Source organism: Marinobacter lutaoensis, from assembly GCF_001981305.1.
In the GTDB taxonomy this organism is placed as follows: domain Bacteria; phylum Pseudomonadota; class Gammaproteobacteria; order Pseudomonadales; family Oleiphilaceae; genus Marinobacter; species Marinobacter lutaoensis.
In genome coordinates this window covers 114,946-172,616 of the sequence record NZ_MSCW01000005.1, presented here as the reverse complement: position 1 = coordinate 172,616, position 57,671 = coordinate 114,946, and the positions used below count along the sequence as shown (strand labels likewise).

Annotated in this window: 45 protein-coding genes and 2 tRNA genes (2 of these 47 only partly in view); 13 read left to right on the top strand and 34 right to left on the bottom strand. The window is 62.5% G+C overall.

Annotation, left to right across the window (positions count from 1 at the left end):
• Together mnmC and BTO32_RS07000 are read left to right on the top strand one after the other, a co-directional pair.
• Nucleotides 1-332, top strand: the 3' portion of a protein-coding gene (gene mnmC, locus BTO32_RS07005) for a bifunctional tRNA (5-methylaminomethyl-2-thiouridine)(34)-methyltransferase MnmC2/FAD-dependent 5-carboxymethylaminomethyl-2-thiouridine(34) oxidoreductase MnmC1 (RefSeq protein WP_076723915.1). It extends 1,597 nt beyond the left edge of the window; only the last 332 of its 1,929 coding nucleotides appear in the window; its start codon lies beyond the left edge, outside the window; the stop codon is at nt 330-332.
• Nucleotides 333-357: 25 nt separating this feature from the next.
• Entirely contained in the window at nt 358-990 is a 633-nt protein-coding gene (locus tag BTO32_RS07000) for a CBS domain-containing protein (protein WP_076723914.1), read from the top strand.
• Between the two features lie 5 nt (nt 991-995).
• On the opposite strand, the gene BTO32_RS06995 is transcribed toward BTO32_RS07000, so the two are convergent.
• The 5 genes from BTO32_RS06995 to BTO32_RS06975 form a co-directional block, all read right to left on the bottom strand.
• Entirely contained in the window at nt 996-3,758 is a 2,763-nt protein-coding gene (locus BTO32_RS06995; RefSeq protein ID WP_245820293.1) for a hypothetical protein, read from the bottom strand.
• Nucleotides 3,759-3,908: 150 nt separating this feature from the next.
• Nucleotides 3,909-5,945: an NAD-dependent DNA ligase LigA gene (ligA, locus tag BTO32_RS06990; RefSeq protein WP_076723912.1), complete on the bottom strand. Its 2,037-nt coding sequence runs from the start codon at nt 5,943-5,945 to the stop codon at nt 3,909-3,911.
• 67 nt (nt 5,946-6,012) lie between these two features.
• Nucleotides 6,013-7,065 carry a cell division protein ZipA gene (gene zipA / locus BTO32_RS06985; RefSeq protein ID WP_076723911.1) on the bottom strand — a complete coding sequence of 351 codons (1,053 nt, stop codon included), beginning with the start codon at nt 7,063-7,065 and terminating at the stop codon, nt 6,013-6,015.
• Nucleotides 7,066-7,178: 113 nt separating this feature from the next.
• Entirely contained in the window at nt 7,179-10,670 is a 3,492-nt protein-coding gene (gene smc, locus BTO32_RS06980; RefSeq protein ID WP_076723910.1) for a chromosome segregation protein SMC, read from the bottom strand.
• 1 nt (nt 10,671) lies between these two features.
• Nucleotides 10,672-11,352, bottom strand: a complete 681-nt coding sequence (locus tag BTO32_RS06975; RefSeq protein ID WP_076723909.1) for a GntR family transcriptional regulator — start codon at nt 11,350-11,352, stop codon at nt 10,672-10,674.
• A 281-nt stretch (nt 11,353-11,633) separates the two neighbouring features.
• Between BTO32_RS06975 and BTO32_RS06970 the strand changes: the two genes are divergently transcribed.
• Nucleotides 11,634-12,563 (top strand): GGDEF domain-containing protein, encoded by a 930-nt coding sequence (locus tag BTO32_RS06970; RefSeq protein ID WP_076723908.1) that lies wholly within the window; start codon nt 11,634-11,636, stop codon nt 12,561-12,563.
• Between the two features lies 1 nt (nt 12,564).
• On the opposite strand, the gene rluB is transcribed toward BTO32_RS06970, so the two are convergent.
• The 13 genes from rluB to sdhC form a co-directional block, all read right to left on the bottom strand.
• A complete protein-coding gene (rluB, locus tag BTO32_RS06965; protein WP_245820302.1) occupies nt 12,565-13,500 on the bottom strand; it encodes a 23S rRNA pseudouridine(2605) synthase RluB in 936 nt (311 codons plus the stop codon).
• A gap of 67 nt (nt 13,501-13,567) precedes the next feature.
• Nucleotides 13,568-14,194 carry an SMC-Scp complex subunit ScpB gene (scpB, locus tag BTO32_RS06960; RefSeq protein ID WP_076723906.1) on the bottom strand — a complete coding sequence of 209 codons (627 nt, stop codon included), beginning with the start codon at nt 14,192-14,194 and terminating at the stop codon, nt 13,568-13,570.
• A 36-nt stretch (nt 14,195-14,230) separates the two neighbouring features.
• On the bottom strand, nt 14,231-15,058 hold the full coding sequence (locus BTO32_RS06955; RefSeq protein WP_076723905.1) for a segregation and condensation protein A: 828 nt from the start codon (nt 15,056-15,058) through the stop codon (nt 14,231-14,233).
• Between the two features lie 53 nt (nt 15,059-15,111).
• Complete coding sequence (locus tag BTO32_RS06950) at nt 15,112-16,326, bottom strand: tryptophan--tRNA ligase (RefSeq protein WP_076723904.1); 1,215 nt, start codon at nt 16,324-16,326, stop codon at nt 15,112-15,114.
• A 154-nt stretch (nt 16,327-16,480) separates the two neighbouring features.
• Nucleotides 16,481-17,353, bottom strand: coding sequence for a succinate--CoA ligase subunit alpha (sucD, locus tag BTO32_RS06945; RefSeq protein WP_076723903.1), 873 nt, complete (start codon nt 17,351-17,353; stop codon nt 16,481-16,483).
• The gene (gene sucC / locus BTO32_RS06940; RefSeq protein ID WP_076723902.1) at nt 17,353-18,519 is read right to left on the bottom strand and encodes an ADP-forming succinate--CoA ligase subunit beta; all 1,167 of its coding nucleotides are present in this window, start codon (nt 18,517-18,519) and stop codon (nt 17,353-17,355) included. The genes sucD and sucC overlap by 1 nt, the downstream gene beginning before the upstream one ends.
• A gap of 31 nt (nt 18,520-18,550) precedes the next feature.
• Nucleotides 18,551-19,993, bottom strand: coding sequence for a dihydrolipoyl dehydrogenase (lpdA, locus tag BTO32_RS06935; RefSeq protein WP_076723901.1), 1,443 nt, complete (start codon nt 19,991-19,993; stop codon nt 18,551-18,553).
• 35 nt (nt 19,994-20,028) lie between these two features.
• Nucleotides 20,029-21,243, bottom strand: coding sequence for a 2-oxoglutarate dehydrogenase complex dihydrolipoyllysine-residue succinyltransferase (odhB, locus tag BTO32_RS06930; protein ID WP_076723900.1), 1,215 nt, complete (start codon nt 21,241-21,243; stop codon nt 20,029-20,031).
• Nucleotides 21,244-21,268: 25 nt separating this feature from the next.
• Nucleotides 21,269-24,106 carry a 2-oxoglutarate dehydrogenase E1 component gene (locus tag BTO32_RS06925; protein ID WP_076723899.1) on the bottom strand — a complete coding sequence of 946 codons (2,838 nt, stop codon included), beginning with the start codon at nt 24,104-24,106 and terminating at the stop codon, nt 21,269-21,271.
• A 305-nt stretch (nt 24,107-24,411) separates the two neighbouring features.
• Nucleotides 24,412-25,116: a succinate dehydrogenase iron-sulfur subunit gene (locus BTO32_RS06920; RefSeq protein ID WP_076723898.1), complete on the bottom strand. Its 705-nt coding sequence runs from the start codon at nt 25,114-25,116 to the stop codon at nt 24,412-24,414.
• A gap of 15 nt (nt 25,117-25,131) precedes the next feature.
• Nucleotides 25,132-26,904: a succinate dehydrogenase flavoprotein subunit gene (gene sdhA, locus BTO32_RS06915; protein ID WP_076723897.1), complete on the bottom strand. Its 1,773-nt coding sequence runs from the start codon at nt 26,902-26,904 to the stop codon at nt 25,132-25,134.
• 3 nt (nt 26,905-26,907) lie between these two features.
• Entirely contained in the window at nt 26,908-27,249 is a 342-nt protein-coding gene (sdhD, locus tag BTO32_RS06910; RefSeq protein ID WP_084206809.1) for a succinate dehydrogenase, hydrophobic membrane anchor protein, read from the bottom strand.
• Nucleotides 27,246-27,623, bottom strand: coding sequence for a succinate dehydrogenase, cytochrome b556 subunit (sdhC, locus tag BTO32_RS06905; protein ID WP_076723895.1), 378 nt, complete (start codon nt 27,621-27,623; stop codon nt 27,246-27,248). Before sdhC ends, sdhD begins: the two co-directional genes overlap by 4 nt.
• 476 nt (nt 27,624-28,099) lie before the next feature.
• On the opposite strand from sdhC, the gene gltA reads away from it, so the two are divergent.
• Complete coding sequence (gene gltA, locus BTO32_RS06900) at nt 28,100-29,374, top strand: citrate synthase (RefSeq protein ID WP_076723894.1); 1,275 nt, start codon at nt 28,100-28,102, stop codon at nt 29,372-29,374.
• Nucleotides 29,375-29,527: 153 nt separating this feature from the next.
• Complete coding sequence (locus tag BTO32_RS06895; protein ID WP_076723893.1) at nt 29,528-30,403, top strand: NAD(P)-dependent oxidoreductase; 876 nt, start codon at nt 29,528-29,530, stop codon at nt 30,401-30,403.
• Between the two features lie 51 nt (nt 30,404-30,454).
• On the opposite strand, the gene topA is transcribed toward BTO32_RS06895, so the two are convergent.
• From topA to fadB, 3 genes are all read right to left on the bottom strand, one after another.
• Nucleotides 30,455-33,088, bottom strand: a complete 2,634-nt coding sequence (gene topA, locus BTO32_RS06890; RefSeq protein WP_076723892.1) for a type I DNA topoisomerase — start codon at nt 33,086-33,088, stop codon at nt 30,455-30,457.
• Between the two features lie 271 nt (nt 33,089-33,359).
• The gene (gene fadA / locus BTO32_RS06885; protein ID WP_076723891.1) at nt 33,360-34,535 is read right to left on the bottom strand and encodes an acetyl-CoA C-acyltransferase FadA; all 1,176 of its coding nucleotides are present in this window, start codon (nt 34,533-34,535) and stop codon (nt 33,360-33,362) included.
• A 33-nt stretch (nt 34,536-34,568) separates the two neighbouring features.
• The gene (gene fadB / locus BTO32_RS06880; RefSeq protein ID WP_076723890.1) at nt 34,569-36,716 is read right to left on the bottom strand and encodes a fatty acid oxidation complex subunit alpha FadB; all 2,148 of its coding nucleotides are present in this window, start codon (nt 36,714-36,716) and stop codon (nt 34,569-34,571) included.
• Between the two features lie 423 nt (nt 36,717-37,139).
• On the opposite strand from fadB, the gene BTO32_RS06875 reads away from it, so the two are divergent.
• Nucleotides 37,140-37,955 carry a hypothetical protein gene (locus BTO32_RS06875; protein WP_076723889.1) on the top strand — a complete coding sequence of 272 codons (816 nt, stop codon included), beginning with the start codon at nt 37,140-37,142 and terminating at the stop codon, nt 37,953-37,955.
• Between the two features lie 144 nt (nt 37,956-38,099).
• On the top strand, nt 38,100-38,531 hold the full coding sequence (locus BTO32_RS06870; RefSeq protein ID WP_076723888.1) for a universal stress protein: 432 nt from the start codon (nt 38,100-38,102) through the stop codon (nt 38,529-38,531).
• Nucleotides 38,532-38,558: 27 nt separating this feature from the next.
• Here BTO32_RS06870 and BTO32_RS06865 read toward each other — a convergent pair whose 3' ends face one another.
• The 5 genes from BTO32_RS06865 to BTO32_RS06845 all read right to left on the bottom strand — a co-directional run bounded on the left by BTO32_RS06865 (nt 38,559) and on the right by BTO32_RS06845 (nt 42,862).
• The gene (locus BTO32_RS06865; RefSeq protein ID WP_076723887.1) at nt 38,559-39,227 is read right to left on the bottom strand and encodes a DUF6901 family protein; all 669 of its coding nucleotides are present in this window, start codon (nt 39,225-39,227) and stop codon (nt 38,559-38,561) included.
• Complete coding sequence (locus BTO32_RS06860; protein ID WP_076724151.1) at nt 39,224-41,152, bottom strand: ATP-binding cassette domain-containing protein; 1,929 nt, start codon at nt 41,150-41,152, stop codon at nt 39,224-39,226. The genes BTO32_RS06865 and BTO32_RS06860 overlap by 4 nt, the downstream gene beginning before the upstream one ends.
• A 2-nt stretch (nt 41,153-41,154) precedes the next feature.
• Nucleotides 41,155-41,955, bottom strand: a complete 801-nt coding sequence (locus BTO32_RS06855) for an MOSC domain-containing protein (RefSeq protein ID WP_076723886.1) — start codon at nt 41,953-41,955, stop codon at nt 41,155-41,157.
• A gap of 95 nt (nt 41,956-42,050) precedes the next feature.
• Nucleotides 42,051-42,126: transfer RNA gene (locus tag BTO32_RS06850), tRNA-Gly, on the bottom strand.
• A 133-nt stretch (nt 42,127-42,259) separates the two neighbouring features.
• Complete coding sequence (locus tag BTO32_RS06845; RefSeq protein WP_076723885.1) at nt 42,260-42,862, bottom strand: DUF924 family protein; 603 nt, start codon at nt 42,860-42,862, stop codon at nt 42,260-42,262.
• A gap of 92 nt (nt 42,863-42,954) precedes the next feature.
• On the opposite strand from BTO32_RS06845, the gene BTO32_RS06840 reads away from it, so the two are divergent.
• The 3 genes from BTO32_RS06840 to BTO32_RS06830 all read left to right on the top strand — a co-directional run bounded on the left by BTO32_RS06840 (nt 42,955) and on the right by BTO32_RS06830 (nt 44,461).
• A complete protein-coding gene (locus tag BTO32_RS06840; RefSeq protein ID WP_076723884.1) occupies nt 42,955-43,326 on the top strand; it encodes a sirohydrochlorin chelatase in 372 nt (123 codons plus the stop codon).
• A gap of 43 nt (nt 43,327-43,369) precedes the next feature.
• On the top strand, nt 43,370-44,296 hold the full coding sequence (locus BTO32_RS06835; RefSeq protein WP_076723883.1) for a TIGR01777 family oxidoreductase: 927 nt from the start codon (nt 43,370-43,372) through the stop codon (nt 44,294-44,296).
• 89 nt (nt 44,297-44,385) lie between these two features.
• Nucleotides 44,386-44,461, top strand: a tRNA-Glu gene (locus BTO32_RS06830).
• 128 nt (nt 44,462-44,589) lie between these two features.
• On the opposite strand, the gene ccoM is transcribed toward BTO32_RS06830, so the two are convergent.
• Nucleotides 44,590-44,745 (bottom strand): cytochrome c oxidase subunit CcoM, encoded by a 156-nt coding sequence (gene ccoM, locus BTO32_RS17900; protein WP_175618643.1) that lies wholly within the window; start codon nt 44,743-44,745, stop codon nt 44,590-44,592.
• 238 nt (nt 44,746-44,983) lie between these two features.
• Here ccoM and BTO32_RS06825 point away from each other — a divergent pair, with 238 nt between their 5' ends.
• From BTO32_RS06825 to pta, 3 genes are read left to right on the top strand one after another with little or no spacing between them, the layout of a single operon-like run.
• Entirely contained in the window at nt 44,984-47,401 is a 2,418-nt protein-coding gene (locus tag BTO32_RS06825) for a bifunctional diguanylate cyclase/phosphodiesterase (protein ID WP_076723882.1), read from the top strand.
• Nucleotides 47,368-48,618 (top strand): acetate/propionate family kinase, encoded by a 1,251-nt coding sequence (locus BTO32_RS06820; protein ID WP_084206800.1) that lies wholly within the window; start codon nt 47,368-47,370, stop codon nt 48,616-48,618. The genes BTO32_RS06825 and BTO32_RS06820 overlap by 34 nt, the downstream gene beginning before the upstream one ends.
• 21 nt (nt 48,619-48,639) lie before the next feature.
• Nucleotides 48,640-50,790, top strand: a complete 2,151-nt coding sequence (pta, locus tag BTO32_RS06815) for a phosphate acetyltransferase (RefSeq protein WP_076723881.1) — start codon at nt 48,640-48,642, stop codon at nt 50,788-50,790.
• A gap of 14 nt (nt 50,791-50,804) precedes the next feature.
• Here the strand turns inward: pta and der are convergent, their stop codons facing one another.
• The 7 genes in view from der to pilW are tightly spaced (at most 56 nt apart) and all read right to left on the bottom strand, a layout consistent with a single transcriptional unit that may run on beyond the window.
• Nucleotides 50,805-52,226 (bottom strand): ribosome biogenesis GTPase Der, encoded by a 1,422-nt coding sequence (der, locus tag BTO32_RS06810; RefSeq protein ID WP_076723880.1) that lies wholly within the window; start codon nt 52,224-52,226, stop codon nt 50,805-50,807.
• Nucleotides 52,227-52,235: 9 nt separating this feature from the next.
• Nucleotides 52,236-53,405 (bottom strand): outer membrane protein assembly factor BamB, encoded by a 1,170-nt coding sequence (bamB, locus tag BTO32_RS06805; protein ID WP_076723879.1) that lies wholly within the window; start codon nt 53,403-53,405, stop codon nt 52,236-52,238.
• Entirely contained in the window at nt 53,405-54,061 is a 657-nt protein-coding gene (locus BTO32_RS06800) for a YfgM family protein (RefSeq protein WP_076723878.1), read from the bottom strand. The genes bamB and BTO32_RS06800 overlap by 1 nt, the downstream gene beginning before the upstream one ends.
• A gap of 42 nt (nt 54,062-54,103) precedes the next feature.
• On the bottom strand, nt 54,104-55,384 hold the full coding sequence (hisS, locus tag BTO32_RS06795; protein ID WP_076723877.1) for a histidine--tRNA ligase: 1,281 nt from the start codon (nt 55,382-55,384) through the stop codon (nt 54,104-54,106).
• Nucleotides 55,385-55,440: 56 nt separating this feature from the next.
• Nucleotides 55,441-56,559, bottom strand: a complete 1,119-nt coding sequence (gene ispG, locus BTO32_RS06790; RefSeq protein WP_076723876.1) for a flavodoxin-dependent (E)-4-hydroxy-3-methylbut-2-enyl-diphosphate synthase — start codon at nt 56,557-56,559, stop codon at nt 55,441-55,443.
• Between the two features lie 37 nt (nt 56,560-56,596).
• Entirely contained in the window at nt 56,597-57,565 is a 969-nt protein-coding gene (locus tag BTO32_RS06785; RefSeq protein ID WP_076723875.1) for a RodZ domain-containing protein, read from the bottom strand.
• Nucleotides 57,555-57,671 carry the final stretch of a type IV pilus biogenesis/stability protein PilW gene (gene pilW, locus BTO32_RS06780; RefSeq protein ID WP_076723874.1) on the bottom strand. Its footprint extends 684 nt past the window's final position, so the window shows 117 of its 801 coding nt (coding positions 685-801); the start codon falls outside the window, past its right edge; it ends in the stop codon at nt 57,555-57,557. The genes BTO32_RS06785 and pilW overlap by 11 nt, the downstream gene beginning before the upstream one ends.

The following is a 57,671-nucleotide window of genomic DNA, read 5'->3' as shown; positions in this document are numbered from 1 at the left end:
TGCTGGCGCCGAGCTGCCCCGCTCCGGAAATGGTGGAAGGACGAGTTGGCTTCCGCTGCACCACCCACGACTATCAGCCGGTGGCCGGCCCGTTGCATGCCGCCGGACACGACCTGGATGGCGTGTACGTCCTGACCGGGCTGGGCAGCAAGGGGCTCGCCTACGGCCCGCTGCTGGCGGAATACCTGGCCGACCGCATCTCCGGCCAACCCCACTGCCTGCCCGACCACCTGGCCAGGCGCGTGCATCCCGGGCGGATGTTCCGGGCGGCCGCAAGGGGGGGACCACCGGTATTGCAGAAACGGGAACATCGGCCGTTAAATAGCCAATAGCCGTGTTCAATCCCGGAGGGGTGTGATGTCGATTTTCGTAACGGAACCTGGCCGCCCGCTCGGTACCCGTTTGCCGGAGGTGTTCCGCAACCGGCGCGTGGGCGATGTCAGCGAGTTGGCGGAGTCCCATCCGGTCACGCCGGGGGAAAGCGAAGCCACCGATGCCGAGTTCCAGCAGGCCGCACGCTCGGGACGCCACCGGGCACTACAGGAGTATGGGACCGCGGCCGCCGGTGAACGGCGGGAGCAGCGCCCTTACCTGCCGGTGTCGCGAATCTGCGCCCCGGTTCTGCACAGCGTCACCGCCGCCAGCACCGTGTCGGAGGCCCTGGAGATCATGGAAGCGCGCGGGGTGCATCACTTGCTGGTCAAGGCCGAGGAGCAGGTGGCGGGATTGATTGACCAGCGCTGGCTGCTGACCTGGCTCCATCAGCAGGGCCCGGAAGCCATGGCGCAACAACTGGTTCATATCGAGCTGCCGGCGTTCCTGACGGCATCACCGGAAACCGATGCGCACCAAGTGGCCCGGCTGATGCTGGCACACCAGCTCAACGCTGCGCTGGTGGTCAACGAAGGAGGCCAGCCCCAGGGTATCGTCACCAGCACCGACTATCTGAGGCTGTACGCCAGCGCCGGGCAACAGGAAGGCAGCGTCTAGCCGCGTCAGGGCAGCGGTGTCAGCAGCCCCCCTTCGGGGCTGAGCAGAATCAGCCGGGGCTCGCCGTCCCCCGTCAGCAGGGCCACGATTTCATCGTCACGGTAGTTCCCCAGGGCGCGCACGGTCGTCCCGTCCTCTGGCAGCTGGTAACGCCACGGGTTGTGAAGCACCGTCGCGTCCTCATCCCCCGCCCCGGCCCGGGAAATCCGCGCCAGGATGGCCTGTGGCTGGCCGGACAGGGCCGTCCCGGTGCCCGAGAAGTCCCCTTCACTGTGGCCTGCCGCTACCAGATCCCCGTCGAAGGCGATCAGGCTGGAGAACGTTTCGGCCGAAACGTCGTCCTCGTCGTTGACGGTAAACGCCGCCTCCAGGGTGCCGGTCAGCGAATAGCCAAGGATGAAACCGGCGGCGCTCGCCAGGGGGGCGTAGGCCAGGGTCAGGGTGTCCTCGTCGTCGGTGACCGTCGAATAGGCCCCGGGTGCATTCCCCAGCAGCCAGACGGCGGCACTGTCGTACAGGGCATCGCTCAGGGGCTCATCCGCCTCGGAACCCACCTGCCGGACCGTCAGCTCCGAGGTGCCGTCCGATGCGGAGTAGAAGAAGGCGTCCTCGCCGCCGATGACATCCGCGCCGCCAACCGCCCCCCGGGCCGAACCGGCCAGCAGGGCCGAACTGCCGGCCACCGTCGCCGCCACCACGCGATCGTCACCGGCCGAGCCCAGCTGACGGGTCCAGGCCACCTGGGGAGTGACACTGGCGCCATCGGCCACCGAGTCGATCCGTTGCAGGAAACTGTCGATGCCCCCCGACGCTGCTTGGCCAGGCCAGGTACCGTCGGTCTCGCCTCCGAGCACGATGTAGCCCGAGCTGCCCTGGATGTCCGCACCCCGCACCCGGTCATCGCCCGGAGTGCCGGTGCGCCCAAGCCAGTAAGGCACATACTCGCCGCCGTTGCTGGCGCTGTCGTACCAAAACACGGAGACCAGGGCATCCAGCCCACCGCGAGCCTGGGTTCCGGGAATTTCGTCGGCGCTGCTGAAGGCCACCACGAATTCATACCGATCCACTTTCACGTTGCCTTCCGTCACCTTCCGCTGCCCCGTTCGGATCACCGGTGAAGACGGCGCCAGGGTCGTGCCCGCCGGTGTCACCGCCGCGTCCTGAAGCAGATTCCCCTTCTGGTCGAATATCCGTACCCGGACCTGGTTCCCAGCCCCGGGATCGTAACCGGCGACAAACAGGCGGCCACCGTGCCCCACCGCCAGATCAGTGGCGACGAAGCTGCCGCCCTGAGCCGGCGCCAAGGGCTCGGTCAGTTCATTAAGGCTGACCCGCAGAAGATTGTCGGTTTCAGCACGGACATAATATTCACGGCCGGCCTGGTAGGCGTCGTCCAGAGCCAGCAGAATGACGCGATCGGTAAGGTCGGGGTTGCTGTATCCGGCCTCGTCCACCCGGATCCGGAAATTCACTTCGTCCTGCCCCACGGGGAACACCAGCTCCGGGTTCTGCTCCCAGGTGTCGTTCATCCACCGTTCGATCACAAACTGACTGTTCAGGCGGGCGCTGGAATCGTCGGAATGGATCAGCCGGGCACGGACTTCGTGGTCCCGGTCACCACTGAGGACGGCCCGATATTCCCGGACATCGCCCACGTTCAGGGTATCTCGCTGGCTGCCGCGCAGGGTGCTCAGGGTTACCACCGGTTCGTTGTCGCGCAGGACCAGGTTGACCCGGACGCCGTCGTTGGTCTCCCCCAGACCCGCCATTCCGGACCGCACCTCGGTCAGTTCCAGGTTGGCGAATTCCGCGGATTCGGCAAAACGGTCGTCCACCACTTCTAGGCGGATGTAGCACTCCTGAACACCGGGTTCCAGGGTGACGATGCCCCGGGTCAGGAAACCCTGATCATCGGCTTGGTAACTCAGGTAGTCCAGGGGATGGCCGTCCTGGTCCACCGGCGCCGGAGAATCCGTTCCGAGTCCGACGATGTCCCTGCCCACCATGGCGTCACTGGCGTTGGCGGTGCTGTGGTCACAGCGCTGATGCGGCGGTGTGACCTGGGCGCCGGATTCGCACACGCTGGCGTCGTAGTCCGAGGACAGCTCGAACGCCACCTCCACCCGGGTCACGGAGGGCTGATCCAGGGTCAGGACGGCCAGTACCTGACGGGTATCAAAGGTGACCTCCCGCTCGCCGGTGACCGCGCCGCTGTCGTCATACTCCGGTACCGTGAAGCGGTGTCGCCCCGGCACCGACAGGTCGGGGATGGCGCAGTGCTCCAGGGTCGGTTCCGGTATCGCCGGGGTTTCACCCTCGGTAAAGTCGTCCGCCGCCAAGGCCAGGGCGTTATAGCGCACCTCGATGTCGAACGGCTCGCCGCCCGCCATCTTGCCATCGGTTCCCACCAGATAGATGCCTTCGGTTTTGCCGAGGTCCGCTTCGCCCCGGTTGCCACCGGTGAGCCCCGGCACGCCGCGCATGATCACACCCTGCCGTGCTTTGTTGTGGGTATCCTCCAACGCCAGCCAGGACGGGGCGTTGCTCAGCGAATAGTCGAGGATGTCTTCGCCGCCATAGGCACCCCAGTTGTAGTAGTACTCCACTCCGAGGTAAGCGGTCCCCGGGGGAGCCCCAAGAAGCGTGGGCGAATCCGGGTCCTTTTCGGTCTTGCAGCCGGCAAGGGCGAGGGTCAGTACCAGAAGGCCGGCGATCCGGCCAGACGGAGCGGTGCGAGAAGGGCCATCGGCACGCATGCGGGGGTCCATGTCAGGTTCGTTGTTGTTATCGGTATGCCCCGGCCATGGGGGTTACACACCGTTACAGAACATCGCCATGGTAGCCAATTTGAGCGGCCAAGGACCTGCACGAGTTCTCAGATTGGCGGCCCGTGACCGCTGCCACGGGCCGGGTCCGGCCTACTCCGGCCAGAGTCCGTGCTGCGCCAGTAAATCGAGCAGACCGGCTTCATCCAGCACCGGGACCCCCAACTGCTCCGCCTTGGTCAGTTTGGACCCAGCGGCTTCTCCGGCCACCACGCAGGCGGTTTTCCGGGACACGCTGCCCGCCACCTTGGCGCCCAGGGTTTCCAGCTTTTCCTTGGCCTGATCCCGGGTCAGACTGGACAGGGTCCCCGTCAACACCCAAGTCTGGCCGGCCAGTGGCCGCTCGGCGGCGGTGACTGTCTCGGTCTGCCACTGTACGCCGGCACGCTGAAGCGCATCCAGGGTTTCCCGGTTGTGGGGCTGTTCGAAGAAGCTGCGCACGTGGCCGGCCACCACCGGCCCGACATCCGGGACCTGCTGCAAAGCCTCTTCATCGGCTTCGGCAATGGCCTCAAGACTGCCAAAGTGGCTGGCCAGTGCCTTGGCGGTGGCCTCACCCACTTCCCGGATACCAAGGGCGTAGAGGAAGCGCCACAGGGCCGGCTGCCGGGAACGGGCGATGGCCTCCACCAGGTTGGTGGCAGACTTCTCCCCCATCCGCTCCAGCGCCATCAGGTCCTTCACTGTCAGGTGGTAAAGGTCGGCCACGGTTTTCACCATGCCCCGGTCCACCAGAATGTCGATCCACTTGTCCCCCAGGCCCTCGATGTCCATTGCCTTGCGCGAGGCATAGTGACGGATCGCCTCCTTGCGCTGTGCCGGGCAGTAGAGGCCACCGGAGCAACGGGCCACCACCTCGCCGTCAATCTGGATGACATCGGAGCCACACACCGGGCAATGTTTCGGCAGTTCCACGGGGCGTGCATCCCCGGGGCGTTTCTCGGGTACCACCTTCACCACCTGGGGGATGACATCGCCGGCGCGGCGGATGAAGACGGTGTCGCCAATGTGCAGGTCGAGACGGCGGATTTCGTCCATGTTGTGCAGCGTGGCGTTGCTGACGGTCACGCCACCGACGAACACCGGCTTCAGCCGCGCCACAGGGGTCACGGCCCCAGTCCGGCCAACCTGGAACTCGACATCCTCCACCACGGTCAGCTCTTCTTGGGCCGGGAACTTGTGGGCGATGGCCCAGCGCGGCGCCCGGGACACGAACCCCAGGCGCTGCTGCAGGTCCAGGCGATTGACCTTGAACACGATGCCATCGATCTCGTACGGCAGGGTGTCACGTTTGGCCATCAGCTCGTTGTAGGCTTCCAGGCAGGCCTCGACACCCCGGGCCAGGCGCATTTCCGGATTGATCCGGAAGCCCCAGCGCTTGACCTGTTGCAGACAATCCCACTGGGTGGCCGGCAACATCCCTTCGTCCTCCACGGCAACGCTGTACGCACACATTTCCAGAGGTCGCTTGGCGGTGACTGAGGACTTTTTCTGGCGCAGGCTGCCTGCCGCGGCGTTACGGGGGTTGACGAAGGTCTTCTCCCCCTGCGCCGCCAGCCGGCGATTGAGCGCCTCGAAGCCGGCCTTGGGCATGTACACCTCGCCCCGCACTTCCACCAGCTCCGGCACGTCGTCGCCCCGGAGCTTCAGGGGCACCGAGGGGATGGTCCGGATATTGGCGGTAATGTCCTCTCCGGAGTAGCCGTCACCCCGGGTTGCCGCCACCGTCAGCACCCCTTTCTCGTAATGCAGGCTGACCGCCAGCCCGTCGAGCTTGGGCTCGCAGACGTATTCGACATCGTCGTCCGTATCCAGGCGCTCGCGTACGCGGCGGTCGAAATCCCTCAGCTCTTCTTCGCTGAAGGCATTGTCCAGGGACAGCATGGGCAGACGGTGGACCACCTCGTCAAAGCTGGTTTCGACGGGGCTGCCCACCCGCCGGGTGGGTGAGTCCTCGGTCGCCAGTTCCGGGTACTCGGCTTCCAGCGTCTGCAGCTCCCGGAACAGTCGGTCGTATTCGGCATCCGGGATCCTGGGGTCGTCCAGCACGTAATAGTGGTAGTTGTAGTCCTCGATCCGGGACCGAAGCTCTTCAACACGCGTGATGATCTCGGGCGTGGCTTTGCTCATTTTTGCTCTCTCGATAACAAAAAAATGCCCGGAGCGGGCCGGGCATCTGGTGAACCTGCGTGTTTGATCAAACCCGCTGGGACCGCTGCTTGCGTTCGAATTCGCGGATGCGCTGGCGGCAGTGCTCCACCGTCTGCGGCGTCATCACACTGCGGCGTTCATCCTTCAGCTCGCCCCCAAGGTTCCGTACCACGCACTGCGCGGTTTCCAACATGAAATCGAAGGCCTGCATGGCGTTGGAAGGACCGGGCAGGCTCATGAAAAAGCTGATACCGGGCGTGCTCAGGGCGGGCATGTCTTCCGGGCGGAAGGTACCGGGCTCGACGGCATTGGCAACGCTGAACTGTACCGGGCTGGTGGTGTCCGGCTCCTCGTGGCGATGGTAGATGTCCATGTCGCCGTGCTCAAGGCCACAGGCCTCAAAGAGCTTCTTCAGGGCCGCCCCCTGGAACTGCTCACCCTTGCGCGCCAGCACGTTGATCACGATCACCTCGCGCGCCTCGGGCCGATTGGCACCGGCCAGGGGCTGGTTCGGGCGACGCTCGGTGGCCACCGGCCGGCGCGCGGTGTCTTCCTCGACTTCAGTGGTGACCGTTGGCGGTACCGGTTCGGGCTCGGGAAGCTCGTCGGGTTCTTCAAGGCCCGATGCCTCGGGCTCCGGACGCACCACCCGGGCCTGGCCGATGACACCGTCGGCCAGAGCCTCGTCGTCGTCCCGGGCGCCCCAGCCCGCGTCCGGCAGTAGGTCGTCCCCCGGTTCCCGGGACGAGAAGCCGTCTTCCGCCGGAGCTTCGTCAGCATGATCGGGCGCCTGGGCGGATGCCCGGGCCTCGGTCACCGGCCGAGTCGGTTTGGGCGTACCGCCCCGGGCGGTGGGCCGTTCGGGGCGGACATAGCCGCGCTGTTCCAGCACTTCCCTGGAAATGGTCCGGGCCCCCCCGTTCGGAAGCTCGGGGTTGTAGTCCTCCTCCAGCGGGGATTCATCAAGCCTGTCGGCGCCCATGCCGGAAGAGATCGCCATCGACTCCTTACGAGCCCGGCGCATGCGGCGCACACCATCAATAACGATGCCAAGAATAACCAGGGTACCTATGGCGATTAACCATTCCCTAAGAGACATAATGATGCGGTCCTGTCTGCCGATTCGGTAATGTTGCTACTCTAAGAAAAGCCTGTAATGAATACAACGAAGAGGGGCGCCAGATGGCCTTTTTGTCATGCTTGCCGCGCCACTCACGATTCCGCCAGCGCGGCGGCCTCTTCCACATCCACCGAGACCAGCCGGGAACAGCCGGGCTCGTGCATGGTCACCCCCATGAGCTGGTCGGCCATTTCCATGGCGATTTTGTTGTGGGTGATGTAGATGAACTGCACCTGCTTTGACATTTCCTTGACCATGGTGGCGTAACGCCCGACGTTGGCGTCGTCCAGCGGTGCATCCACTTCATCCAGCATACAAAACGGCGCTGGATTGAGCTGGAAGATGGAAAACACCAGGGCGATGGCGGTCAGCGCCTTCTCACCGCCGGACAGCAGGTGAATGGTGCTGTTTTTCTTGCCGGGCGGCCGGGCCATGATGGCGACGCCGGTCTCCAGCAGGTCGTCACCGGTCAGTTCAAGATAGGCGTGGCCACCCCCGAACACCTTGGGAAACAGACTCTGCAGCCCTTGGTTCACTTGATCGAACGTTTCCTTGAAGCGCTGGCGCGTTTCCCGGTCGATCTTGCGGATGGCGTTGTCCAGGGTTTCCAGCGCCTCCATCAGATCTTCGTGCTGGCTGTCCAGGTAGGTCTTGCGCTCGCTCTGGACCTGGTATTCCTCGATCGCCGCCAGATTGATGGCGCCCAGGCGCTGGATGCGGTTGCCGATCCGCTCCAGCTCTTCCGCCCAGACCTTTTCATCCGCGTCCTCGGGCAGGTGTTCGAGCACGTCGTGAAGCCTGATGTCCATTTCCTGGAGCTGCTCTAGATGATTGGCTGCCCGGATCTCCAGCGCCTGGGACTCCATTTTCAGTTTCTCCAGGCCCGCCCGGACGTCCTGAATCTCATGCTCGATGCGGCTGCGGGACTGCTCCCGCTCCCGGACCTGGCGGTCGATGTCCTCAAGGGCGTCCCGCGCGGCGGCCAGCTTTTCCTCTTCTGCCAGCCGCCGTTCCAGCAAACCCTCCAGCTGCATCTGCAGTTCCTCGATCGGCTCTTCCACCGACTCACGGACTTCCCGCAACATCTCCAGCCGCTCCTCGAGCCGTTCTTTCTGGAGCTGCGTGCGGTCCAGGGTTTGCCGAAGCGCGTCCCGCTGGCTGTTCAGGGTCTGCAGCTGGAGTTGGAGCTGATGCGCCCGGTCCCGGTCATGACGGGCATCCTGGCGCAGCCGGTCCAGGTTTTCCCTCAGTTGGTCGCGCTGTTCCAGCAGCCGCTCCCGCTCCTCGTCGTGATCCTCGGTGGAGGCCAGGGCCTGATGCCATTCCTCCCGGGCGATCTGCAGATTGTCTCGGTGTTCATCCAGGTGTTCGGACAGGTCGGCCAGCTCCTCGCCGATGCGCTGCAGGCGGGCATCGATCTGCTCAGCTCGGGCCTTCAGGGCACTGATCCGGGAGCCCAGGCCACTCAACTGGCGTTCGGCCTCCGTCAGGCGTCCCTGGGCGTCCTCGCGGCTGGCTTCCGCCCGCTCGGCGCGGGCCCGCGACCGCTCCAGACGCTCGTCGGCCTCGGCCAGGACCGCCTCGGCTTGCGCCAGCTGCTCACTCAACAGCGCCACCTTCTTCTGGCGCTCGATGATCCCCACCTGTCCCTGGTCGGAATCCGGCATCAGTACCCAGTCCCTGGACACCCAGGCGCCGTCCCGGGTGACCAGACTCTGGCCAGGGAGCAATCCGTCCCGCACGGCCAGGGCCTGATCCAGGGTGTCGGCCACATCGATGCCGGCCAGCAGGGGCGTCAGTGCGGGAACTCCGGAAACCTTGCCGGCCAGCCCTCCGGCCACGGCCACCTCACCGGCCTCAGCCACGAGGGCCAAGCCCCGGGGTGCTGAGGCCAGGCCTTCGCCCAGCCCGGATACCGAGGGCAGTACCAGGCCCCGGCTGAAACGTCCGATCACCTGTTCAACCGCGAACTCCCAGCCATCCTCAATCCGCAGGCAGGCCGCGACCCGCGGCGCATCCGCCAGCCCGTGGCTCTCGAGCCAGGTTCTCAGCGCGTCGTCCTGACTGCCGAGCTGTTCATCAAGCAGTGACTGCTGGGATTCCAGGGCCGCGCGCAGACTCTGCACCCGCTGCCGGGCATCCGCCAGCACCTGCTCGGCGTCTTTCTGTTGCTGCCGGGCGTCATACAGTGCGTCCTGCACCTCGGCGATCCGCTCGTAGGCCTCGTCCCTTTGCATTTCGAGGGTTTCCTGCTGCGCCAGCAGGGTTTCCAGCTCCGCACGGTCCACCTGCCCTTCCAGCAGGGCCCGCTCGTCTTCCAGCTTGCGTTGCCGCTGCCGCAGCTGTTCGATGGTGTCTTCCAGGGAGCGGATGCGAGACTGCGCCAACTCGGCCTGGCGGCGTGCGTCCGAGGAACGGGCGTTAAAATCCTCCCAGGTATGCTGCCACTCGGTCATGGCGTCTTCCGCCTGTTGCAGCGTCTCGCCCGATGCTTCGGCCCGGAGCGCCAGGGCTTCCTGCTCCGGTTCCAGGGCCGCCAGCTCCTCCTCAATCTCGGCAAGCCGGGCTTGGTCCTGCTCCAGCTCTCGCATCAGCTCCCGCTGATTCGCCAGGGCTTGGTCCAGCTCCACGGCGGTCTGGCGGCTGCGCTCACGCTGGTGTTCAAGGCTCTGCTCGATGCGGGCAATGTCGGCACCGGCCTCATAATATTTTGCCTGCGCCCGGTTGAAACGCTCGGTCCGCTCCTGGTGGTCCTCCCGCAGGGATTCCAGGGCGGTCTCAAGGCTGACCCTTTCGGTCAGCCGTTTTTCCAGTTCCAGTTCGGTTTCACGGATCCTGCCCCGCCAGGTCTGGAGGTCGTTGTCCAGTGCCTGCCACCGGAGCACCGTCAGTTCCGCCTTTTTCTGCCGCTCTTCCTGGCGGTATGCCTTGTACTTCTCCGCCGCGGCAGCCTGACGCTCCAGATGCTGGAGCTGACGCGACAGCTCGTCCCGGAGGTCGGTCAGTCGTTCCAGGTTTTCCTGGGTCCGGCGGATGCGGTTCTCGGTTTCCCGGCGACGCTCTTTGTACCGGGAGATCCCCGCCGCCTCCTCGATGTACACCCGGAGTTCCTCCGGCTTGGCCTCGATCAGCCGGGAAATCATGCCCTGCTCAATGATGGCGTAGCTGCGCGGGCCGAGACCGGTACCCAGAAACAGATCGGTAATGTCCCGACGGCGGCACTTGGAGCCATTGAGAAAGTATTCGGACTGGCCATCACGGGACACGCGCCGGCGCACGGATATTTCACTGAAACGAGCAAACTCCCCCGGCGCGGAACCGTCGCTGTTGTCGAACACCAGCTCGATGGAGGCCTGGCCCACCGGCTTACGGGCACTGGAGCCGTTGAAGATGACATCGGTCATGGATTCGCCCCGTAGGTACTTGGCGGAGCTTTCTCCCATGACCCAGCGCACCGCGTCGATGATGTTGGACTTGCCGCAGCCGTTGGGGCCAACGACCGCGGTCATGTTCGATGGGAATGGCACCGTGGTGGGGTCCACGAATGACTTGAAACCCGCCAGCTTGATGGATTTCAGGCGCATGTCAGACATTCTCCCGCTGCAGGATGCTCAGCACCAGACGGCGCTGATGTTCGCCGAATGCCTGGATCACCGCCTGCAGACGCCCGGCGTCTCCGTCGACCGCGGCCTCGGCCAGTTGGCGAAAGAAGCGTGCGGTTTCATCGATTTCCTCGCGAAAATGTTCCAGGGCCACGAAGTAAGTCCGGCTGATGGCTGGACGGAAGTTTTCCAGGGTTTCCTCAAGATAGGGATTTTCCACCAGACGGTAGGCGTAGCGCATCACGCCGAAGCCGGCCTCGATCACCTGTTCCGCGGCGTCCGGACTGTCCGAGTTGAGCGCGTCGATCACCGCCTGCAGTTCCCTGACCTGCCCCATGACACCGCCCAGGGCATCTCCGGACCAGCGCTCCAGTACCTTTCGGCCCAGCATACACAGCAAGTCGATGTAGATGTCGTAGAGGTTGTTGACACTGTCCACGGTCAAGGCCGACACCACCGCCCCGCGCCGGGGGTAGATCTGAATCAGGTGCCGGCGTTCCAGAATCAGCAGCGCCTCCCGAACCGATCCACGGCTGACGTTGAGCTCACCGGCCACCTTCAGCTCCTGGATGCGCTCACCCGGCTTGAGGTCACGAACCACGATTCGCTGCCCCAAGTGCTGGGCAATCTGTTCCGATAAACTTTCCGGAGCCTGAAACCTCATAGACCCGCCGCTCTCCATCCATTGACATGACACACTCAGGCGCAGCAGTTTACCACAGCCCGGGCGCGGCCCCACCCCTGCCCACGGGGTTCTCGCCCCCTGGAACCACGCCCGGCAAATTCCTGCCGGTTTTTTGACGGCCCCCGCCCGTCATTCGCCGAAAAATTCTACAAAACACTTAAATATATTTTTATATTTTATTGATAAAAAAGAAAAAAATATTTTAGGCATGATGTCTGCTTTCTATCGCCCAAACCTATGCCGCGACAGAGAAGACCGCTGTGAAACATATCTCGTCCATGACCAGGCCGGGCAACCAGCCGCAAAAGCTCGCCGCCCTGAAACAGGCCTGGCAGGAATGGAACAACAGCCCCGATGTCCTGATCCGTCTGGCGCGACGCCTAGCCACCACCCTGTCCCTGGAGGACCAGCTCGGCGTGCTGGCCGAGGAAATGGCGGACATCGTACCTTTCGAAGCCATGATGTACCGCCATACCATCGCCCGTCAGGAATTTGTCTTCAGGACCGGCATGGGTGGCCCGCACCGGGCGGAGTATCGTTTGAACCTGGAGGGTGAGCTGTACGGCTACCTGGAGCTGCACCGGAGAACCCGGTTTTCGGAAGAGGAGCTGGAAGCCATCGAAGTGTTCATCGGAGCAGCGATCTGCCCGATCCGGAACGCCTGCAGGTTCATCGCCCTGGAGCAGATGGCCCTCACCGACACCCTCACCGGCGTTCCCAACCGTCGGGCGCTGGACGAGGATCTGGGCCGAATCTGCCACCTGGCCGATCGCCACAACGAGAGCCATTCCCTGATCCTTGTAGACCTGGATCACTTCAAGGCGGTCAACGATACCCACGGCCACCTGATTGGCGACCAGGTCCTGCGCATGAGCGCTGACGGCCTGACCCGGACCCTGCGCAATTCCGACCGGGTTTACCGGTTTGGCGGCGAGGAATTCGCCGTGTTGCTGCCCCACACGGACGCGCCCCACGCCCGGGAGGCTGCTGAGCGGATCCGGCTCGCCCTGGCCAGCCTGGCCCTGGACCGGCTCGTCGGAGCCCCTCTGCGCATCACCGCCAGTTGCGGCGTCGCCACCCATCTGGCCGGCGAAGGCCCGGAGCAATGGCTGGCCCGGGCGGACGAAGCCCTGTATCGGGCGAAACAGGCGGGCAGAAACCAGACCCGGGTGTTCCCCGCCATCGGCTGAACTAGTCCCGCCCTCCTGGGCGCCGACGCGGCGGTCGCTGGGTTCCGGCGGGGCGGCTGTCGTCCACCTGCCAGCGTTCCACTCCAGACCTGCGCACTGGCCGGCCCGGCTGTTTACGGCGTCGGCGCTCCTGCGCCGCCTTCTCTCCCGGGGTCTTTGGCGGGATCGGCACCGGCGTCAGGCCGACCGCACGACTGAGGGCATCCACGGCTTTCTGATCCAGTTCTTCCCACTGCCCCATCTTCAGCCGGCTGGGCAGGATCACCGGCCCGTAGCGCACCCGCTTCAGGCGACTCACCTTCACCCCCTGGGATTCCCACAGCCGACGCACCTCCCGGTTACGCCCCTCCAGCAGGGTGACGTGGAACCATTGGTTGTGACCGGTGCCCCCGGCCGGCGTGATATCGGTAAACCGGGCCACACCGTCCTCCAGCAGGACGCCCTCCAGCAGACGCTGGATCATGGCCTCGTCGACCTCACCGAACACCCGAACGGCATACTCACGATCCACCTGATTCGAGGGGTGCATGAGGCGGTTGGCCAGCTCGCCATCGGTGGTAAACAGGACCAGGCCGGTGGTGTTAATGTCGAGCCGGCCGATGGACACCCAACGGTGTTCCCGGAGCCGCGGCAGCCGGTCGAAGACCGTTGGCCGGCCTTCGGGGTCCTTGCGGGTCGTGACCTCGCCTTCCGGCTTGTTGTACATCAGGACCCGCCGTACCGGCTGGCTGGCGCCGGAAACCTCCAGGCGCCGGCCATCCAGTTCGAAACGGTCCTGGACCGTGGCTTTCTGACCCGGCACGGCCGGTTCTCCGTTGACCGTCAGGCGCCCTTCCGTCATCCAGCCTTCAATTTCCCGCCGGGAGCCAACCCCGGCGCGAGCCAGCAGTTTCTGGACACGTTCCGGAGCGTCCTGGGAGGCGCCGGCCGGTGACATGACCGGCCGCTGGCGTCGTTGCTTTGGTGCCATGATATGAATCCTTGGTGTAAACAGGCTTGAAACGTCAGTGAAGCGTCGGATCCGAGGAGGTCGCTTCCGGGGTGTCGAGCTCGATCTCGCCCTGCATGTTCTGCTCGATCTCCCGACCGATTTCCTCGAGGTCCCGGATGTCCGACAGCGGCGGCAACTGGTCCAGGCTGGTCAGGTTGAAATAGTCCAGGAACTGACGAGTGGTCGCGTACATGGCGGGACGGCCTGGAACGTCCCGGTGCCCGACCACGCGCACCCACTCTCGCTCAAGCAGGGTTCGGATGATATTGCTGCTTACCGTAACCCCCCGAATCTCCTCGATCTCGCCCCGGGTAATGGGCTGGCGATAGGCAATGAGCGCCAGGGTTTCCAGCAGGGCCCGGGAATAACGCTGCGGTTTCTCCTCGAACAGCCGGGCCACCCAAGGCGCGAATTCCTCGCGAACCTGAAGCCGGTATCCGCTGGCCACCTGTTTCAGTTCAAACCCCCGCCCTTCACAGGCCGCTTCGAGCCGGACCATGGCGTGTTCCATGGCCTGGCGGGACGGGCGCTCCTCCTCGGCAAACAATTCCCGTAACTGTTCCAGCGACAGCGGCTTGCCCGCGGCAAGCAAGGCCGCTTCCGCAATTGCCTGAATCCGCGACAGTTGCTCTTCGTTCATGACTCGACTCTGACCTTCACACGCTTTCCCGGCTGTTCAATTGGCCGCCCGGGCCCGGACATGGATGGGGCCGAACGTCTCCGCCTGGACGATTTCAATAAGCTGTTCCTTCACCAGCTCCAGTGTGGCCAGAAACGTGACCACCACGCCCAGCCGCCCCTCCTCCGGTGAAAACAGGCGTTCGAAGGACACAAACCGGTCGTCCTGCAGAGCCGCCAGGATATGGGACATCCGCTCGCGGGTGGACAGCACCTCCCGCTCTACTTGGTGGCTGGTGAACAGGTCCGCCCGGCGCAGAACCCCCTGCAGGGCCAGCAACAGCTCCCGCAGATCCACGTCCGGGTGCGGCTGGCTCGAGGGCAACCTGGGCAAGGCGGCAGAGGCGGCAAAGGTGTCCCGCTCCATGCGGGGCAGTGTGTCCATGTCCTCCGCCGCTTTCTTGAAACGTTCGTACTGCTGGAGGCGGCGGATCAGCTCAGCCCGGGGATCGATCTCGTCCTCGTCCTCGCTGTCCTGGCGCGGCAGCAGCATCCTGGATTTGATTTCCGCGAGGGTGGCGGCCATTACCAGGTACTCCGCCGCCAGCTCGAAGCGCATGGACTCCACCGCGCTGATGTAATCCATGTACTGGCGGGTGATCTCGGAAACGTCGATATCCAGGATGTCCATATTGTGGCGCCGGATCAGATACAGCAGCAGGTCCAGCGGGCCTTCGAACGCCTCCAGAAATACCGCCAGGGCATCCGGCGGAATATAGAGATCCTTGGGAAGGTCCAGAACCGGCTTGCCGGAGACCACCGCGATCGGCGCTGCCTGCGCCGGGACCGATTCCGTTTCCGTGGTGATCTGGTTGTCGTCCGTCATGGCCTTCCCCCGGGGAACACGCCGGCCTGGGTCCCCAGGCCGGATTCAGGCAGTCAGCGGTAGCTCAGCCCCATCGCGGCCCGGACCTCTTCCAGGGTGTCGCGGGCGGCGTCCCGGGCCTGCTCGCAACCTTCCTGCAGGATGGAATGCACCAGATCCGGATTGTTCTCGTACTCCCGAGCCCGTTCGTGCAACGGGCGTTGCTCCTCGACGATGGCATCGATCAGCGGCTTCTTGCAGTCCAGGCAACCGATGCCGGCGCTGCGGCAGCCGGTTTGTACCCACTCCTGAGTATCGGCATCGGAGTAGATCCGGTGCAGGCCCCAGACCGGGCATTTGTCCGGCTCGCCGGGGTCGGTCCGGCGGACCCGCTGGGGGTCGGTTTGCATGGTGCGGATTTTTTGCGCCACGCTGTCCGGCTCTTCTCTCAGACCGATGGTGTTGTTGTAGGACTTGGACATCTTCTGACCGTCCAGACCCGGCATCTTGGACTCCGGCGTCAGCAGCGGCTGAGGCTCGGGCAGGATGACCTTGCCACCGCCTTCGATGTAACCGTACAGCCGCTCCCGGTCGCCCAGGGAAATGTTCTGCTGCTCTTTGAGCAGGGCCCGCGCCGTTTCCAGCGCCTCCAGATCGCCTTCCTCCTGATACCGTTTTTTCAGGGTGCGATACAGCTTGGCGTTCTTCTTGCCCATCTTCACGATGGCGGCCTCCGCCTGCTCCTCGAATCCCGGTTCGCGGCCATAAAGGTGGTTGAAGCGACGGGCGATCTCGCGGGTGATTTCAACGTGGGACACTTGGTCCGCACCCACCGGCACCTTACCCGCGCGATAGATCAGGATATCGGCGGTCTGGAGCAACGGGTAGCCCAGAAAACCGTAGGTCGCCAGATCTTTCTCCCGCAGCTTCTCCTGCTGGTCCTTATAGGTGGGAATCCGCTCCAGCCAACCCAGGGGGGTGATCATCGACAACAGCAGATGCAGTTCCGCATGCTCAGGTACCTGGGACTGGATGAACAGGGTGGAGGAGCCCGGATTGACGCCGGCCGCGAGCCAGTCGATCACCATGTCCCAGACGCTCTGTTCGATACCGGAAGGGTCGTCGTACTGGGTGGTCAGGGCGTGCCAGTCCGCAACAAAGAAGAAGCACTCATACTCGTGCTGGAGCTTGACCCAGTTCTTCAGCACTCCATGGTAGTGACCCAGATGGAGCTTTCCGGTCGGCCGCATGCCCGACAATACGCGCTGCTGGGAATCGACAGAACTCAAAGTACGAACTCCTTATATTGCGAATGAAACACGCCTTAAAACAAAGCTGACCGGGCATTATAGTCCGATCCCGATGCGCCGTTAAGGCGACCGGCCAAAAAACAAAAACCCCCGGCACCAGCGATGCCGAGGGTTTTGCCGGACAGCGGGCCGATTACCAGCCTGTCACTTCCTTCAGTGCCTTGCCGATTTCGGCCAGGCTGCGCACGGTCTTGACACCGGCGTCTTCAAGCGCAGCGAACTTCTCGTCCGCAGTGCCCTTACCACCGGCGATGATGGCGCCGGCGTGGCCCATCCGCTTGCCCGGAGGTGCGGTCACGCCCGCGATGTAGGACACCACCGGTTTGGTCACGTTCTCCTTGATGAAGGCCGCGGCCTCTTCTTCAGCGGTACCACCGATTTCACCGATCATCACGATGGCTTCGGTCTCCGGATCTTCCTGGAACAGCTTCAGAATGTCGATGAAGTTGGAACCCGGGATCGGGTCGCCACCGATGCCCACGCAGGTGGACTGGCCAAAGCCAAAGTCGGTGGTCTGCTTGACCGCCTCATAGGTCAGGGTACCGGAGCGGGACACAATGCCCACCTTGCCCTTCTTGTGGATGTGGCCCGGCATGATACCGATCTTGCATTCCTCCGGCGTGATCACACCCGGACAGTTCGGACCAATCATCCGGACGCCCTTGCGATCGACGTACTCCTTCGCGTACAGCATGTCGATGGTCGGAATGCCCTCGGTGATACAGACGATCAGCTTGATGCCGGCATCCGCCGCCTCAATGATGGCATCCTTACAGAACGGAGCCGGAACGTAGATCACGCTGGCGTCGGCGCCGGTCTTTTCGACGGCCTCACGCACGGTGTTGAACACCGGCAGACCCAGGTGCTCGGTCCCCCCCTTACCGGGGCTGACACCACCCACCATCTGGGTGCCATAGGCGATCGCCTGCTCGGAGTGGAACGTGCCCTGGGAGCCGGTAAAGCCCTGGCAGATTACCTTGGTGTCTTTGTTGATCAGGATGCTCATTACTTACCCCCTGCGGCTTTGACGACTTGCTCTGCGGCATCCACCAGGCTGGTGGCGGCAATGATGTTCAGGCCACTGTCGGCCAGGACCTTGGCGCCCAGTTCAGCGTTGTTGCCTTCCAGACGCACCACCACAGGAACGTTGACGCCCACTTCCTTCACCGCGCCAATGATGCCCTCGGCGATCATGTCACAGCGCACGATACCGCCGAAGATGTTGACCAGAACGGCCTTAACGTTGTCGTCGGACAGGATGATTTTGAACGCTTCGGAGACACGCTCCTTGGTCGCGCCGCCGCCCACGTCCAGGAAGTTGGCCGGCTGGCCGCCGTGCAGCTTGATGATGTCCATGGTGCCCATGGCCAGGCCAGCACCGTTGACCATGCAGCCGATGTTGCCGTCCAGGGCCACGTAGTTGAGCTCCCACTTGGCGGCTTCGGCTTCCCGGGGATCTTCCTGGGAGGGGTCGTGCATTTCCTGGATTTTCTTCTGGCGATACAGGGCGTTGCCGTCCACGTTCACCTTGGCATCCAGGCAGTGCAGGTCACCGGCCGGGGTGATCACCAGCGGGTTGATTTCCAGCAGGGACAGGTCATAGTCCTCGAACAGCTTGGCCAGGCCCAGGAAAATCTTGGTGAACTGACCGATCTGCTTGCCTTCCAGGCCCAGTTTGAATGCCAGCTCACGGCCCTGGTACGGCTGCGCGCCCACCAGCGGGTCGATCTCGGCCTTCAGGATTTTTTCCGGCGTTTCCTCGGCCACTTTCTCGATTTCAACACCACCTTCGGTGGAGGCCATGAACACAATCCGGCGGGAACCACGGTCCACGACCGCGCCCAGGTACAGCTCCTTCTCGATGTCGGTCAGGGACTCGACCAGGATCTTGCTGACCGGCTGACCTTTTTCGTCAGTCTGGTAGGTGACCAGGTTCTTGCCCAGCCACTTCTCGGCGAACTCGCGGATTTCTTCCTTGCTCTTGACCAGTTTCACGCCACCGGCCTTGCCGCGGCCACCGGCGTGAACCTGGGCCTTGACAACCCAGCCATCACCGCCGATCTGATCGGCGGCAGCCATGGCTTCCTCGGGAGTATCGCAGGCAATGCCTTTGGACACAGGCAGACCGTATTCGGCGAACAGCTGCTTGCCCTGATATTCGTGCAAATTCATAGTAGTTGTCCCGCTAGTAAATTCGTTTGCGTTACTTTTTCTTGCGACGGTTGGCGACGTGAATCGCACCGCCGGCAACGGCCAGAGCCGCTTCGTGCACCGACTCGGACAGAGTCGGGTGTGCGAAACAGGTCAGGGCCAGGTCTTCGGCGCTGGAACCGAACTCCATGGCAATCACGCCCTGGGCCACGATCTCGGAGGCCTGCGGGCCCACCACGTGGAAGCCAAGCACGCGATCGGTCTTGGCGTCGGCAATGATCTTGACCATGCCGACCGCGGCATTGGCCGCCATCGCGCGGCCGTTCGCGGCGAACGGGAAGGTACCAACGTTGTACTCTTCCCCTTCCGCCTTCAGCTGCTCCTCGGTCTTGCCGACCCAGGCCACTTCCGGCGCGGTGTAGATCACGCTGGGGATGCAGTCGTAGTTGACCTGAGGCTTGTGACCGGCGATCCGCTCGGCCACCATGACGCCCTCTTCGGACGCCTTGTGCGCCAGCATCGGGCCACGGACCACGTCACCGATAGCCCAGACGCCCGGCGCCTCGGTCTTGCAGTTGTCGTCGACGAAGATGAAACCGCGCTCGTCGATCTGGACCCCGGAGTCCTCGGACAGCAGGTTGTCGGTGAACGGACGGCGGCCAACCGCGACGATCAGCTTGTCGAACTTGGCCTCCTGCTTGCCCTTACCATCTTCGTAGGTCACGTTGACCAGCTTGCGCTTGACCTCGGCACCGGTCATGCGCGCACCCAGAACAATGTTCAGGCCCTGTTTCTTGAAGTGCTTCAGCGCTTCCTTGGCCACCTGCTGGTCCACGGCCGGCAGGAAGGTGTCCTGAGCTTCCAGAATGGTCACCTCGGCCCCCAGGCGGGCCCACACGCTGCCCAACTCCAGACCGATGACGCCGGCACCGATGATCCCCAGACGCTTGGGCACTTCGGTAAATTCCAGAGCCCCTTCGGAATCGACGATGTACTCACCGTCGAACGGCGCGGGCGGAATCTCGATCGGCTTGGAGCCGGTGGCCAGAATCACATTGTCCGCTTCGTAAACCTTGGTGTTGCCGTCCGCGTCGGTCACTTCCACCTTGCGGCCGGCCAGCAGCTTGCCGTGACCGTGGATGGAGGTCACGCCATTGGCCTTGAACAGGCTGGCGATGCCACCGGTCAGTTGCTTCACGATACCGGCCTTGCGCTCCATCATCTTGGCCACATCGATCTGCACGTCCTTGACCAGGATGCCCTGCATCTCGTAGTCGTGGCTGGCCTCCTCGTACTTGTGGGAGATTTCCAGCAGCGCCTTGGACGGAATGCAGCCCACGTTCAGGCAGGTACCCCCCAGCACCTGGCTCTTACCATCTTTGGACGTCCAGGACTCGACACACGCGGTTTTCAGGCCCAGCTGGGCGGCCTTGATCGCGGCCACGTACCCGCCGGGGCCGGCACCAATGACAATGACGTCAAACTTGTCAGACATAATTTATCCCGTTTTCCGATTCGTTAAGTGTGAGTTCACACGTCCAGCAGAATACGTGCCGGGTCTTCGATCATTTCCTTGATGGCGACCAGGAACTGGACCGCTTCCTTGCCGTCGATCATACGGTGATCGTATGACAGCGCCAGGTACATCATCGGCAGGATTTCCACCTTGCCGTTGACGGCCATCGGCCGCTCCTGAATCTTGTGCATACCCAGGATGGCGGTTTGCGGCGGGTTCAGGATCGGCGTGGAGATCAGGGAGCCGAAAATGCCGCCGTTGGTGATGGTGAAGGTACCGCCGGTCATGTCTTCAATGCTCAGCTTGCCTTCGCGGGCCTTGGTGCTGTACTCGATGATCTTCTTCTCGATGTCGGCCAGACCGAGGGCATCAACATCACGCAGTACCGGTACCACCAAGCCACGGTCGGTGGACACAGCCACACCGATGTCCTGATAGCCGTGGTAGACCATGTCGTTGCCGTCAATGGAGGCATTCACCGCCGGGAACCGCTTCAGGGCCTCGGTGGCTGCCTTGGCGAAGAAGGACATGAAGCCCAGCTTGACACCGTGACGCTTCTCGAAGCTCTCTTTGTACTGCTTACGCAGCTCCATCACCGGTTTCATGTTGACCTCGTTAAAGGTGGTCAGCATGGCGGCGTTCTGCTGGGCCTCGACCAGACGTTTGGCGATGCTGGCACGCAGCCGGGTCATCGGCACCCGCTTTTCGGGACGCTCGCCGGAAGCAACGCTCACCTGCGGCATGTCCTTGGCCGGCGCGGCCTTGGCGGGGGCTGCCGCCTTGTTGCCGTCGATGTAGGCCTGCACGTCTTCTTTGGTCACGAGACCGCCCTTACCGGTGCCCTTAACCGCGGCCGGATCCACGTTGTTTTCCTCGGCCAGCTTGCGGGCCGCCGGGCTCAGGGTGACATCACCGGAGGCCACCTCGGCGTCGGCCTGGGGCTCTTCCGCCTTTTCCGCCGGAGCTTCGGCCGGCTTCGCCTCGCCAGCCGCCCCTTCCTTGAACTTGCCGATGACCTCGCCACTTTCGACGGTATCGCCTTCGCCCTTGAAGATCTCTTCGATGACGCCATCCGCCGGTGCCACGACCTCGAGAACGACCTTGTCGGTTTCGATATCGACAATCAGCTCGTCACGGGAACAGGCTTCACCCGGCTGTTTGTGCCAGGTCGCGACGGTACCCTCTGCGACCGACTCTGGGAAAACGGGGGCTTTAATCTCTGTTGACATTACGGATCCTTAGTTCGGTAGCTCGTCAGATTTCAAACGCGTCGTTGACCAGTTTCTTCTGCTCCTCAATGTGGATCGACATATGTCCACACGCAGGGGCAGCGGAAGCTTCACGACCGGCATACTGAAGGTACAGCTTGGGGTTCAGGCGCTGCAACGCGTTACGCATGTGATGCTGGCTGCAGTACCAGGCCCCCTGGTTCATCGGCTCTTCCTGGCACCACACCACCGTCTTGAGTCTGGTGTACTGGCTCAGGAGTTCATCGAGGTCATCGGCCGGGAACGGATACAGCTGCTCGATCCGGACGATGGCGACATCGTCACGGCCATCCGCCTTTTTCTTCTCCAGCAGGTCATAGTAGACCTTGCCGCTGCACATAATCAGACGGGTGACTTTCTTCGGATCGGACGGCTCCTTCTCCGGCAGCACCGTCTGGAAGGTACCGGAGGTCAGGTCTTCCAGGCTGGAGATCGCTTCCTTATGGCGCAGCAGGCTCTTCGGCGTGATGGCCACCAGCGGCTTACGCAGCGGCCGCTTGACCTGACGGCGAAGCATATGGAACACCTGGGACGGCGTGGTCGGCACGCAGACCTGGATGTTGTGTTCCGCGCACAGTTGCAGGAATCGCTCAAGGCGAGCGGAGCTGTGCTCCGGCCCCTGCCCCTCATAGCCGTGAGGCAGCAGCAGAGTCAGGCCACACAGGCGACCCCACTTGTGCTCGCCGCTGGTCAGGAACTGATCGATCACCACCTGGGCACCGTTGGCGAAGTCACCGAACTGGGCTTCCCACACGATCAGTGCGTTGGGGGTGGTGGTCGCATAGCCGTACTCGAAGGCCATCACCGCTTCCTCGGACAGCAGCGAGTCGTAGATTTCGAACATCGGCTGATCGTCGGACAGCTGTTGCAGGGAGATGTGGGTGGACCCGTCCTTCTGGTTATGCAGCACGGCGTGACGGTGCGAGAAGGTGCCGCGACCCACGTCCTGGCCGGTAATCCGGACCGGGTGCCCCTCGTTCAGAAGGGTCGCGTAGGCCATCATCTCGCCATAGCCCCAGTTCAGGGCCAGCGCGCCGGCGGTCATCTTCTCGCGGTCGTTGATGATCTTGGCCACCTGACGCTGCAGAGTAAAGCCCTCGGGCACCGCCGTGAGTTTCTTGCCCAGTTTCTGAATCGTCTTCAGGGCGACGCTGGTCTTGCACTTCGCGGTCCATTCATGACCGAGGTACGGACTCCAGTCGACGTAGAGCGCCTTATTGGGCTCCTTCACCAGGGACTTCACCACGTGTTCGCCCTTGTCCAGGGCATCGCGGTAGTCCAGTTCCATCTGCTTGGCTTCTTCCTCGGTGATGACACCGTCCGCAACCAGCGTCTCCGCATACAGCGCGCGGGTGGTCTTGTGGTTACGGATCTTCTCGTACATCAGCGGCTGGGTCGCGGCCGGCTCGTCGGCCTCGTTGTGGCCGCGGCGGCGGTAACACACCAGATCGATGACCACGTCGCGCTTGAATTCGTTGCGGTAGTCCATCGCCATTTGAGTGACGAACATCACCGCCTCGGGATCGTCCGCATTGACGTGCAGGATCGGGGCCTGAACCATCTTGGCCACATCGGTGCAGTATTCGGTGGAGCGGGCATCGTCCTGGCGGCTGGTGGTGAAACCGACTTGGTTGTTGATGACGATGTGGATGGTGCCCCCGACCCCGAAGCCTCGGGTCTGAGACATCTGGAAGGTTTCCATCACCACGCCCTGGCCGGCGAAGGCAGCGTCACCGTGCATGACGATGGGCACAACCTGACTGCCGTCCTTGTCGCCGCGACGGTCCTGACGCGCACGCACGGACCCTTCCACCACCGGGGAAACGATTTCCAGGTGAGACGGGTTGAACGCCATCGCCAGGTGAACCTCGCCACCGGGCGTCATGACGTTGGAGGAGAAGCCCTGGTGGTACTTCACGTCGCCGGAGCCGGCACCAGCCAGCTTCTTGCCCTCGAATTCGTCAAACAGTTCCTTCGGGTTTTTACCGAGCGTGTTCACCAGCACGTTGAGGCGGCCACGGTGCGCCATGCCCAACACAATTTCCTTGGCGCCGTAGGAACCCGCCCGCTGGATCAGTTCGTCCAGACATGGGATCAGGCTTTCGCCCCCCTCGAGACCGAAGCGCTTCACGCCGGGATAGCGGGAGCCCAGGTACTTTTCCAGCCCTTCGGCGGCCGTCAGGCGCTCGAGAATATGCTTGCGGGTCTCAGCACTGTACTCCGGCCGCGACCGGACCGGTTCCATCCTCTGCTGGAACCAGCGCTTGATGCGCGTGTCAACCACGTGCATATACTCGGCGCCGATGTGTTCGCAGTAGGTCTGACGCAGCCCCTCGACGATATCGGAGAGCTTCATGGCCTCGGAGCCGAAGTTCAGGGAGCCGGTTTGGAACTCCAGGTCGAGATCGGCATCGGTCAGCTCGTGAAACTTCGGATCCAGATCTTCAACTTTGGGACGTTGCCAAACGCCGAGAGGGTCGAGCTTGGCTTCCTGGTGACCACGAAAACGGTAGGCGTTGATCATCTGCAGGACGCGAACCTGTTTCTTGTCCGCATCCGAGGTGGCGCTTGCGGGAACGCCATTGGAGGCCAGGAAACGCTGGTTGCGGGAGATATGCTCGAATTGCTCGCGGATGGAAGAGTGAATGACGTCCGGGCCTTGATAGCCATCGACACTGGGAAGCTTGTCAAAGTAGCTTCGCCACTCTTCGGGAACGGCGTTGGGATCTGTCAGGTAGGTTTCGAAAAGCTGTTCAACGTAGGCAAGGTTCCCCCCCTGGAGGTGGGAAGTCTGCCACAACTGCTCCATTATGCTTTCGTGCATCTTGAATAGCTCACCTTGGGCTGGTGCGGGGAGCCGGTATGGTCGGTTAGGGGTAAAACTCAGTCAATACGGGTTATTACGGCATGACTTTAACCACCACACGCGGCACGGATGTTGTCCAATCCCCAGTGGTTTTTATACTCGGCAACGTCGTTCGGCGGCCTGTTGAGCCACTGTTACGGCTTGCGTAGTGTGCATCCGAGTACGACCTTTGACTATAAGCCTTTGGTTGAAGGCCCCGCATGTAGCGAGGCCTTCAAAGGTGCTAGCCTGACCAGTATAGCGTCTGGATCCGTTTTTGCTGATCAGACAGCCCTTTGCAACAGCATGTTCCGGATGTGGCCAATGGCCCGGGTCGGGTTCAGCCCCTTCGGACAGACGCTGACGCAGTTCATGATGCCCCGGCAGCGGAACACGCTGAACGGATCATCCAGATTGGCCAGCCGCTCGGCCTTGGCCGTATCCCGGCTGTCCGCCAGGAAACGGTATGCCTGGAGCAGGCCGGCCGGACCAATGAACTTGTCCGGGTTCCACCAGAACGACGGACAGGAGGTGGAACAGCAGGCACAGAGAATGCACTCGTACAGGCCGTCCAGCTTCTCCCGATCCTCCGGCGACTGCAGCCGCTCGATGGCCGGCGCCGGCTTGTCGTTGATCAGGTACGGCATGACCTTCTCATACTGCTTGTAGAACAGACTCATGTCGACCACCAGGTCACGGATGACCGGCAGGCCTGGCAGCGGGCGCAGCACCAACTTGTTGTTCTTGACCACCTCGGAGACCGGGGTGATGCAGGCCAGGCCGTTCTTGCCGTTCATGTTCATACCGTCGGAGCCGCACACACCCTCGCGGCAGGACCGACGGTAGGCCAGCGTGGGATCCTTTTCCTTGGCCAAGGCCAGCACGTCGAGCACCATCAGGTCCTTGCCTTCCGGCAGCTCGATCTCAACGTCCTGCATGTAAGGGGCGTTGTCAGTTTCCGGGTTATAACGGTACAGGCTTACCAACATGATTCACTCCCCCCCTTAGTAAGTCCGGACTTTCGGCTCGAACTTCTCGACCGTCTTCGGCGCAAAGTTCACATCACGCTTGCCCACGCGCTTCTCCAGCGGGAAGTACATGGAGTGCTTGAGCCAGTTGACATCGTCACGCTCGGTGTAGTCGTTGCGGGCATGGGCACCGCGGCTTTCCTTGCGCTCGATGGCGGACTTGGCGGTGGCGTAAGCCACTTCGTACAAATTATCCAGCTCCAGAGCCTCGATACGCGCGGTGTTGAAGGCGTTGCTCTTGTCGGTCAGCTTGGTGCGACGCACCCGCTCACCAATCTCCTCGAGCATCTTCAGCCCCTTCTCCATGCTCTCGCCGTCCCGGAACACACCGAAATACAGCTGCATGCAGTTCTGCAGATCCTTGCGAACCTCCGCCACGTCTTCGCCGTCGGTGGAGGCGTTCAGGCGCTCCAGGCGAGCCATGGCGCGAGCGATGTCGTCATCGCTGGCACCGTCCACCTCGAAGCCGTTACGCAGCTGCTCTTCGATGTGCAGGCCCGCGGCGCGACCGAACACAACCAGGTCCAGCAGCGAGTTGCCGCCCAGGCGGTTGGCACCGTGCACGGAAACACAGGCTGCTTCGCCGCAGGCAAACAGGCCAGGAATCGGCTTGTCGTTGCCGTTCTCATCCTGAGTCAGCGCCTGACCGCCAATGTTGGTGGGAATACCGCCCATCATGTAGTGGCAAGTCGGAACCACCGGAATCGGCTCTTTGACCGGATCAACGTGGGCAAACGTCCGGGACAGCTCACAGATACCCGGCAGACGCAGGTTCAGGGTTTCTTCGCCCAGATGGTCCAGTTTCAGCAGTACGTGATCCTTGTTGGGACCACAGCCGCGACCTTCCAGGATTTCCATAACCATGGCACGGGCGACAACGTCGCGACCGGCCAGATCCTTGGCGTTCGGCGCGTAACGCTCCATGAAGCGCTCGCCCTCAGCGTTGATCAGGTAGCCGCCCTCACCCCGGCAACCCTCCGTCACCAGCACACCGGCGCCGTGGATGCCGGTCGGGTGGAACTGCCACATTTCCATGTCCTGTACCGGGAAGCCGGCACGGAGCACCATGCCAACGCCGTCACCGGTGTTAATCAGGGCGTTGGTGGTGGACGCATAGATGCGGCCGGCACCGCCGGTGGCGAGCACGGTCGCCTTGGCCTTGACGTAGCAGACCTCGCCGGTCTCGATCTCAATGGCCACGACGCCAACCACTTGGTCCTTGGCATTCTTGACCAGGTCCACGGCGTACCATTCATTCAGGAAGGTGGTGCCACCTTTGAGGTTGGCCTGATACAGGGTGTGCAGCAGGGCGTGACCAGTACGGTCGGCCGCAGCACAGGTACGGGCCGCCTGACCACCCCGGCCATAGTCCTTGGATTGACCGCCGAACGGACGCTGATAGATACGACCCTGCTCGGTACGGGAGAACGGCAGCCCCATGTGCTCAAGCTCGAAAACCGCCTGGGGACCGACGGAGCACATGTATTCGATGGCGTCCTGGTCACCGATGTAGTCGGAGCCCTTGACGGTGTCGTACATGTGCCAGCGCCAGTCGTCGTTGGGATCGGCGCTGGCGATGGCGCAGGTGATGCCGCCCTGGGCGGAAACAGTGTGAGAACGGGTCGGAAATACTTTCGTGATACACGCGGTATTGATACCGGACTGCGTCAGCTGCAGGGCGGCTCGCATGCCGGCACCGCCACCACCGATAACAATCGCGTCGAATGACATGGTTTTGATGTTAGCCATCGATTAAAGCCCCCAAAGAATCTGAATGCCCCAGACGACATAGATGAAGATCACGAGCGCGAAAGCCGCCTGAAACAGGAAACGGGCCATCGCCACCTTGATGTAGTCCGTGGATACGGTCCAAAGGCCCACCCACGCATGGCCAGCCAGGGACAGCAGCGCCAGCAGGGTGAACACCTTGAACCAACCCTGTGCAAACAGCGCGGACCAGGTTTCGTAATCCACCTCCGTGGTCAGACAGAAACCAAGCAGAAACAGCGTGTAGAGAGCCAGTACGTAGGCGGAAACCCGCTGAATGATCCAGTCCTGAATACCGCTACGGCCAATGTTTGTCGCGCTGTTCATGCCCATACCCAGACTCCTGCCAGAACAATAAGAATGACGGAAACCGCAATGGTGATCTTCGCGGCAAGGCGACCACTCTCCAGATCTTCACCAATGCCCATGTCCATGAGCAGGTGCTTGATACCTGCCACCAGGTGATACAGCAGAGCAGACAAGATGCCCCAGACAATCAGCTTGGCAAGGAAGCTGTCCAGCAGTTCCGAAACCCGAGCGAAACCCTCTTCCCCGGACAGGGAAAGCTCCAGCCCATAAAGCAGAAACGCAACACCAACAAAGATGATGATGCCGCTGATACGATGCAGAATGGACGTAATGGCGGGCAGCGGGAAATGAAACTTGCCGAGATCGAGATTTACTGGTCGTTTGCTATTCACAGCGCTCTCACACTCTCTCTTGGTTCCGCGGAGCCGGAGGCCGGCGGCGGATGGTTGGTATGTAAAGGATCGAATCACCGGTACGAAACCGACAACCGATTGGTTCAGGAGGGCGGATGCCATCCAGGTAGCTTGCTATTGTGAAGCATGCGCGAGTGCATCCCCGATTCCGGGCTAGGGATTATAAGGAGAGACCCCTACAATTACAAACCTCCATCCCCAGCCAGGGCGCGGTTTTAGCGGGGTTGTGGCAGCTATAAGGCTTATTGACAAATTCAATTTCAGGCGCCAATCCGCGACATTTGGGATATCACTGATTGACACCGAGGCAGGATTCCATCGTTTTCCGACTGCGTCCATTGACAAAAAAAGCTGACGCCCTATATTTTGCCGCCAGTTTTGCGATAATACGCGCCTTCTAGCGCATCAAAATCATGCAGAAACAAGCTGCCAAAGCTGATAAATAGGAGAGCACCATGACCGACAGGAAAGCCACGCTCTCGGTGGGGGACAAGACCATTGAGCTTCCGGTTTATTCCGGCACCGTCGGCCCTGACGTTATCGACGTACGAGGCCTCGTCCAGGAAGGCGTTTTCACCTACGACCCCGGGTTTGTATCCACTGCGGCCTGCGAATCAGCCATCACCTACATCGACGGTGCCAATGGCGTTCTCCTGCACCGCGGCTACCCCATCGAGCAGCTTGCGGAACACTCCGACTATCTGGAAGTCTGCTACCTGCTGCTGAACGGCGAACTGCCGTCTCCGGAAGAGAACAAGCGTTTCCACGAAACCATCAAGAACCACACGATGCTGCATGATCAGATGCGCAACTTCTTTCACGGCTTCCGCCGTGACGCGCATCCCATGGCCATCATGTGCGGCGTGGTGGGCGCCCTGTCCGCGTTCTACCATGACCAGATGGACGTCACCGACGAGAAGCAGCGCCAGATCACCGCGCATCGCCTGATCGCCAAGATGCCGACCATCGCGGCCTGGTGCTACAAGTACAGCATCGGTCAACCGTTCATGTATCCCCGGAATGACCTGTCCTACTCCGAGAACTTCCTGCACATGATGTTCGGTGTGCCGTGCGAGGAGTACAAGCCGAATCCGGTGCTGGCCAAGGCCATGGACAAGATCTTCATCCTGCACGCCGACCACGAACAGAACGCATCCACCTCGACGGTGCGCCTGGCCGGCTCCACCGGCGCCAACCCTTATGCCTGCATCGCTTCTGGCATTGCGGCCCTGTGGGGCCCGGCGCATGGCGGCGCCAACGAGGCCGTGCTGGACATGCTGGCCGAGATTGGCGACGAATCGAACATCGAGAAGTACATCGAGAAGGCCAAGGACAAGGACGACCCGTTCCGCCTGATGGGCTTCGGGCACCGCGTCTACAAGAACTTCGACCCGCGCGCCAAGGTGATGCGCGAAACCGCTCACGAAGTCCTGCGGGAGCTGGGTCTGGAGAACGATCCGCTGCTGAAGATCGCTCAGCGCCTGGAAAAGATTGCCCTGGAAGACGAATACTTCGTCGAGCGCAAGCTCTACCCGAACGTCGACTTCTACTCTGGCATCATTCTGAAGGCAATCGGCATTCCGACCTCCATGTTTACCGTAATCTTTGCCATGTCCCGCACCATCGGCTGGTTCTCCCACTGGAACGAGATGGTCAGCGGCAACTACCGGATCGGCCGTCCGCGACAGCTGTATACCGGCCCGACCAAGCGGGACTACCCCGTCAAGTAAGACCCGGAAGCCACCGTTCCGGCACCTCGAAAGGCCGCTGCTCCCAGCGGCCTTTTTTATACCCCCCCTGCCCCGTACACCCGTAAGCGGATCATACCCGCCACCTGTGCTACCTTTGATCCTCAGTCACAACAACACAAGGAGACACCGCGCATGACCATAACGGCAAGCTTTATCGGCCTCGGCGTCATGGGTTACCCCATGGCTGGCCATCTGGCCCAGGCGGGCCTTCGGGTGAAGGTCTGGAACCGGACACCGAGCAAATGCCAGCAATGGCTCAAGGACTATTCCGGAACCGCCTGCGCGTCCATTGCCGAAGCCGTCGGAGACGCTGACTTCGTACTGACCTGCGTTGGCGCCGACAAGGATCTGATCGAGGTGTTCGAGGGCCCGGACGGCATCATAGCCAACGCGCCGCGAGGCGCCACCCTGATCGACCACACCACCGCCTCCGCCGGTGTCGCCGAGCGCCTCGCCCAAGCCGCGGCAGCGCGGGGGCAAGGCTTCATCGATGCGCCGGTATCTGGAGGCCAGCAGGGCGCTGAGAACGGCCAGCTGACAATCATGTGCGGGGGGGACGCGGCACACTATGAGCGGGCCCGACCGGTCATGGCGCACTACGCCAGAGCGGTCAATCTGATGGGGCCGACCGGCAGCGGCCAGAAAACCAAGATGGTCAACCAGATTGCCATCGCCGGGCTGGTTCAGGGCTTGTCTGAGGCTCTGCATTTCGCGGAGCAAGCCGGGCTGGATGCCCGCAAGGTCGTGGACGTGATCTCCAAGGGCGCGGCCCAGTCCTGGCAGATGGAAAATCGCTCAGGCACCATGATCGACGGTGAATTCAATCACGGTTTCGCCGTGGACTGGATGCGCAAGGACTTGGCCATCTGTCTGGAGGAAGCCCGACGGATCAACGCCAGCCTTCCCGTCACGGCCCTGGTGGACCAGTTTTATGCCGATGTCCAGGCCATGGGCGGCCGCCGCTGGGACACCTCTTCGCTGATCGAGCGTCTGCGCAAGTTCCGCTAGCACAAACGACAAGGGGCGGTTGCCCGCCCCCTGCCACTCCCTACCCCGACGTTACTTCTCCCGGGGCTGCCATTTACCATTCACATACCAGGCCGACCAGCCCGTCGCCTTGCCGTCCTTCTCGGACATGACGTACTGCTCCTTGCTCTTGCGGCTGTACCGAACCACTGTCGGATTGCCCTCCGGATCGGTTTCCGGAGCATCCAGCAGATAGTGGTACTTGGGATCGATTTCGTCCCGATGCGGCTTGAGCTCACGCACCAGCGGCGGCCGGGTTTCCCGGTTCCTGGGGAACTTGCTGGCAGCAAGGAACAGGCCAGAAGCGCCATCCCTCAGCACATAGGTGTCATCCACCTTCTCGCACTTGAGTTCCGGCATGGGCACCGGATCCATCTTGGGCGGCGCCGGCTCACCGTTCTTCAGCAGCTTGCGGGTGTTCTTGCAGTCCGGATTGGTACAGCCGAAGTACTTGCCAAAACGACCGGTCTTGAGCTGCATTTCCGACCCGCACTTGTCGCATTCCAGGGTCGGCCCATCGTATCCCTTGATCCGGAAACTGCCGGTTTCCACCTCGTAACCGGAGCAGTCCGGGTTGTTGCCGCAGACATGCAGCTTCCGAGTCTCGTCGATCAGGTAACTGTCCATGGCCGTGCCGCACTTGGGACACCGGCGCTTCTTACGCAGCAGACGGGTTTCCCCCTCGCCCTCAACATCCTCGTCGGCGCTGACCACCTCATCTCCGGGAACCAGGTTGATGGTGGTCTTGCAGCGCTCCTTGGGCGGCAGCGAGTAGCCGGAGCAGCCCAGGAACACCCCGGTGCTGGCCACCCGTATCTGCATGTTGCGGCCGCAGGTTGGACACGGAATGTCGGTTTCCGTGGGCGTGTTGGCCCTCATCCCCCCTTCGTCCCGCTCCGCCTGCTCCAGCTGCTGCCGGAAACGGCCATAGAACTCGTTCAGCACGCTTTTCCAGTCGACCTCGCCCTCGGCGATGTCGTCGAGCTCGTCTTCCATCCTCGCGGTGAAGTCATAGTCCATCAGGTTGGGGAAGGACTCCGACAACCGCTCAGTAACGATCTCCCCCATTTTCTCGGCATAGAAACGCCGGTTCTGGAGACGGACATAACCCCGCTCCTGGATAGTTGAAATAATAGAAGCGTAGGTGGAGGGCCGGCCGATGCCCAGCTTTTCCAGTTCCTTGACCAGGCTCGCCTCGGTGAAACGGGGTGCCGGTTTGGTGAAATGCTGGCTGGGGTCGAGCTTCACCAGGTCCAAGACATCGCCCACCTGGATATCCGGCAGCGCCACATCCTCGTCCTTCTTGCCCGCCTGCGGCGCGGCTTTGAGGAAACCGTCGAACTTGATGATGCGGCCGCGGGTGCGCAGCTCGTAGCCGTCGTTCGCCACCACCACGGACGTGCTCAGGAATTCCGCGTCAGACATCTGGCAGGCAATGAACTGGCGCCAGATCAGTTCGTAGAGCTTCTCCGCGTCCTTTTCCAGACCGGTGATATCGGAGGGCCGACGGGTGACTTCCGTGGGACGAATCGCCTCGTGCGCTTCCTGAGCGCCTTCCTTGCTGCCATAGATGCGGGGATTCTCCGGCAGGTAGCGATCACCGAACTGATCCTTGATAAAGGCCCGGCAACTGGCCACGGCGTCCTGACTCAGATTGGTGGAGTCGGTCCGCATATAGGTGATGTAGCCCGCCTCGTACAGGCGCTGGGCCAGCATCATGGTTTTCTTGACGCTGAAGCCCATGCGGTTGCTCGCCGCCTGCTGCAGGGTGGAGGTGATGAACGGCGCCGAGGGCCGGGAACGGGTGGGCTTGTCCTCGCGGCGCACCACCTTGAAATCCCCCTGGCGCAGCCGCTGCACATGCTCATTGCTCTGTGCTTCGTTGACGGGCCGGTAGGTCTGCTCCTGATAGCGGGTTACCTCGAAACGCACCGGCTCCCGGCTGTCCTTGGGCGCCAGGTCGGCGTGCAACTGCCAGAATTCTTCCGGCACGAACTTGCGGATCTCCCGCTCCCGTTCGACGATCAGGCGCACGGCCACTGACTGGACGCGACCGGCGGAAAGTCCACGGGCGATCTTCGCCCACAGCAGCGGCGATACCATGTAACCCACCACCCGATCGAGGAAGCGGCGGGCCTGCTGGGCATTGACCCGGTTGTTGTCGAGCTGGCCCGGATCCTTGAACGCTTCCTGGATGGCGCGCCGGGTGATCTCGTTGAACACCACCCGACGGTATTTATCCGGCTCGCCGCCGATGGTTTCCTGCAGGTGCCAGGCAATGGCCTCCCCTTCCCGGTCCAAGTCGGTCGCCAGATAGATATGATCCGCCGACTTGGCGAGGCGCTTAAGCTCACTGACCACCTTTTCCTTGCCGGGCAAGACCTCGTACCGGGCCTGCCAGTCCCGGTCCGGATCGACCCCCATGCGGGCCACCAGCTGCTCCCGGGCCTTGCGCTTCTTGTGCTCGGCCTTTTCTTCCGGGCTCATCTTGCGGGTCAGGGCCGCCTGGCGGGCACGCTCCTTCGGATCGGCCTGGGAACCGCTGCCGCTGACCGGCAGGTCGCGAATGTGCCCGACGCTGGACTTCACAATGTAGTCCGGGCCCAGGTACTTGTTGATGGTCTTCGCTTTCGCTGGCGACTCGACAATTACGAGACTTTTACCCATATCGGAGATCTGTATCCTTGGCGACAATTCGGTCAAAAAAACAGCAAACCTTAAACTCGCAGTAAAATCAGGCGGCTAGAAAACTCAAAAAACAGCCGGCTCAGTCTATAGGCCCACTGTTTTACAGGGTCAAGAATGGCAAAACAACCCATTCATCAATTTAAGTGCGGCTTTTTACCCGACCAAACCCCGCAGAAATTCACCGGCCGAAAACAGGAAGGCCCGGCTTACGCCGGGCCTTCGGGTTGGAACGGGCTGCTCCCGGACGGGATCAGACGCGCTCCCAGACAGTGGCAATGCCCTGTCCCAGACCGATACACATGGTAGACACACCCAGGGTACCGCCACGGGCCTGCATGATGTTCAGCAGGGTGGTGGAGATGCGGGCACCGGAGCAACCCAGCGGGTGGCCCAGTGCGATCGCGCCACCGTTCAGGTTCACCTTCTCGTCCATCACGCCCAGCAGCTTGAGGTCTTTCAGGACCGGCAGGGACTGCCCGGCGAACGCCTCGTTCAGCTCCCAGAAGTCGATGTCCTCGACCTTCAGGCCGGCACGCTTGAGCGCCTTTTTGGTGGCCGGTACCGGACCGTACCCCATGATCGCGGGATCGCACCCGGCCACGGCCATGCTGCGGATCTTCGCCATCGGCGTCAGGCCCAGGGCCTGGGCCCGCTCGGCGGACATCACCAGCATCGCGGAGGCGCCGTCGGTGAGCTGCGAAGAGGTACCCGCAGTCACGGTGCCGTTCTTCGGATCGAAGGCCGGCTTGAGCTGGCTCAGGGTCTCGACGGTGGTTTCAGGACGGATGGTTTCGTCCACTTCGATCAGTTTCCTGAAGCCATTCTCGTCGTGCCCCTCGATGGGAACAATCTCGTTCTTGAAGCGGCCTTCCAGGGTGGCCTCGTGCGCCAGCCGGTGCGAGCGGGCACCAAACTCATCCTGCTGCTGGCGGGTGATGCCGTGCATCTTGGCCAGCATCTCCGCGGTCAGGCCCATCATGTTGGAGGCCTTGGCGGAGTATTTGGAGGCGGCCGGGTTGTGATCGAACCCTTCGGTCATGGGCACGTGGCCCATGTGCTCGACACCGCCGACCATGAACACATCACCGTTGCCGGTCATGATGGCCTGGGCTGCGGTGTGGATCGCGGTCATGGCCGAACCGCACAGACGGTTCACGGTCTGGGCAGCGGATTCGTGGGGGATGCGGGTCATCAGGGAAATCTGACGCGCCACGTTGAACCCCTGCTCCTTGGTCTGGTTCACGCAGCCCCAGATCACATCTTCCACTTCTTTCGGGTCAAGGTTCGGGTTGCGGTCAAACAGCGCTTCGATCAGTGCCGCGGACAGGTTCTCCGCGCGCACGTTGCGGAAACATCCGTTTTTGGCACGACCCATCGGAGTCCGCACGCAATCGACGACGACAACGTCTCTCGGATTAAGGCTCATAGATCTTTCTCCGTTCGGAAATCTCGTTCAGGGTTAGCCAAAGAACTTCTTGCCAGTCTTGGCCATTTCACGCAGCTTCTCGGTCGGCTGGTACAGGGGACCGAGTTCTGCATACTTGTCTGCCAGTTCGACGAAGGCGGCAACGCCCATGTCATCGATGTAGCGCAGGGCACCGCCACGGAACGGAGGGAAGCCGATACCGTAGATCAGGCCCATATCCGCATCGGCCGGATCCTCGACGATGCCGTCCTCCAGGCAGCGCACGGTTTCCAGGCACAGCGGAATCATCATGCGGGCGATGATTTCCTCTTCGTCGAAGTCCCTGCTGCCCTGAACCACCGGTTCGAGGAGCTTGTAGGTTTCCTCGTCAACGACTTTCTTGGGCTTGCCCTTGCGGTCGGTTTCGTACTTGTAGAAGCCCTTGCCGTTCTTCTGACCGTACCGGTTGTTCTCGAACATCACGTCGATGGCGGAGGTCCGATCGTCCTTCATCCGGTCCGGGAAACCCTCGGCCATCACTTCGTTGGCGTGCTTGGCGGTGTCCATGCCGACCACGTCCAGCAGGTAGGCCGGGCCCATCGGCCAGCCGAACTTCTCCATGACCTTGTCGATCTTCTGGAAGTCGGCGCCGTCGCGCACCAGGCCGGCGAAACCGCCGAAGTACGGGAACAGCACCCGGTTGACCAGGAAGCCCGGGCAGTCGTTGACCACGATCGGGGTCTTACCCATGGCCTTGGCGTAGGCAACGGTGGTGGCGATGGCACGGTCGGAGGTCTTCTCGCCACGGATCACCTCAACCAGCGGCATCATGTGTACCGGGTTGAAGAAGTGCATGCCACAGAAGTTTTCCGGACGCTTCAGGTTTTTCGCCAGGAGGTTGATGGAGATGGTGGAGGTGTTCGAGGTCAGGATGGTGTCCTCGCGCACCGCGTCTTCGGTTTCCCGCAGCACGGCGTCTTTGACTTTCGGGTTCTCGACCACGGCCTCGACCACCAGGTCGACGTTCTTGAAGTCGCCGTAGTTCAGGGTCGGCGTAATGTTGTTGAGCACGTCGGCCATCTTGCCGGCGTCCATCTTGCCCTTGTCAACCCGCTTGGTTAGGAGCTTCTTGGCCTCGGCCAGCCCCAGTCGGATGCCCTCGGGGTTGATGTCCTTCATGATGATCGGCGTGCCCTTGAGCGCGGACTGGTAAGCCACGCCACCGCCCATGATACCGGCGCCCAGGACGGCAGCCAATTTCACTTCGGAGGCTTCCTTCATCCAGGCGCTGGCTTTTTTCTTCAGCTTCTGGTCGTTCAGGAACAGGCCAACCAGGCAGGCCGCCACATTGGTCTTGGCCATCTTGGCGAAGCCCTTCGCCTCGACTTCGATCGCCTTGTCGCGGGTCATACTCGCATGCTTCTGCATGACCTTAATGGCTTCCACCGGCGCGGGGTAGTTCTTGCCTGCCTTGCCGGCCACGAACGCCTTGGAGATTTCGAACGCCATCATGCTTTCCATGGCGTTGAGCTTGATCTTGCCTTTCTTCTCTTCACGACGGGCCTGGTAGTCCAGCTTGCCCTCGTTGCACTGCCGGATGATGTCGATGGCCGCTTCAACCAGCTGACCAGACTCGACCACGGCATCCACGGCACCCACCTTCAAGGCCGCGTCGGCACGGTTCTCGGCCCCGCCACAGATCCATTCAACGGCGTTGTCGACACCAATCAGGCGAGACAGACGCACGGTGCCGCCAAAGCCCGGGAAGATCCCCAGCTTCACTTCCGGCAGACCGACCTTCGCTTTCGGATCCATCACCCGGTAGTCAGTTGCAAGGCACATTTCGAAACCACCACCGAGCGCAATGCCGTTGATGGCGGTGACCGTCGGGAACGGCAGGTCCTCAACCGCGTTGAACACGGCATTCGCCTTCAGGTTGTTGGCGACGAGATCCTCTTCCGGACCGGCGAACAGGTCGGTGAACTCGGTGATGTCGGCACCGACGATGAAACTGTCCTTGGAGCTGGTTACCACCAGGCCTTTCAGGTTCTTCTGCGCTTTCAGCGCTTCGGTGGCGGCGCCCAGCTCCTCAATAGTGAGACGGTTGAACTTGTTGACTGACTCGCCCTGCAAGTCGAAGTTCAACTGAGCGATTCCGCCTTCGATCTCTTTAACCGTGATGGCTTTACCTTCGTAAATCATCAACTGATCTCCAGTCTGTGATTGGAACTGCTGACAACCGCCGACCTGAGCTGTCCAGGCGGCTGTCCGTGCAGCGAGATTTCGGTCACTGCCCGATCATTCGATCCAAAAATTCATACAGTCGTTTGAATCGTGAGGGCACACGATGAAAAAAAACCGAGCATTTGTCAATTTGTTTCTTGGCCGCGAGCGCCCAGACACTCGGGGGCGTGACGGTAAAAACAGCAAGAGAACCGGCCATTTTCAGAGGGTTACCAAGCTTCCATCACACAGGTCGTGAACTCCGTCACGTAAATTTCATGGTTGTTGACATTTCCCCTCCCGGTTGCCGACAAAACCGCTTGATTGCCCGCAACAGTTAATTTACCTTCAGGAAGCAAACCCGGTCGACAATAAAAACAGAGAATTACGGAGACTCATCCGATGCCAGCTTCCTGTCTGCGGTTCCCTTTCCTGATCCTGGCCATCGTCATGGCCTGCGCGTCCTTGAGCGCCCGGGCCCAGGAGACTCCCAGCGCATTCCTCTCAGACCTCCACAGCTTCCGAATCAGCAACTACTTGGCTCTGGACGCCTACTACCGGTTCAGCGGCACCGGCACCACCGACACCTTGAATGAAATCGTGGCGGGTATCAACTCGGCCAACGATGCCATGAACCGTCTCACCCAGAGCACCGACGAGGTCCTGTCCAAGGACCAGCTGAGCGCGCTCAGCCAGGAATTCGAGAAGTTCAAGGGGCTCATGCGCGACAACATCAACGATGTCCGGACCCAGGGATATCCCGACCTGCGCCTGGTCTCCGACATGGCCAACCAGGCCCTGGCCATGAACAACATGGCCACCGAGCTGTATCTGGAGGCGCAGGAAAGCTCCCAGACCCAGACCAACCCCCGGGTGGAGGCGGCCCGCATGGCAGCGGTGAAAATGGCGCAGATGATGGCCAAGTACGCGGTGCGCACCAACTCGTCCGTGTCCCAGACCTTTCAGGGATCGGCCACGGAAACGCCACTGGATGCCCAGGCACGGGAATTCGACGCCCTGCTGGAGCAGGTCAGGCAAGGCCCCGCCGAGGGCGAGTTGCGGGCGCTGCTGGACGACATCAGTTCCAAGTGGCAGTTTATCCGCGGCTCTTACATCAACTACAACGAAAACAACGTCGGTTTCGTGATCGACCGTTACTCCAAGGCTATCCTGAGCAGCCTGGGCAGCGCCATCGAACTGCTTCAGAACAGCCACTGACGGTCGCCCGGGGACGGGGGGCACCGATGCCACCCCGTCCTTTTTCCGATGCATGTATTGATACCTATCAGTTTGCCGCTACACTCTTTCGGTTAAATTTGGACTACTATTTCCCAAAGACGTCTGACGCGAAGGAGTAATGCGATGTCCGCCTACAAAAAGATGCTGGTCGCCATCGACCTGACGGAAGAAGCGCCTCAGGTCCTGGATAAGGCCAAAACCCTGAGGGATACCCACGGCGCCGAACTGCTGCTGGTGCACGTGGTGGAGCCCGTGGGTTACGCCTATGGGGGCGACATCCCCATGGACCTCACGGAACTTCAGGACCAGCTCGACAAGGCTGCCAAGGAGCAATTGGGCAAATATGGAGAGCAGTACGGCGTGGCCAAGGAGCATCAGATCGTGACCGTTGGGCGACCGGAATCCGAAATTCACCGCATCGCCCAGGAACAGGGCGTTGACCTGATCATTGTCGGAAGCCATGGCCGGAAGGGCTTCCAACTGCTGCTGGGCTCCACCGCCAACGGAGTTCTGCACGGCACCGAGTGTGACGTGCTGGCGGTCCGGATTCACTGATCCCGCACGGTTTGGGGGCCTGGCACCTCAGGCCCCCTCCCCTTTCATCCGCGCCTCCAGTTTCCGCAGCTGCGCTTCCAGAGAAAAACTCACACTCGACGCCATCGAGAAGAAATTGAGCAGGGCCTTGAGGTTGCTGTCGCCCTGGCACACGGCATGGATACGCTGCCACAGCGCCTGGTTCACCAGCTGCAACCGCTGATTTCTCGCCACCAAACCCTTCAGCTCCCAGTCCGGCTCCTGATGGTTCCGCTTGGCAAAATACTGCTCCAGCAAGTAGTGGGACACGGTACGCATGATGAACTCGTCGCTGCTGGCAAACGGCAGATGGTGCACCGCCATGGACTTGAGTTCCCCGAGCACCGGACAACCGCTGGTGGCCATTTTCAGTCCCAGCAGGGCACGGAGGGCCTCCTCCAGGGTCGTCTGTTTGCCGTATTGGCGCCGTTCGTCGGCAACCCGGACCCCTACCTTTTGATAGGCATCCTCGGCCCGGAACGCCTCCACCACCGGCAGGATTTCAACGGCGGCCGGGCAATAGGACGCCTGTTCGGTCGTCAGGGGACAGTTGCTGCATTGGCAGTGTTCCAACCGCGTCCAGGCCGGTAGCGAAGTCTCGGGAACGCGAGGCTGATCGGTTACCCGAAAACGAATCCGGCGACCATCCTCGAAGCGAAATTCGTACTGGACGTTCATTGCCCCGCCTGTTCTTCCAGCTCCATCCACCGCTCGATTGCCGCTTCCAGCTGCGCCTCCGTGTCGGCCAGCTGCTGCAGGGTCGATGCGACCTCCCCGGGCGCACCTGAGTAAAACCCGGAGCTGGAGATTGTATCCTGCAAGGCCGCCACTTGCCGTTCAAGGGTCTCAATTTTCGCCGGAAGCTGCTCCAGTTCCAGTTTCAGCTTGTAACTGAGCTTGGCGGATTTGGCCCGGGGCCTCTCCGGCTCCGCTTTTGGCCGGGGGGACTCCGACTTTGCGGCCGCGGCGGCACCGTCCTGCCGATCCGGCCGGCTGCCCGCCAGCTCCGAGGGGAAACGGCCCCCCTGGCGACGCCAGTCGGAATAGCCTCCGACATACTGGCGCACGTGGCCGGAGCCGTCCAGAAACAGGATGTCCGTGGCCACGTTGTCCAAAAACTCGCGATCGTGGCTGATGACGATCACCGTTCCCTGAAACGCCACCAACTGGTCTTCCAGCAGCTCCAGGGTTTCCACGTCCAGATCGTTGGTGGGTTCGTCCAGAACCAGGACATTGGCGGGCTTGCTGAACAGTTTGGCCAGCAGCAGGCGCGCCCGCTCTCCACCGGAAAACACCTTAACCGGGGACCGGGCACGCTCCGGGGTGAACAGAAATTCTTGCAGGTAACCCAACACATGCTTGCGCTGGCCGTTGATGTCGATGAATTCACGACCCTCGGACAGGTTGTCCAGGGCATTGCGCTCCAGATCCAGCTCCCCCCTGAGCTGGTCGAAGTACGCGACCTCCAGCCGAGTCCCCTGGCGCACCGTGCCGCGGGTTGCCTTGAGGTCGCCCAGCAACAGGCGCACCAGCGTGGTCTTGCCGGTGCCGTTCTCGCCCACCAGACCGATTTTGTCGCCGCGGAGAATGGTCAGCTCCAGATCCCGGATCACCTCCCGGCCATCCGGATAGGAAAAAGCGGCCTGATGGGCTTCCGCCACCAGCTTGCCGGAGCGCGCCGCTTCTTCCACCGAGAAACTGGCGGCCCCCTCCCGTAAGCGCCGTTGCCGGTGCTCTTCCCGCAGAGCCTTGAGCGCGCGGACGCGCCCCATGTTACGGGTGCGGCGGGCCTTGATGCCCTGGCGAATCCAGGCTTCTTCCTGCCTGAGCTTCTTGTCGAACAGTTCGTTCTGGCGCTCCTCGTCCGCCAGAAGTTTTTCCTTCAGTTCGAGATACTTGTCATAACCAGCTGAAAAACTTGTCAATTTACCCCGGTCGAGTTCGACGATGCGGGTCGCTGTTCGGCGGATAAACGCCCGATCGTGACTGACGAACAGGATCGCCCCCCGGAATTGGGACAGGGCGTCTTCCAGCCAGGCAATGGCCGGCACATCCAGGTGGTTGGTGGGTTCGTCGAGCAACAGGATGTCCGGCTCCGAAACCAGGGCCCGGGCCAGCAGCACCCGTCGCTGCCAGCCGCCGGACAGGGTATTCAGGCGCTGCTCAGGCTTGAGGCCGTACTGCCCAAGAATGGTGGTGACCTTCTGGTCGAGCCGCCAGCCGTCAAGCGCTTCGAGACGCTCCTGCACCGCCGTGAGACGCTCCAGGCTGCCGTGATCCACCTGTTGGGACAGGCGATGAAACTCGGCCAGCAACGCACCGGTTTCAGGGAAGGCGCTGGCCACCACGTCGTAGGCCGTGCGGTCATCGTCGGTGGGCAGGTTCTGGGGCAGTACCGACAGAACCGCGCCGGGTTCCAGGCTCACCAACCCACCGTCGGGAGTGACCTCACCGCTGACGATTTTGAGCAGGGTGGATTTACCCTCCCCGTTGCGCCCCAGCAAACACACCCGCTCACCGGGTTCAATGGCAAGCGACGCGTTCTCCAGCAACGGGTGCATGCCGTAGGCAAGGGAAATCGAGTCGAGGGTCAGCAAAGGCACGGTCAATCACTCTCCGAATGGGTCAAGACAACAGGATCGCCGACCCGGACGGTGCCGGGTCCGCTATGGATGGCGTTCATTCCGAAGATAACGCCACCTTCCATCTTTCGGTACTGGGTCAGGGTGCGCAACGGCTGAACATCCGGGCTCTTGGTTCCCGTGGCCGGGTCCACCGTCGTCATGACGCACCGGGAACAGTACTTGACCAGCTCGAACCGATGCCCCCCCACCCGCAGGGTTCGCCAAGTATCTTCCGTCCAGGCCGGTGCGCCGTCCACCACGATGTTGGGCCGGAACCGGGTCATGGTGACCGGCTGCTCAAGCCGGGAGTTCAGCTCGTCCAGGGAAGCCTGATTGGTGATCAGAAAAGGAAAACCGTCGGCAAACCCTACCCGGCGGGTCTCCGGCACATAGGCCGGATCGATCCGCCGAACACTGTCATCCGGCATGTACACAAAGCGGAATGACTGGCCGCAGAAGCGACTGATCGCCGCACTGGCCGCCACCGGGCCCGATACCGCCTCCACCTGATCCCGCCAGACCTGGACATGGATACGCTCCGCCTCAGGCTGTAGCAGAAATACCCCTTCCCCGGGAACATCAACCGACACCCGCACCCCCTCAATCCGGGGTTTGACCAGGGCCAATTGCGGGAACTTGCGCTGGGTGACGAAGCGCCCCTCGTCATCAACCAGCATCCAGCGCCGGTCTCCGGCCGGACCGAATTCGTCCATGGTGAAGGCGTCGACCTCAATGCCGGCGAGAGATTTAACGGGGTACAGATACAGGGAGTGGACTTTCACCTTGCGCCTCCGGTCCTTGGCAGGTTCAGAACGAGGCTTGGCAGTATAGCCGAAAATAAAAAAACCCGGCCTTGTCGGGCCGGGTTTTCGGAATCTGGAGCGGGAAACGAGACTCGAACTCGCGACCCCAACCTTGGCAAGGTTGTGCTCTACCAACTGAGCTATTCCCGCAGTGCTGTGGCGCGGGTCAGCGCCGTCAACGGAGGCGTATTCTACCCATCGAGCCGTGCTCGTCAACCGTTTTTTTAAATTTTTTCTGCACCGCCGGCAACCAGGCCAACGGCACCCGGACACCGCTCCGGCACTACTGGCCAAAGCTGCGGCCACCCTCCAGGTAAGCCCGTTCCTCCGGCGTGCTGGTGCGTCCCAGAGCCCGGTTACGATGGGGAAAACGGCCAAAGCGGCGCACGATGTCATGGTGTTCCCGGGCCGATGTCAGAAAGCCCGCCAGCGCTTCCCGCAGGTCCCCGGCGCTGGTGGCCACCAGCTGTTCGTAACACTCCACGGACAGCGCCTGGTCCTCCAGGCGTTCCGAGTGTTGCAGTGGCATGTACACGAACGCCCGCTGAATCAGAGGCAGAGCCACATCATGGCCCCGGCGCATGGCCTCCCGGCAACGTTTTCGTGCCAGCGCGTCCTGTTCGAACGCCAGCGCGCCACCGCGAAAGATATTGCGGGAGAACTGATCCAACAGAACGATTTCCGCCAACGCCCCTCCTGGCTGTTCCCGCCAGTGCCACAAACCGTCTTCCGAAGCGAACACCACCAAGGACAGGAAGCGACGCCGGATCTCCTGGTCAAACGCCCGGTCTGAGCGGAACCAGCGGCTCCGGCGTTCCCGGTCCGGCAAGCCGTCCGGGTCCAGCGGACCAAACCAGAAATCCAGAATCTCTTTCCAATCGAACATTGGGGTATACCCTGCTATCGTGAATGGCAGTCGACCAGCCCCATTGTGCAGGATTCCTGGAGGTTTCCAAGTTGCAGCAATCCGGAGATTCGATGACACGCCACCGCATCATTCTGTTGGCCCATGGCAGCAGCGACCCCCGCTGGTGCGAGACTTTCGAGGCCATGGCCGCCCCGACCCTCGATGCCCACCCCAATGCCCGCGTCGCCTACATGGAGCTGGCGCACCCCTCGCTGGCCGAAGCGGTTGAGCACGCCGTCGGGGACGGCATCGAGCAGATCACGGTCATTCCCCTGTTCCTGGCCGCGGGACGCCATCTTCGCAACGACATTCCCGCCATGATCCAGGCACTGGAACAACGCCACGGCATCCCCATCCGACTGGACCGGCCGGTGGGTGAACATCCGCGGCTTGGCACGGCGATACGGGATATCGTCACCGACACACTGGCAGAGGCTCCCTGACCAATCAGGAAACCGGCCACAAAGACCTGAGGAGGGCCCCGACATGGCACGCAACATCCTCGTAACCGGCGGCACCGGCTTCATCGGTCGGGAGCTGTGCGCCCACCTGCTGGCTCGGGGCGACCGGGTCGCCGTTTTCAGCCGCCAGGACTCGGACACCGTCAGGGCACTGTGCGGCAAGGTGGAGCCCGTCGCGGAGCTGGCGTCACTGCGGGGGCACGCAGGCTTTGACGCGGTGATCAACCTGGCCGGAGAAGGAATCGCGGAAAGACGCTGGAGCGAAGCCCGGAAGCGCCGGCTCCGGGACAGCCGGATCGGCCTCACGACGACGCTGGTGGACACGATCACGACTTGGCAACGCCTGCCCCAGGTTCTGGTGTCCGGGTCGGCCGTCGGCTATTACGGCGATCAGGGCGAGAACACCGTCACCGAGAACACCGCCCCCCGCGACGAATTCACCCACCGGCTCTGCCGGGATTGGGAACAGGCAGCACTGGCACTGGCGCCCCGGGGCGTACGGGTCTGCCTGTCGCGGACGGGGCTGGTCGTGGGCTCGGGAGGTGGCTTCCTGGCCCGGATGCTGCCCCCCTTCCGGCTGGGTCTGGGGGGCCGGCTTGGTTCCGGCCGGCAATACATGCCCTGGGTACACCGCTGGGATGTGGTGGCGGCCCTGATCTGGATGGTGGATCAGAGCCCGGCGTCCGGCCCCTACAATGTGGTCGCCCCGACACCGGTGACCAACCGTTCCTTCACCCGGACCCTGGGCCGGGTACTGCATCGTCCCGCCCTGTTCCCGGTGCCGACACCGGTTCTGAAGCTGGGGTTCGGGGAAATGGCGCGGTTGCTGCTGACCGGCCAGCGGGCGGTGCCCGAGCGGTTGCTGGCCGAGGGGTTCCAGTTTCGTTTCACCGAGTTGGCGGTCGCCCTGGAAGAGGCCCTTCACTCGATCCGGACGGGCCATCGGGCATAGGATTTTTTTTGCAAAAAAGCGTTGACACCACCGGGGGGCTTACTTAATATACGCGCCACCTCGACGAGGCAACCCGTTGAAAACGTTGCGTCCCCTTCGTCTAGTGGCCTAGGACTCCGCCCTTTCACGGCGGCAACAGGGGTTCGAACCCCCTAGGGGACGCCATTCTTTTCCTTCCCTGATTTCAAACACTCCCCAAACAGGCAAGCCGACCCGGCTCATCTGTTCCTGGCGAGGGCGTGTCCGGCATCCCTGCCCATACCCTGTCCGAATTCCCTGATGATCAGGTCGTGTCAGACCGGCCGCCCGCCGTGCTTTTCCTGGCGTTTGCTGACGTCCTCGGCGTGATGTTTCTGGTCGCGCATGACAAACACGGCAACCCCGACGAAAAAGCCCAGCATCAACAGCACCGTAACGATTCCGGCGATAACCACAGCGTCCATATACATGAGTGTGTCTCCTTCAGTACAGTGAAACCTTTTGGTATCAGGTTACGCTGGCCGTTCACCGGGGGTATTGATCTGGATCAACGCGCCTTTCTCGCAAAATAGCGACAAATACCTGTCCCTGGCTCACATTTCTATCGGTTTTCCCAGTATTTTCAGGGCATTCCAACGAGCCACCTGCTATATTCGGAGTGTTGTGGCAGCGCCCATGCCCCTATTGTCAGATAGCGCTACGAAGCCGATGCTCAGACTGTTGACGCGCCTTAAAGCATTTCGCCGGGGATCGCCCCTGTCGTTCCGGTTGCTGGCCTGGATCCTGCTATTCAGTTCGGTCTTCACCCTCATTGCCTCCGGCATTCAGATCTACTCCGACTACAGCAAGGATCTCGACCTGATCGACCGGCGCATGCAGGTGGTCGAGTCCGGTTATGCTTCCAGTCTTGCCCGAAGCCTGTGGGCACTGGACCAGAAGCTGCTGCAGACCCAAATGGAGGGCATCCTCAGCCTGCCGGACATCGTTCATCTCCGGTTGCGAATCGAACCCGACTCTGAACTGGTCATGGGCGAACTTCCCCGGGGTGTGGAAACCCGGTCCCACAGTTTCACCTTGGTGCATGAGGGCGAGGAGACCTTCACCCTCGGCGAGCTGACCATCACCGCCACCCTGGACCGGGTCTACCGCGAGATGAAGCAGAAAATCGGCCTGATACTCGCCACCCAGTTTCTGAAAACCTTCTTTGTGTCCATCCTGATCCTCTGGATCTTCCGTCATTTCGTCACCCGCCACCTGACCGCCATGGCGGAATACGCCAAGGACCTGTCCATCGACAACCTGTCCCGGCCGTTGATGCTCGATCGCCCCGACACTCCCACCAACCGTAACGACGAGCTGGGGCGGGTGACCGACGCCATCAACCAGATGCGGGAACGGCTCAACGCCGACCTGGCCCGTCAGGAGCGAGATGCGGCGGAAATACGCAAGTTTTCCAAAGCCATCGAACAGAGCCCGTCGTCGGTCCTGATCTGTGACCGGCAATGGCGCATTGAGTACGCCAACCAGAAGTTCAACCAGCTCACCGGGTTCGACCTCAAGTCCATCCAGGGCAAGCATCCGGCCACCCTGATCGAAAGCTCCGCGGAGAGCCGGGACAGCCGCAACTTCTGGCAGTCGATCCGCCTCCAGGTCCAGCGCGTGGGGGTGTGGCAGGGGGAAGTGAACAGCATCCGCAAGAATGGCGAACGGTTCTGGGAACAGCTGATCGTCACCCCGATCAAGGACAACGCCGGTGAAGCCACCGGCTACCTGATCCTCGGCGAGGACATCAGCATCCGAAAGCGTTACGAACAGCAGCTGTTGCGTCAAGCCAACTACGACATTCTCACCGGCCTGCCCAACCGGATGCTGGCTCTGGACCGGCTCAAGCTCGCCCTGGCCCAGGCCCGGCGGGAAGGCACCCTGGTCGGCGTCATGTTTCTGGACCTGGACAATTTCAAGCACATCAACGACACCCTGGGCCACGACGCCGGTGACAACCTGCTGGTCGAGGCCGCGCGCCGGATTTCCAGTTGCCTGCGCGGAACCAGCACCGTGGCGCGCCTTGGGGGCGACGAGTTCCTGGTGATCCTGCCGGGGCTGACCGGAGCGGACGCCTCGTCCCAAGTCGCCGAGCGGATCCTCAAGACCTTCAGTACACCCTTCCTACTCAATGGCCAGGAAGTGTTCGTGACCACCAGCATCGGCATCGCGATATTCCCGACCGACTCGGACAACAGCGGCACCCTTCTGCAGCACGCGGATGCCGCCATGTACCAGGCCAAGCACCGGGGCAAGAGTGCCTACTCCCATTTCGCCCCGGAAATGACGGAAGTGTCCCACGAGCGACTGCAGATGGAATCCCGAATGCGACGGGCCCTGGAGCTGCAGGAGTTCGAACTTTACTACCAGCCTATTGTCGAGACCGGTTCCGGCCGCCTGCACGGCGTCGAGGCCCTGTTACGCTGGAATAACCCCGCCATGGGCATGGTGATGCCGGACCGGTTCATTCCCTTGGCCGAGGAAACCGGACTGATCATTCCCATCGGCGAGTGGGTGCTGGAGGAGGCCTGCCGCGCGGCGATGGGCTGGCAGCAGGAAACCGGACGGGAAATCGTGATCTCGGTCAACGTCTCCCCCCGGCAGTTCCGCGATCCCGGTTTTACCGACGCCGTGACCCGGGCCCTGGAGCGCAGCGGCCTGGCTCCTCACCTGCTCGAACTGGAAATCACCGAAAGGCTGATCCTGGACAACTCCATCGAAACGGCGGAAATCCTCCGACAGCTGGACCGGCGGGGCATCAAGCTGTCCCTGGACGACTTCGGCACCGGTTATTCGGCCCTGGGTTACCTGAAAACTTACCCCTTTGATACGCTGAAGATCGACAGGTCCTTCACCCAGGACGTCATGAAAGAGCAGGAAAGCGCCTCCCTGGTTCGAGCCATCATCAACATGGCCCACAGCCTTGGGCTGAAAGTCATCGCCGAAGGGGTTGAGGAGGAAGCCCAGACCCACTTCCTCCAGCGCGAGGGCTGTGACTACTCGCAGGGCTATTTCTACAGCCGCCCCCAACCCGCACCGGAATTCGATCAATGGCTGAAAACCAACCGCCGCGTCAACCACTGACCGGCCCGGAACCCGCATCTGGCGACCGGCAGGGCACCCTCCTGGTGGTGAACTGCGGCAGCTCCACCCTCAAGCTCGCCCTGTTCGACCTTCGGCTGCACAAAATTGCCTCGGTCCTCGCCGAGAAACTTGAGCAGTTTCAGGCCACGGCCCATATTCAGGGCGACCCGGCCCCGGTCCCCCTGCCCAGCCACGCCAGCCACCGGCAAGCCCTCGAAGCCGTCATCCAGGCCCTGTTCGAGCGTGGGTGGCTGACACAGGCGCCGGTGGCGATCGGCCATCGCGTGGTGCACGGCGGCGAACGGTTCCGGCAGGCGGTACGAATCGATGACCGGACCCGGGAGGCGATCGCCGACTGCGCCAGCCTGGCACCACTGCATAACCCGGTCAACCTGGCCGGCATCGACTCCACCCGGAGCCTGTTTCCCGGCGTGCCCCAGATCGCGGTGTTCGACACCGCCTTCCATCAGACCCTACCGCCCCGGGCCTTCCTTTATGCCCTGCCCCAGCGTTTCTACCGGCAATGGGGGGTTCGCCGCTATGGCTTTCACGGCACCAGTCATGCCTTCATGCTGACCGAAACCGCCCGGCTGCTGGGTCAGCTGCCGGAACAGACGTCGCTGATTTCCGCCCACCTCGGCAACGGCTGCAGCATCGCAGCGATCGACCACGGCCACAGCGTGGATACCAGCATGGGGCTGACACCACTGGAGGGCTTGGTCATGGGGAGCCGCAGTGGCGACGTGGATCCCGGGCTTTTCGATTTCCTGAAAACCAAGGGGATCGGCCAGGATGAGCTGCACCGGATCCTCAACGAGCAGAGCGGACTGCTGGGGTTGTCCGGCCAGAGCAACGATATGCGTACCCTGTGCGAACTGGCGGATCAGGGACACGAAGCATCCGCGACCGCCATCGATGTGTTCTGCTTCCGCCTGGCCCGCTACATCGGCGCCATGATGGCTTCGTTGCGCCGACTGGACGCTCTGGTGTTCACCGGCGGTATCGGCGAGAACAGTGCCCGTATTCGCCGGCAGACTCTGGCCAGCCTCGGTCTTCTCGGGTTTGCCGTCGACCCGGAACGCAACAGCGCCCACGGCCGCCAGAGCCACGGCCACATCGAAAGCGGCGCGTCCCGGTTTCCCGTTCTGGTGATCGCCACCGATGAAGAACGGGTCATCGCCGGCGAATCCCTCCGCCTTGCCACCCCACACACCTGATCCAACCCCGGAATCCCAGTCATGGCCAAAAGTCTGTTCGTCGCTGCCACCGCCCTTAACTCAGGACTGACCTCGGTCTGCTTGGGGCTGGTCCAGGCCCTGGAGCGGGTCGGGGTTAAGGTGGGATTCTACAAGCCCTTCAGCCAGTCGGTGCACCGGGCGGAGTCGCTGCACAACGCCGGCCGGGATCTCTCGGTCACCTACATCCGTGACCACAGCCATCTGGAAACCCCCGATCCCATCCCCCTGAAGCGGGCGCAGCAGATGCTGAACCGGCAACAGGCCGACCTGCTGATGGAAACCGTGGTAGGACACTTCCAGCACATGGCCTCGCGCTATGACGTTGTCGTCATCGAGGGCCTGGTGCCGGACCAGGCCGAGGCCTATACCGCCCGACTGAATGTCGAGGTCGCCCGGAACCTGGGCGCGGAAGTGATCCTGGTGTGCGCGCCAGGTCCGCGTACCGCCCCGGAGCTTGACGAAGCCCTGGAATTCGCCACCCGCCTGTTCGCCGACCCCAAGGATCCAGACGTCATCGCCGTCATCCTGAACAAAATTGGCGAACCGGCCAAGGCCGGTCCAAGCCTGCGCCCCCGGCCGCAGCCCACTCCGATCCGGGATCCGGAAAAGGAGTGCCGCGTATTCCGGGACGGCCGGCTGCACCTGCTGGCCCAGATCCCCTGGCAGCCGGAGCTGCTTGCCCCCCGGGTGTCCGACGTGGTACGTGAGCTGGGTGTCGCGGTATTGAGTGAGGGCGACATGCACGCTCGGCGGGTCCAGGGCGTGTCCGTGTGCGCCCGAACCATCGGCAACATGACCGGCACCCTGAAAGCCGGCACCCTGATGGTCACCCCGGGAGACCGGGAGGACATCATCGTGACCACCGCCCTGGCGACACTGAACGGTGTTCCCCTGGCGGGCATTCTGCTCACCGGCGGCCTAGTGCCCGGTGAGGCGGTCATCGAGCTGTGCCGGCGGGCCCTGAGTACCGGCCTGCCGGTGCTCCGGGCCCAGACCAACACCTACGAAACCGCCCACGCCCTGGCGAATCTGTCCAGCGGAATCCCGGTGGACGACCCCCAGCGCATCGAGCGGGCCATGGAGGCCATCGCTCCACGCATCGACGCGGAATGGCTGCGTGAACACCTCAAGGTGGAACGCCAGCGCAAGCTGTCGCCGGCTGCGTTTCGCTATCAGCTGTCCGAGCGGGCCCGAGCCGCCAATAAGCGCATCGTGCTGCCCGAAGGCAATGAACCCCGCACCATCCAGGCCGCGACCATCTGCCATCAGCGAGGGCTCGCGCGCTGCGTGCTGCTCGGTCAGCACGACGAGATCCGGACCCTGGCCAGCAACCTGGGCCTGGAACTGCCCGAGGACCTGGAAATCATCGATCCGGCCTCGGTACGGCAGCGCTATGTGGAGCCGATGGTGGCCCTGCGTCGGCACAAGGGCCTGACCCCGCAGGTGGCCGAAGCCATGCTTGAGGACAACGTGGTGGTCGGCACCATGATGGTGGCGCTGGACGAAGCTGACGGCCTGGTCTCCGGTGCCGTTCACACCACGGCCAACACCGTCCGTCCGGCGCTTCAGCTGATCAAGACCCATGACGATGCCCGGATCGTGTCCTCGGTGTTCTTCATGCTGCTACCGGATCAGGTGGTGGTATACGGGGACTGCGCCATCAACCCCGACCCCGACGCGGAACAACTCGCCGACATCGCCATACAAAGCGCCAGCTCCGCCGAGGCATTTGGCATTGAGCCCATCGTGGCCATGATCAGCTACAGCACCGGCGAGTCCGGCACGGGTCAGGACGTGGATAAGGTGCGGGAAGCCACACGCATCGCTCAGGCCCGGCGCCCGGACCTGCCGATCGACGGCCCGCTCCAGTACGACGCCGCCGCCATCGAAAGCGTGGCACGCGCCAAGGCGCCGGACAGCAAGGTGGCCGGTCGCGCCACGGTGTTCATTTTCCCGGACCTGAACACGGGCAACACCACCTATAAGGCCGTCCAGCGCAGTGCCCGGGTAGTCAGTGTCGGCCCCATGCTACAGGGGTTGCGCAAGCCGGTGAACGACCTGTCCCGGGGCGCACTGGTGGAGGACATTGTCTTCACCATTGCCCTGACGGCGGTGCAGGCCAAACAGGTGGAAAGAAGAACGCCGGCCTGAGGCCGGCGGAAGGATCAGCGCTTGACGCTTTTCTGTCGGGCCTTGCGCTCGGGCCGCCCTTTTTTCAGGTTGCTGTCCTTTTTTACCCGCTGTCGCGGGGTCAACCGGTCGACCTTGCCGGCAAACGGGTTTTCACTGGACTTGAACTCAAAGCGAATGGGCGAGCCGGTCACGTTCAGGACCTTGCGGAAGGTGTTCTCGAGGTAGCGCTTGTAGGCACCGGGCAGTGACTCGGTCTGGTTACCGTGCACCACGATCACCGGCGGATTAGAGCCCCCCTGATGGGCGTAGCGCAGCTTAATGCGCCGGCCATGCACCATCGGCGGCTGATGCTGGGACACCGCATCCTGCAGGATCGCGGTGAGGCGGTTGGTTGGCCACTTGGCCATGGCCGAGGCGTAGCAGGCTTCCACGGACTCGTAGAGCAGGCCGACGCCGGAGCCGTGCAACGCGGAGATGTAGTGCTTGTCCGCGTAATCGATGAAATCCAGGCGTCGCTGCACCTGTTCCTTGACCCGAGCCCGGTCCTCCGGCGCCATACCGTCCCACTTGTTGACGGCAATCACCAGGGAGCGCCCCGCATCCAGCACGAAGCCGATCAGGTGCAGGTCCTGGTCCACCAGTCCTTCCCTCGCGTCGATCACCAGGATCACCACATGAGCATCCTGGATCGCCTGCAGGGTCTTGATGATGGAGAACTTCTCCACCACCTCCCGCACGTTCTTGCGGCGCCGGACACCTGCAGTGTCAATCAGGGTGTACTCCTGGCCCTGGCGCTCATAGGGAATGTAAATACTGTCACGGGTGGTACCGGGCATGTCGTAGACTACCACCCGCTCCTCGCCCAGCAGGCGGTTGACCAGCGTGGACTTGCCGACGTTGGGGCGACCCACCACGCCAATGCGGATACCGGGATAGCGCTCGGCTCGGTCCTCTTCCTCGGGGGTTTCCGGTTGCGGCAGCAACGTCTCCAACAGGGAGCGCACGCCCCGGTTGTGAGCGGCGGCAATCAGGAACGTTGACTCGAACCCCAGTTTGAAAAAGTCCGCCGCCGCCACGTTCGGGTCCTGGCCGTCGGTCTTGTTGACCACCAGATGGGCCTGCTTGCCACTGCGGCGGAGGTGCTCGGCAATCATTTCATCGGCCGCCGTCAGGCCGGCCCGACCGTCCACCAGGAACAGGACGATGTCGGCCTCCTCCACCGCCTGCATGGACTGACGGGCCATCTCGGCGTCCAGCCCCACTTCATCACCGGTCAGCCCGCCGGTGTCGATCACAATGAAACGCTGCCCCTGGTAATTGCCCTCGCCATACTTGCGGTCGCGGGTCAGCCCCGGAAAGTCGGCAACAAGGGCATCCCGGGATCGGGTCATCTGGTTGAACAGGGTCGACTTGCCCACGTTGGGGCGGCCGACCAAGGCAATCACTGGAGTCATAGGAATGGTTTACTCTACGGGCCTGAGTTGGAAAACGGCCAGGCGGCCGCCGTTGCCAAAAACGAGCAGGTTACCATTGGCCAACCGCTGTGCCGGTACGCGAATTCCCTCATCGTCGAACTCGAGCTTGCCCTGAAGGCTGCCATCGGCACGTGACACTGCGTACAGGTAACCTTCAAAATCCCCCAGCACCAGATAGTCGCCCAACGGCACCGGCTGGGTCGGCTGGCGCCAGGCAAGCTGGTCCTGCACCCAAAGTTCACGACGGTCGCTGCCACGCAGGGCCACCAGATCGCCATTGGCCGACGCCAGGTAGATGGCGTTGTCCGCCACGGACGGCGCATACAGGCTGGAGGCCTTCTTGCTCCAGATTTCCTGTCCGGTACGGATGTCCACCAAGGCCAGCTTGCCCTGGTAGCCGACCGCCAGCAGGGCGGAATCCAGTACCAGCGGCTGGCCGCCGATGTCCACCAGCCGCTCCAGTTCGGTCCGCCCTTGCGGCTGTCCCAGTTCGTACTGCCACACCGGCTGTCCGGAATCCGCGGCCAGGGCAATCAGCTTGCCACTGGCGAAGGCGGCGATCACGATGTCCGAGCCCACCAGGGGCGCAGCCGCCGCACGGATGGACAGTACCGGCACCACGCCGTCGTATTGCCACAGTGCGTGCCCGTCCCCGGAGTCGAACGCCAGGACCCGGCCATCGATGGTCTGCGTGACCACCATGCTGCCGTTGGATTGTGGCGCGGACAGCACTTCCGTCGGCAGCGATGCGCGCCAGAGCTCATGACCATCCGACCGAGCCAGTGCCACCAGCTCGGCTTCCCGGGTGATCAGATAGAGCCGATCCTGGTCGCCTCCGACACCGGCAAACAGACGGTCGTCGAGTTCGCGCTCCCAGATCAGGCTGCCGTTGTCCGTGGACACGGCCACCAGCTCGCCATCGGCGGACGCTGCGTAGATCACATCGCCGGCGTTGAGCGGCGACAGGTACAGCAGTTCGCCGTCATGGCCATCCCCTACCGACATGCCCCAGACCTGCTTGAATGCAACGCTGGCCTCCACCTCCGGCACCGGTGCCGGCTGTTCAAAGGTGTCGGTGGTGCTACACCCGGCCAGCCCCAGCAGGGCCAGCAGGGTGATGATGGACGCCGAACGGATACCTCCAGCCAGCCCCGGCATCAGGCATCCTCCCCGACGCCCAGATCGGACAGTTTCAGTTCGAGGATGCCACTGCGTCCCTGCTGGCTCTGCTTGCGAGCGGCCAGGTAGGCGGCACGGGCACCGTCCCGGTCACCCTTGGCCAGCAGAATGTCACCTTTCAGTTCAGAGAACATGGCGTCGAAGGCGCCCGCCGCCTGGGCGCCCGCGAGGGTGTCCAGTGCCTCATCCAGCTGACCGTCGGCAAACTGAGCCTGAGCCAGGCGGTGCCGGACCACCAGGCTCAGGGCCGGATAGTCTTTGGCCTTGTCCATGGCCCATTGCAGGGATTCGATCGCAGCCGCCGCGTCCCCGGCCTCCATCAGCTGCTGCCGGGCCAGCAGCAGGTTACCGTATATGGCATAGGCACTGTCGCCGAAGTCATCGCGCAGGGTCTTGGCGACATAGGCCACGGTGTCCTGGGAGGTCTCGTCCGACGGATCACTGAAGGCATTGATCAGGTTGGCGAACTGATTCGCCGCCTGGGTACGCTGCTCAGCCTGATGGGTCTGCCACGCCTGCCAGCCGAAGACAATGGCCAGTGCGGCGCCAATGCCGATAAGCAGGGAGCTGCCGTTCTTCTTCCACCAGTTTTTGATGGCCTGGATCTGTTCTTCTTCGGTGCGCAGTTCCGCCATGGGGACTCCTGTTAGCGATATGGTCTCTTGTCGTTCTGAAAATCAGTGTTCAAATGCGGCGGCCAAGGCCTGGGCCAGCGCCGTCCGGGGCAGTTCGCGCTGGGGTTCCTCGGAACGCAGCGGCTTCAGGCCGACGGTCCCGTTGGCCAGTTCGTTTTCCCCGAGGATGACGGCGTAACGGGCCCCGCTTCTGTCGGCTTTCTTCATCTGGCTCTTGAAGCTGCCGCCGCCACAATGGGTCACCACGACCCGGCCGGGCAGCTGATCACGGAGCGACTCTGCCAGCGCCAGGGCCGGGGCAACGGTGGCGTCACCCATCGCGGTGACGTAGACATCGGCATCGCCGTTGACAGAATCGGGGATCAGGTCCAGCGTCTCCAGCAGCAGGATCAAGCGCTCGACGCCCATGGCAAAGCCAACCGCACAGGTGGGTTTGCCGCCCAGCTGCTCGACCAGGCCGTCATAACGGCCACCGGCACACACGGTTCCCTGGGCGCCGAGGCTGTCGGTGATCCATTCGAAAACGGTCTTGCCGTAATAGTCCAGGCCACGAACCAGTGCCGGGTTCACGGTGTAGGAGACTCCGGCGGCATCCAGCAGTTCCCGCAGTCGGTCGAAGTGGGCACGGGAGTCATCGTCCAGATAGTCATCCAGTCGCGGTGCGTTTTCCAGAATGCTGCGGGTGCCAGGGTCCTTGCTGTCCAGAATCCTCAGGGGGTTGGTGGTCAGGCGACGCTGGCTGTCGGGGTCCAGCTCCGACGCATAACCGGACAGGTAGTCCACCAACGCATCCCGGTACACCTTCCGCGACTGGGCGCTGCCGATGGAGTTGATCTCAAGACGGGTGTGGCCGCTCAGGCCAAGCGTCTTCCAGAGCCGGGCGGTGAGCATCAGCAACTCCGCGTCAATGTCCGGGCCGGCCATGCCAAAACACTCCACCCCGATCTGGTGGAACTGCCGGTAGCGGCCTTTCTGCGGACGCTCATGACGGAACATCGGCCCGCTGTACCAGAGCCGGCGGGTCTGGTTGAACAACAGCCCGTGCTCCTCCGCCGCCCGTACGCAGCCGGCGGTTCCTTCCGGGCGCAGCGTCAGGCTGTCGCCGTTGCGGTCGTCAAAGGTGTACATCTCCTTTTCGACGATATCCGTTACCTCGCCGATGGAGCGCTTGAACAAATCCGTCTGCTCCACGATGGGCATGCGGATTTCCTGGTATCCGTACTGACGAAGCAGGTTTCGCACCGTGGCTTCGAGGTACTGCCATGTCGGAGTCTGTTCCGGCAGGATGTCATTCATCCCGCGAATTGCCTGAATCTTAGCCAAGTGAATCCCTTAGACGTTTACGGTGTTCAATGTTCAAGTCGCCCGGAGCGGCCGCTTCAGTCCGCCGACCGGGCGATGATGGCCTCTTCCTGTTCCTTCCTGCGCGCGATTTCTTCCCGGATCAGCCGCTCCAGGTCGTCGGTCAGAGTCGCATTGTCCAGTTTCTGATGGGGCTTGCCGCCCAGATAGAACAGGTTCTTTGGGGTGCCGCCGGTGAGCCCGATATCCGCTTCCTTCGCCTCACCGGGGCCGTTGACGATACAGCCAATGATGGCCACATCCAGGGACGTGTTGACGTCCTCCAACCGGGCCTCGAGGTCGTTCATGGTCTGAATCACGTCGAAGTTCTGGCGCGAGCAGCTCGGACAGGCGATGAAGTTGATGCCTCGGCTGCGCAGCCTGAGGCTCTTGAGGATGTCGTACCCCACCTTGATCTCCTGCACGGGATCGGCGGCCAGAGACACCCGGATGGTGTCGCCGATGCCGTCCATCAACAGCATGCCCAGGCCAATGGCGGACTTGACGGTACCGGAACGGAAGCCGCCGGCTTCGGTGATCCCCAGATGCAACGGTTGCTCGATCTGGTCTGCAATCTTGCGGTAGGCCGCCACCGTCATGAACACTTCGGACGCCTTCAGGCTGACCTTGAAATCCTGGAAGTCGTGCCGGTCCAGAATGTCGATGTGGCGCATGGCGGACTCCACCAGGGCGTCCGCCGTCGGCTCACCGTACTTGCGTTGCAGGTCCTTTTCCAGAGACCCGGCATTAACGCCGATGCGAATCGGGATATTGCGTTCGCGGGCAGCCTGGATCACCGCACTCACCCGTTCCTCCCGGCCGATATTGCCGGGATTGATGCGCAAGCAGTCCACGCCCAGCTCGGCCACCCGCAGGGCGATCTTGTAGTCGTAGTGGATATCGGCCACCAGCGGCAGCGTCACCTGCCGGCGGATCTGGCCGAACGCCTCGGCGGCATCCATGGTCGGAACCGATACCCGGACAATGTCCGCGCCCGCGTCCTGTAGGGCCCGGATCTGGGCCACGGTCGCCTCGACGTCGCAGGTATTGGTATTGGTCATGCTTTGCACCGCGATCGGGGCATCACCGCCCACAGGGACATCCCCGACATGGATCTGACGGGACTTGCGACGTTTGATCGGAGATTCGTGTTTCATGACAGACAGACCAAATTGGGAAATGTGACCCGGGCCTTCAAGGGCTGAGGGTGAATTCGGCGCGGTTGTTGGTCACCGGGAACTGACCCAGATCCACCGGAGCGTCCTGGAATTGGATGGTGCTCACCGCATCCACCGCACCAATCACCACATGCAGCGGCGCGGGACCGGATACCTCCAGGCGATCCCCCCGACGTTGCAGCGCGGCGACCAAGCGACGGCCCTCGCCATCGGATACCTGAACCCAGCAATCCCCCTGAAAGCTCATCTCCAGCCGGGGCGTCAAATCCGCGATGTTGTCGCTGGCATCATCCGCCGCGACCGCCGGCTGCGCGGACGCCTCATCGACCGGCGTTTCAGCCGTTTCCCCGGCGACCGGAGAGCCCTCCTGGGCCGGGAGCTCCGACAGGGGTTCGGAGACGACAACGGGCTCCTCCGGCTCGACCGGTGCCGGTGCATCCCTATCGGCGTCGGCCTCTGCCCCGTTCATGTCCGGCTCCGGCTCGGCGACATCCGGCATCCCGGACTCGGACGGTTGTGCCTCGCCCGTTTCTTCACGGGGCACCGGTACCTCACCCGGGGACGGTGACTCCACCAGGAAACGGAAAGCCAGCAAGCCGCCCACCAGGACCAGCATGGCCAGGAACAGGGCCTTGGCGATTCGTCGCTTGCGCCGGCGACGGCGTTCGATATCCACCAGGGGATTGGACTCCTGCTGTTTCTCCCGCTCCCGGCGCAGCGGTTCCAGCTCCCGGTCGAGGTCGGCGATCAGGCGGTCCGGATCCAGTCCTACTTGGCGGGCGTAGGCCCGGACATAGCCCTTGAGGAAGAGTTCGCCATCAAACTGGCGATGGTCGCTGTTTTCAATCGCCTGAATGACGGAGGGGCGGAGGTGTTGGGACTCGGCAACCTCGGCCACGCTGAGCCCCTTCCGCTCCCTCGCCCGTCGCAACTGCTGACCGACGGACTCCCCGACCTCAGTCTGTGGTTGTTCCTCACTGGTCATTGGAAATCAGCACCTTGTATTGTTGGTACTCCGCGGAGCCCGGATACTCGTTCTTCAGCAACAGCGCCAAGCTGGCTTCCTGATCCCTGTCGTTGAAGTGACGCGC

What these genes read in the sequence shown, in the direction of transcription:
- lpdA (WP_076723901.1), bottom strand. Translation starts at nt 19,993, where the DNA reads ATGTCTGACAAGTTTGACGTCATTGTCATTGGTGCCGGCCCCGGCGGG.
- fadA (WP_076723891.1), bottom strand. Translation starts at nt 34,535, where the DNA reads ATGAGCCTTAATCCGAGAGACGTTGTCGTCGTCGATTGCGTGCGGACT.
- BTO32_RS06975 (WP_076723909.1), bottom strand. Translation starts at nt 11,352, where the DNA reads ATGAGGTTTCAGGCTCCGGAAAGTTTATCGGAACAGATTGCCCAGCAC.
- ccoM (WP_175618643.1), bottom strand. Translation starts at nt 44,745, where the DNA reads ATGTATATGGACGCTGTGGTTATCGCCGGAATCGTTACGGTGCTGTTG.
- zipA (WP_076723911.1), bottom strand. Translation starts at nt 7,065, where the DNA reads ATGTCTCTTAGGGAATGGTTAATCGCCATAGGTACCCTGGTTATTCTT.
- BTO32_RS06820 (WP_084206800.1), top strand. Translation starts at nt 47,368, where the DNA reads ATGGCTGAAAACCAACCGCCGCGTCAACCACTGACCGGCCCGGAACCC.
- ispG (WP_076723876.1), bottom strand. Translation starts at nt 56,559, where the DNA reads ATGAAACACGAATCTCCGATCAAACGTCGCAAGTCCCGTCAGATCCAT.
- scpB (WP_076723906.1), bottom strand. Translation starts at nt 14,194, where the DNA reads ATGAACGAAGAGCAACTGTCGCGGATTCAGGCAATTGCGGAAGCGGCC.
- topA (WP_076723892.1), bottom strand. Translation starts at nt 33,088, where the DNA reads ATGGGTAAAAGTCTCGTAATTGTCGAGTCGCCAGCGAAAGCGAAGACC.
- sucD (WP_076723903.1), bottom strand. Translation starts at nt 17,353, where the DNA reads ATGAGCATCCTGATCAACAAAGACACCAAGGTAATCTGCCAGGGCTTT.
- smc (WP_076723910.1), bottom strand. Translation starts at nt 10,670, where the DNA reads ATGCGCCTGAAATCCATCAAGCTGGCGGGTTTCAAGTCATTCGTGGAC.
- gltA (WP_076723894.1), top strand. Translation starts at nt 28,100, where the DNA reads ATGACCGACAGGAAAGCCACGCTCTCGGTGGGGGACAAGACCATTGAG.
- BTO32_RS06870 (WP_076723888.1), top strand. Translation starts at nt 38,100, where the DNA reads ATGTCCGCCTACAAAAAGATGCTGGTCGCCATCGACCTGACGGAAGAA.
- BTO32_RS06840 (WP_076723884.1), top strand. Translation starts at nt 42,955, where the DNA reads ATGACACGCCACCGCATCATTCTGTTGGCCCATGGCAGCAGCGACCCC.
- bamB (WP_076723879.1), bottom strand. Translation starts at nt 53,405, where the DNA reads ATGCCGGGGCTGGCTGGAGGTATCCGTTCGGCGTCCATCATCACCCTG.
- ligA (WP_076723912.1), bottom strand. Translation starts at nt 5,945, where the DNA reads ATGAGCAAAGCCACGCCCGAGATCATCACGCGTGTTGAAGAGCTTCGG.
- sucC (WP_076723902.1), bottom strand. Translation starts at nt 18,519, where the DNA reads ATGAATTTGCACGAATATCAGGGCAAGCAGCTGTTCGCCGAATACGGT.
- der (WP_076723880.1), bottom strand. Translation starts at nt 52,226, where the DNA reads ATGACTCCAGTGATTGCCTTGGTCGGCCGCCCCAACGTGGGCAAGTCG.
- BTO32_RS07000 (WP_076723914.1), top strand. Translation starts at nt 358, where the DNA reads ATGTCGATTTTCGTAACGGAACCTGGCCGCCCGCTCGGTACCCGTTTG.
- BTO32_RS06865 (WP_076723887.1), bottom strand. Translation starts at nt 39,227, where the DNA reads ATGAACGTCCAGTACGAATTTCGCTTCGAGGATGGTCGCCGGATTCGT.
- BTO32_RS06800 (WP_076723878.1), bottom strand. Translation starts at nt 54,061, where the DNA reads ATGGCGGAACTGCGCACCGAAGAAGAACAGATCCAGGCCATCAAAAAC.
- BTO32_RS06835 (WP_076723883.1), top strand. Translation starts at nt 43,370, where the DNA reads ATGGCACGCAACATCCTCGTAACCGGCGGCACCGGCTTCATCGGTCGG.
- BTO32_RS06995 (WP_245820293.1), bottom strand. Translation starts at nt 3,758, where the DNA reads ATGGACCCCCGCATGCGTGCCGATGGCCCTTCTCGCACCGCTCCGTCT.
- sdhA (WP_076723897.1), bottom strand. Translation starts at nt 26,904, where the DNA reads ATGGCTAACATCAAAACCATGTCATTCGACGCGATTGTTATCGGTGGT.
- pta (WP_076723881.1), top strand. Translation starts at nt 48,640, where the DNA reads ATGGCCAAAAGTCTGTTCGTCGCTGCCACCGCCCTTAACTCAGGACTG.
- BTO32_RS06875 (WP_076723889.1), top strand. Translation starts at nt 37,140, where the DNA reads ATGCCAGCTTCCTGTCTGCGGTTCCCTTTCCTGATCCTGGCCATCGTC.
- rluB (WP_245820302.1), bottom strand. Translation starts at nt 13,500, where the DNA reads ATGTCACCGGCCGGCGCCTCCCAGGACGCTCCGGAACGTGTCCAGAAA.
- BTO32_RS06895 (WP_076723893.1), top strand. Translation starts at nt 29,528, where the DNA reads ATGACCATAACGGCAAGCTTTATCGGCCTCGGCGTCATGGGTTACCCC.
- BTO32_RS06785 (WP_076723875.1), bottom strand. Translation starts at nt 57,565, where the DNA reads ATGACCAGTGAGGAACAACCACAGACTGAGGTCGGGGAGTCCGTCGGT.
- BTO32_RS06955 (WP_076723905.1), bottom strand. Translation starts at nt 15,058, where the DNA reads ATGACGGACGACAACCAGATCACCACGGAAACGGAATCGGTCCCGGCG.
- BTO32_RS06920 (WP_076723898.1), bottom strand. Translation starts at nt 25,116, where the DNA reads ATGTTGGTAAGCCTGTACCGTTATAACCCGGAAACTGACAACGCCCCT.
- BTO32_RS06845 (WP_076723885.1), bottom strand. Translation starts at nt 42,862, where the DNA reads ATGTTCGATTGGAAAGAGATTCTGGATTTCTGGTTTGGTCCGCTGGAC.
- odhB (WP_076723900.1), bottom strand. Translation starts at nt 21,243, where the DNA reads ATGTCAACAGAGATTAAAGCCCCCGTTTTCCCAGAGTCGGTCGCAGAG.
- BTO32_RS06825 (WP_076723882.1), top strand. Translation starts at nt 44,984, where the DNA reads ATGCTCAGACTGTTGACGCGCCTTAAAGCATTTCGCCGGGGATCGCCC.
- fadB (WP_076723890.1), bottom strand. Translation starts at nt 36,716, where the DNA reads ATGATTTACGAAGGTAAAGCCATCACGGTTAAAGAGATCGAAGGCGGA.
- sdhD (WP_084206809.1), bottom strand. Translation starts at nt 27,249, where the DNA reads ATGAACAGCGCGACAAACATTGGCCGTAGCGGTATTCAGGACTGGATC.
- BTO32_RS06925 (WP_076723899.1), bottom strand. Translation starts at nt 24,106, where the DNA reads ATGCACGAAAGCATAATGGAGCAGTTGTGGCAGACTTCCCACCTCCAG.